This is a genomic window from Weissella koreensis KACC 15510 (genome assembly GCF_000219805.1).
GTDB classification, from domain to species: Bacteria; Bacillota; Bacilli; order Lactobacillales; family Lactobacillaceae; genus Weissella; species Weissella koreensis.
Genome location: NC_015759.1, coordinates 346,029 through 403,699 on the forward strand (window position 1 = coordinate 346,029; position 57,671 = coordinate 403,699).

The following is a 57,671-nucleotide window of genomic DNA, read 5'->3' on the forward strand; positions in this document are numbered from 1 at the left end:
TTCATCATAATCAAATGCTTGAATCATCGTATGCCGATTAGGATCATACAATGGGTCACCTTTGATGTCAGCGTAGTTGCGGATATGATAGACAAGCAAATCAGTTTCACCATCTTCTGAAACTGTAAATGAGTTATGTCCCGGTCCCAAAAGATCATGCTTAACATCCGATGTAAAGACGGGATGATCTAACTTAGTCCAACTAGCTGGATCCAAAAGATCTGAATTTTCATCTGCGTAAAGCATCCCCATACAATAATTTTCATCAGTGGCACTTCCGGAGAAGGTCAAGAAGAATTTTCCATTTCGATGTAAGACGGCTGGCCCTTCATTTACCGCGAATATCTGAGTTTCCCAATCATATTCTGGTTTAGTCAACATAACGGGTGCCGTTTTAAGCGTCCAAGGATTTTCCATTTCAGAAATATATATATTAGTATTTCCAAAAATTTCTGGATCCTTTTGAGCCCAAACATAATACAACTTGTTTTGGTGTTCAAAAGTTGTGGCATCTAAGGCAAATGAATCGATTGGAGTTTGAACACGGCCTTTCTCGACCCAGTTATCTTCTGTTTCCATTGGATCGGGTGCCTCACACTCAATCACATACATCCGGTGTTGAAACATACCATTTTCGTCAAAATCAGTTGTATGGGATGCAGCATAATAGACATACCATTTACCATTGATGAAATGAATCTCAGGTGCCCAGATCAACTCACTTTCCTCGCCTGTTCCAGTGTCATGTTTACGCCAAATCGTTCGTGGCATCGCATGAGCCAGCCCAGCAATAGTCTTTGATCGTCGTAACTCAATCAAATTATATGCTGGAACAGAGGCACTAAAATAATAATATCCATCAGTATGCTTGTAGATATATGGGTCTGCTCTTTGAATAATTAGTGGACTATAGTTTTCCATCAGAATACCCCTCAATAAATAATTTATAATTAAAATAAGTTCAATAAACTTTGCAACCGTTTACATTTAAGTATATTAAAATATTGTTACGTATAAATCAAGAGTTTTATTTTTAATAACCATACAAATAATGAATTGAGCCTTCTTGAAACGGCTTACATAAGCGATTAATCGCAAATATATATATTAATAAAAAATTCACAATTTTTATGTTTGTTTTCTATATTTTTGTAAAAATAACTAGTTTGATAATTTATTAACATATTTTAAAAAACACATTTTTTAAATATTTATATATAAAAAGACCAGGATCAACTTTATCCTAGTCTTTTTTATAATTAAAATTTATAAATCGTATTATCACTTAATTGAATTAAGATCCCTGACACTTTCTCGTTCAATAAATTCAGGTTCATAGTTTAATGATTCAACTGATTCGCCGTTTATCGCTTGAATTAACAAACTCGCAGCATCACTACCCATCCGTTCTTTTTCGTGAGTCATAGTCGTTAACTTAGGATTTACATACTCATCCAAATGATAATCATCAAATCCCACAATTGAAATGTCTTCAGGCATTTTAAGTCCCATTTCATGAATTAAATCATAAATTTGAATGGCAATTTGATCATTGTAAGCTACAATCGCCGTAATTTCTGAATTAACTTTTAAATATTGTTCAACCTTTTCTAAAACCATATTAATTGGGTCTGAAGACCGATACATAATCGTTGATGAATTTAATGCTAGCTCTGGCTGCTGTTGATAAGCACCAATAAACCCATTCATCCGTCGAACCCCTTGTAAGTCATCAACTTGGAAAACGCCTAAAATTTTATTATGCCCTTTTTCAAATAAATATTCGACTAAATGCTTTTCTGCTATTTCATCATATTGTTTCACTACAGGATAATTCAATCCTTCATAGATAGCATTAATAAATACAATCGGTATTTTTAATTCATCAATATGTCGATAAATATCAAGATTCTCTTTATTAAATGCACTTTGTGTTGGTTCAATAATTAAACCTGCGACATTATTATCTAACATCGAAAGTAATGCTTGTCGTTCACGAATAGGATCATTATGAGTATTGGCTACCAGCATCGTATAACCTTGTTTAGACGCTGCTCGGTCGACTCCACTGATTATATTTGGGAAAATATAATGAGCAATATGGGTAGTAATCATTCCAATCAATTTGGTAGGTCCAGCCGTAGCAGTTGCATGCCAATTATCAACAAACATCCCCCCACCTTGCACTTTATAAACATAATTTTCATTTTCTAAATCAGTGATCGCCCGCCGTACCGTAAATCTAGAAACCGAAAAACGAGCCATTAATTCGGACTCAGTTGGTAATTTTTCCCCTATATGATAATCACCAGCTTCAATTTCATCTTTGATTTTATTTTTAATTAACTCGTACTTGGCCGCCATATTCTTCCTCTTTCTCATCCATCTCTTAATGCAATTATTATACCATCAACAAGAAAATAAGGCGGTCAAATTCAGATATTCCTCAATTTCTTAAATTTCTCATAAAATACCAACATATCCAGCTCTAGGCTAGATAACTCACTGAATTTTAATGTAATCCAACAACAATAGGTGTAAAATAAGTTAAATGAATTTATATTTTTTTACTCGTTTGGAGGAATATGATGCTTAATATTTTACACAACTCCATAGACATTATCAGCTTTATGCTGATGACCCTTTTAATTTCAAGTTTTTTTACAACTGGGTATGTTGGATATTTCAATCGACTCTGGAATGAAATTTTTGTCCAAAATAATGGAGGAGCCTTTCTGTGGAAACGGGCTCAAATTTTTATATTTGGTTGTGGAATTGGTTTATATATCCATTTAGCCACAATGTTTTACTTTAGCGGCCAAATTGCCATGGTTTTCCATAATATCGCGCTCTTTTTACTCGTACTACCTTTCTTATACTTAGGTGGTTACAATCGCATAGAACGTTTTCTACAGTTACTAGCTGCTGGTTACGTATGGGTTGGGCATCATATGGGGTCTATGACGATTAATGATAATATGAACCAACCCACTGTAATCATTGCTTTACTAATTACAGTTGCCCTTTTGCTCATTAGTCAGGTGCCCTTGGTTCATGACAAAATTGTTTATAACTGGCAATGCAGTCTACTATACTTTAGCTTAATTGGAATCCTATTTTGGGGGACATTACCTTCAGTTTCGATGGGAATTACCATGGGACCTGTGATAGTAGTTGAAGCAATCGTTATCTTTGTTACCATGAATATGGTCGTAATGTATTTATGGTTTAACGGATTTAAAAATACCAATCCTGGTCAATTTGAAAAAGCTGCAGACTTAGATGCCTTAACTAAAGTGCATTCCTTCGCATTTTTCCAAAACGAATCAGAAAAACTTTTTCAAAACGCACGACATAATAATAAACCGCTTAGTATTATTGAATGGGATATCGATCGTTTCAAACAAGTTAATGATACCTTTGGTCATTCAGCCGGAAATAAAATTTTAATTGAAACATCTGGTATAGTTCAAAAAACTTTAGACGAAGAAATGCCATCCGCACAGCTCTTTAGAACTGGTGGTGAAGAGTTTACAATTATGTTCCCTAATAGTTCTATCGATGATGTCCTACCTATTGTTAAAAAAGCATGGGATAACGTGCGTACAACTAATTTCTTTTATCAAGATACACCTATTGAAGTTACGATTTCTATGGGTGGAACCAATTTAGAACCAAATGACACAAAATTCAAAACTATTTATGATCGAGTCGACGAATATCTTTATATGAGTAAAAGAAACGGAAGAAACCAGATCACAATTGATGGTGAAAAAATTTATTCAGGTGAGCATCGTCAACAAGTAGTTGCTATGTATGCTTACTTCACCCAAAATTTGATGCAATTCACGCAACGGCGCTTTAAACAAGTTTCGGCTGAATTATTATTGCGTTCTTTCGATTATCAAACCAGTGAATGGAAAGTTCCAGAAGACCTCAATATTAACATTGAAGCCCAATTAATGTTAGTGAAAAAGCTGATTGATTCTAACAAGTTGAATCAAATTAGCATCAATCTTGAATTAGAACAATTTGCAGACCCACATGCAACTGACGCTCTTTTAAATTTTATGAATAATCAAAATGAATTAGAACAATTGAACATTGAAGTCTCAGATATTGATAAGATTCAAGATTGGGATTTCTTTGCACCAACAATCAAAAAATTGAATTCAGCTCATATTCGTGTTGTCTTTAATGACATTAATATGATTGAATTGACGCCTGATTTGAAGCAGCATCTCGTAACTATGAATGGAATCAAATTGAATTTGCGTTCAAAGCCAGTTGAGCAAGCTGATACTCTCCAAATGATGAAACCTTGGCTTAAATTCTGCCAAGACAATAATATTAGATTTACAATTGACGGAATTGAAAATAATGCTGATCTACAAATGGCTCGTTCATTTGGAGTTACATATATTCAAGGATTCTACTTTGGAATTCCAGAATTACCTGTCTTGAGTTAAAATATTATACTCTCTAAAGCCTCGAAAGTTAACATAACTTTTGAGGCTTTTTTAATACAAAAAAAGCATCTAGCTTAAACTAGATGCTTCCTTATTAGTGGACAGCCAGGGGTTCGAACCCTGGACCTACGGATTAAGAGTCCGTTGCTCTACCAGCTGAGCTAGCTGTCCATTTCTTAACAACATATAATATTATATATCTTTGCGATATATAATACAAGGGTTAATTTTTCAAAATCACATTTTTTATTCTAAAATATCAATGTTCCATATTTTAAATATTAATAACTATGTTAAAAAAAGTCCACACAATCATTTAATCAATTGTGTAGACTTATATTAAAAATATAAATATTTTATTGTTATTTAATAACCATTAACCGCGTCGTAAGATGGTCTTTATTAATTTCAAGACCCGATATTTAAATGGTTGGATGGGCAAAACAAACTCCCCTATCAATTGAGTTGCATAACCCTCAAATTCTGTTTTGAATGCTAAGACCCCATCAGATCCATCAAATTCACCATCAATTCCTAGAAAATTATAGATTGGGAAACCTTGTTCCAAAGCCATTTTAATCATTTCATATTGAATCAAATAAGGGCCATAAAAATCTTTGTATTTATCATACATCCCGGAGAAATAATAGTCCATTTCATTTCCTTGCCCTAAGAACATGGCTCCAGAAATTAACACTGGTTCAGTAGGAACTTCTTCCATAGATCCATACATTTGAATGATTTTATCAATTCGCTTCAAATGTTGATTTTTTTGATCATTAAATTCATTAAATTGGCCACGATTTCGCTTAGTTTCTTTAGCAGCCAAACGTTCTCCAAGCACTGATAATCGTTCATCTAATTTATCAATCGCCTCTTGTTCAGCGTTCAAATAGTCCATAAAGTTGATCTCAGCTATAATAAAATGAGCCTTGTCTTTATAAACATCAAAAACGGTTTGATAATATTCAATATCCTTATCATGAAAACCACGACGCTTAGCCGTATCTTCTAACATCTTTTTGAAATCACCCAATTCATCCCGTTTTAAGAAACGATATGTTACTCCAAATTGTTTATTCTTCTTTAGATAATATTTAACATCTTTATCTACATGATCTAAAAGATTGTCAGCCGTTATACCTTCCAATGATTTCTCATACTTCCAACCCATTGATCCATGATCAGTCATTCCCATTCGAACTGGTTGATGAATAGCACCAGTGGCAGTTATATTATTAACTAGATCATCACGCTTGTCAGTAATTGGCTCTCCATGATCATTAAAGTTTTGATAACTAAGATATGGTGAAAATTCAAGTTGCACTACCCCTTGTTCTTGTTCTTGGTAGTATTTTTTAATTTCCTCAAAAAATATTTTCACTAATTTTGGATCTTCATAATCAAGAATTGGTCCTTGTTCCATAAGGGCATTGTAACCACCATGAATTTTATTAATTGTCACAACCGCACCAGCCACCACTTGACCAGACTGTTTCATCCCAACAATTTTCACGTCTCGACCACGTTTTTGTAATAATTGATACTGTTCAGCCGATTGCATCACGAATCCATTTTTATGTTTTTCTTCAAATTCATTCCATTCTAATGGATCGATCTCAACAATTTGTGTCATATTCCCCTCCGACAATTACCTTTTAAATTATTGTTACATTAATTATTATTATATTACAATTATTTTCTTAAAAATACCTTTCAATCTTGCTACACATGATTTTGTGATAAAAAAAGTCAGGACATATTAGTCCCAACTTTTTTACTTATTAAACGTATTTCAAAGATTAAAAAACTTATTTAATGTCTATTTTCTCTTTATGATTAAAACAGAAAAATAACGCTCATTAAATTAATTATCATGGAACCATTCATTGAAATAATTTGCTAAAACGCAAAGTTACATAATTCCTTGCTTTTGAGCCTCTTCAATTAAATCTAATTCTTTGGCAGCCTGGACGGGAACAATTGTTCCACCAACTGTTATGTTATCAATACCTTTTTTCATTAACAGCTTCTTTAAACGGTTTTTCTGTGACATCTTTGACACCTCCACGACTATATTGCGTCGGGTGATTGGCCCAGCGTGACGTCCTATCCTCACTATACCACTTTAAATTAAAATTGTTTAGCTAAACAAATTGGCAAAAAAGTTTTTGACTTTATTCCAAAATCCATCCGCACTTGCTCGTAGATTGGTTGCATCTTCAGAATTCAAGAAATCATTAGCTTTTGCCATCATATTTCCTGTAGATTTTTTCAAATTATCTGCTTGATTTTTTGCATTCTTAATAAAGGCTTTATTAGAAGCAATTGGCGTTTCTTGGAAATCCTGTAGAGCAGTTACAATTGGCTGACGTGCAGTAACTGAAATATTAATATTATTATTACTCAAATTATTGTTTAATGCATTTGAGATTTCAGTGCTACTCATTTCGTTTCCTTTTTGCTTAGCACTCGCAATGTCTGATGCTGTTTCTGTTACTGCTCCCGAAAGTTTACCAGCTTTATCATCACCTACCTCTTCTTGTGCCTTGCTAGTAGCTGACAACAAGTTATTAGCTGCAGAAGTATTATCAGCATCCAAATTAGTACCATCACTAGCTAACGCCTTATAAACTCCAGCTAGAGCTGATTCACCTGAGACCGATTGATTAGAAGAAACCGTAATAATTACATCATTAACTCCCGCCATGGTAGCTGCCATGGCATATTGTTGAGAGGTTACCTTAGTAATATTGTTGTTACCATCATATTTTTCAATATTAACCAAAGTTCCAGAACCCGGTTCAGCTGGCGCCACTGAGACTGAACTGATCATGGCACTATCACTGACACCTTGTAAATTCAAATATTGATCACCATCGGCTCCGTTCACCGTCAATTGCTTAGCCTTGCTATTTGGATCCAATAGATCTAGCATACCAGACTTATCAGAATTTCCTGAACCAATGACTACATACGGTTGACTTAATTGTTTAGTTTGAGTTTGTGTAGCTGCACTAATTGGCATGCTAGTTGCTCCAAGCAAGACTGTCCCAATGATCAATGAACTAGTTAATTTTATAAATTTCATCTTTTTCCTCCATGCAACTTGATAGTCACGTGATTCTTACCTATTAATTTATAGTAACCTAATTGAAATATATTTGCAACATTTACGAATAATATAAAATATATTTGGGTTATCATTTTAACATTTAATTTTAAATAGTTAAAATATATATACAAAAACAGGCTGTCAAATTTGACAGCCTGCTTATTTTAAATTTTACCAAAAATGGTAATCTTTAAATTTAAATTAGATAGTTTGGATAGTCATCAAGTTAGTTGATCCAGCTTCAGCAGCTACACCAGCAACAACGATGATTGAATCACCCTTTTGGGCCAAACCTTGCTCAACAGCAGCCTTCTTTGATGCTTCGATAATAGCATCAGTGTTAGCTGGAGTTTCAGCAATAACTGGTTGAACTCCCCAGTAAACTTTCAAAGCACGTTCAACGCGTTCGTCATAAGTCAATGCCAAGATGTCTGCATTTGGACGATACTTTGAGATCAACTTAGCAGTGTAACCTGACTTAGTTGAGGCAACGATAGCCTTGATATCCAACTTGCTTGCTGCTTCAGCAACAGCAGCAGCGATTGATTCAGTGTTATCATCTGAAGTTACAAAGTTGTTAACATGACGACCATTCAATGCCAAAGCAGTTTCTGCCTTTTCATCGATACGAGCCATAGTTTGAACAGCTTCAACTGGGTAATCACCATTAGCTGATTCTCCAGAAAGCATAGTTGCATCTGTACCGTCAAAGACAGCATTGGCAACGTCAGAAGCTTCGGCACGTGTAGGACGTGGGTTTTCTTGCATTGAATCCAACATGTCAGTAGCAGTAATAACTGGCTTACCAGCAGCGTTCATCTTACGGATCAAATCCTTTTGTACCAATGGTACATTTTCGGCAGGAATTTCAACTCCCATGTCTCCACGAGCAACCATTAATCCATCTGAAACTTCCAAGATAGCATCGAAGTTATCGATACCTTCTTGTGATTCGATCTTAGGGAAGATCATAACGTCTTCTTTTCCGGCTTCCTTCAACAAAGCGCGGATATCGTTAACGTCTTCAGGCTTACGAACGAATGAAGCAGCGATAAAGTTGATATCATGTTGCAAACCGAAACGGATATCATCAGCATCCTTTTCAGTAATTCCAGGTAAGTTAATTGAAACACCAGGGGCGTTAACACCCTTACGTGATCCCAACAAACCATGGTTTTGAACAGTTGTGATCAATTCTTTGTTAGCTTCGTCCTTGTCAGTGATCAAGAAGTCAAGCTTCCCGTCATCAAACAAAACGTGTCCGCCAACCAAAACGTCATCAAACAAACCAGGATAAGTTACAGCAACCTTTTCCTTAGTTCCTTCTAATGAATCATCCATTGAGATACGAACAACATCCCCGATGTTGAATTCGATCTTATTAGTTGATTGAACCGTAGTACGGATCTCGGCACCCTTGGTATCAAGCAAAAATCCAACTTTAATTCCAGTAAGCTTTTCAGCTTCGTGGACAGCATTCATACGTCCCAAATGTTCTTCGTGATCTCCATGTGAGAAGTTGAAGCGCACAACGTTTGCTCCACCTTGAATCAATTTAGAAATTGTCTCGACATCGCTTGAGGCGGGGCCAAGAGTTGATACGATTTTAGTCTTCTTCATTGTAAGAAAAATCTCCTTTTGTTAACTAGGTTCTATTACTTAATTCTTCTATATTTTAACCGTTTTAGATTTAATTGTAAAATCAATTTACACCCTATAATTTGCATTAAAACTGTTTTTTGCGGTTATGTGACATTAAACACAAAACCCTAAAAATTAATGCAATTCTAAGAAAGCGATTACATTTACATTAGATCAACACTTGTCTAGAATCATTTTACTATAATTATACGAATATATATTTTATATGAACAAATATTACATTTATGTTGTATTTACATTACAATGATTAATATTTCTTAAAATGATCTAAAAGATCATTCAAATGTAATCGTTCTTTATCCTGATCACGTGCCTCAAATTCAATTCGACCAGCATTAATAATAATTAACCGATTCCCAAAATTCAAAGCATCTTCTAAATTATGAGTTATCATCAATGCAGTTAATTGGTCTACATGAATTCGTTCATTTGTGACTTTTAATAATTGTGCACTAGTTTTTGGATCTAAGGCAGCTGTATGCTCATCTAACAATAATAGCGCTGGTTTTGTAATAGTTGCCATTACAAAGCTTAACGCTTGACGTTGACCACCAGAAAGTTGACCAGTCGCCACATCCAACCGTTGTCCTAATCCATTTCCCATTTGATCAACTAGAGTTTTAAATTGATCTTTTTTAGCCTTCGTTAACTTTCTTGAAACAAGCCGATGACGTTTTCCTCTTCGAGCTGATAACAATAAATTTTCAGCCACAGTCATCCGTGGAGCAGTTCCCATTTTAGGGTCTTGAAAGACTCGAGAAATTAAATGTGTTCGTTTAATCTCATTTAATTTAGTAACATCTTGCCCATTAATTAAAACTTGTCCGGACGACAAAGGCAAAGACCCCGCAATAACATTTAAAAAGGTTGATTTACCGGCTCCATTTGAGCCCAGTACGGTTACAAAATCACCGGCCTGCATTACAAAATTAACATGATCTAAAATTGTTTTTTCATTGGGTGTCCCCTGATTTACGATCACAGTGGCATCAATTAATTCTAAAATAGGTGAACTTGATTCTGTCATTCCTTTGATCCTTTCATATTAAATAGTGTTGCCAAATGCAATGACTGTCGCAATTTAGGTAATAGTAATGCTAATCCTAAAATAATAGCGCTAAATAAATTTAAATCATTCGCATCAAAACCTAATGCCAAGACAGCTACCAAAACAAAACGATACAAAATAGATCCGATCACCACCGTCACCAAACGTTCCATTAAGGTTAACTGATCTGTATAAACAACTTCACCAATAATAATGGATGCTAAAGCTACAACAATAATTCCAATTCCCATGTTCACGTCAGCAAACCCATTATTTTGCGCCACTAGAGCGCCCCCTAATGCAATTAAAGCATTAGAAATAATTAATCCAAGGGTAATCATTGCATCCGAATCAATTCCCATTGCTCGGGCCATATTTTGATTATCTCCTGTTGCGATGAAAGCTTGTCCTAATTCAGTTTGTAAAAACCAAGCTACACTAGCAACAACCACTATTGTAATAATCAAACCCACTACAATCGTAGAAAAATTACTAGGTAGCCAATTAAATAGTGAGTTATTAAAGAGTGTTTTGACCCCTAATAATGACTTATTTGCCTGACCCATAATTCTTAAATTAATCGAATAAGTGGCCGTCATAGTCAAAATTCCAGCCAATAAAATTGGGATTTGACCTTTTGTGTACAACAATCCCGTTACTAATCCGGCGACACCACCAATAATACCGGCAATTATAATAGTCAAAAATGGATTAACCCCTTGCGCTACTAATGTAACCGAAACTGCAGCCCCTAGCGGAAAAGTCCCCTCCACTGTCATATCTGGGAAATTTAAAATACGAAATGATAAATATAGACCAATTCCCAACAAGGACCAGATAATTCCTTGCCCAATCGCTGATACAATTACTCCCATGTGCTTACTCCTTTGAGTTAATAATTTTTGCTTTTTGCATTAATTCATTAGGAATTGATATCCCTAATTTTTCGGCTTGTTTTTGATTAATCACCAAATGTCCTTGTTGCATAAATTCAACCGATTGATCTTGTACTGACTTACCAGACAAGATCCGTCCAATCATACGTCCTGTTTTAATTCCAATTTCTTTCTGATTGATTGCTTCAGCAGCAAGTCCACCTTGTTGTACCATCGTATCAACCGTTGGAAAAACAGGAACTTTAGCAGCATTAGTATTTTTAATGACCGTATTCATAGCTCCTGCAATATTATTATCAGTGGGAATAAACAATGCATCAGCTTGATGATTACTAATCAATTGTAAAACCGTTTGATTAATATCATTTGAAGATGCAACTGAAGCCACTTTAGTTGCCAATCCCTTTTGTTGAGCTAATTTTTGAAATTTATGTGCCTCAATGGTTGCCGAATCATCTGAGGAGGTATATAAAACTCCCACAGTATTCAAATTAGGTAGTATTTTTTTCATCATTTCAATTTGATCGGATAACGGTGCCTGATCTGAAACCCCAGTCACATTCCCCGTGGGATGGTCATAATTTGTTACTAATTTGGACCCAATGGGATTGGTAGACCCCGCAAATATAACCGGTTGTTTTTGTATTGTATTCGCTAAACTAATCGCAGCAGGTGTCGCAATTCCAACCGCTAAATCAACTTTTTTACTAGCAAAACGAGTCGACATGGTTTTTAAGTTCGACTGATCGCCTTGTGCATTTTGAAAATCTATTTTAATATTTTTCCCATCCTGATAACCTTCGTCAGCTAGCCCCTCTTCAATCCCTGTATAAATTTGGTGTAATGCTGGATGTGTCATAAATTGCAAAACTCCTAAAGTTGGAATTGTTTTTTTAGTATCGGCCTTATAATGTTCTTGAATGGCCGTTCCTCCTAAGAAAAGAGCCAAGCCTAATATTGTTAATTTAATTTTTATATTCATAATTTAATCCATTCCTCATGTTAAATTCCAAAAAAAAATCTACCTAGGCAAACAAACCCAGGTAGATTTCCTCATTTTTTGAGAAATACATTCCACGGATTCGGTTGCACTAGAAAAGTGCACGTCCGAATCCGCAAAATAATGCAATTCGGTCGCGTTAGAAACGCCACCAACTATTTGATTGTAAACTATTAAAATGCATTTTATTTCTCCATCTACTAATTAATAATATTTATTTTATCAAAATTAAATTACAAAGACAAGTGATCATTTTTAATTGAAAATTTGTTTAGCCATCTTAACTAACTGCTTATTGTTTAAAATCAGATAACTAATAATAACTTCAATTGGCCACATGACAAGGCTTTTAAGAGCCCGCGCCCACACAATTGGTGAATTTAAAGCGGCTTGAATAGAATGGACCGGAATAAAGTTATACATTCCCAATAAAGCCGTATTAAGAATCACATTCGCCAATAGTAGTTGTAATCCAATCGCAATCGTCAAACGCCACCATGATAGATATTCCCGCTGATAATAAGCATATCCAAAGATAAATGCGGATAGCAATTTAACTAAGGCAAAGGCAATAATATATGGCTGACCTCCTAATAAATTAGTCAAAAAATCAATCAAAAACGCCACTGGTAAGCCCCACATTGGCCCATACCATTTAGCAATTAGCCCACCGGTAATAAAAGTAAAACCGATTTGAAAAAACGAATTTCCAATAGTAAATCGGGAAATAATAATATCAAGAGCCATTAAGACTCCTAATAATGCCAACGTTTGGGTCCGCAACCTGGGTGCCCGAAAATATTCTAATGTCTTCATTTGAAAACACCTCCTTAATTAATGGAGGGTTTCACTGATGTCAGTGAATGCGAAACCTACATCGCAAACTTATTCTTTAATAACTCCAAAGAGCTTTTGAATAAATTTTTCAATCACAACCCACATTCCGTTTTTGTGATCCTTAACGCATAGACTTCTACCCTGTGAAATTCATTATCTGAACTCAATTTTTAATTATAGTCTTTCCTAGTCATTGTGTACATAGAAAAGGTAGTGCTCTTTATTTTAATTTCAGTTAAGCAAAGCATTATAAATAAACTAAAATATAAAAGGGCTGGGACAAAAATTGTCCCAGCCCTTTTATAAAACATGTACCAAAATTCAAAAAGCCTAATTTAAATAGCTTTATTTTGTAATATTCCAAAATAAGATGTGTTAAAATTCATAAATTATGACATTCTATATAATCAGATTTGTTGTATTAATGTTAGTTTTGTCCTTGAGCTTGTGCCAAAGCAGCTTGCTGTTTTTGCATTGCAGCTAACTTTTTAGCCGTTGCTTGAGCTTCCTCAGGAGTCATTGCTTTCCAACCATTCTTAGGAACGGTAACAATAGCTTCCTTCTTTTGTAAGATACCATCCATACCTGCAAAGTTAAACAATAGCTTTGCTAGGTCTGAATCCCAACGCCAACGAGTTTCTTTAATTGTAACTGTGGCTTGATCAGTATCCTTCACTTGGTACTTAGCAGTACTGTGAATAAAACTATTGATCTTCTTTTGGTTTGGTACAAAGTGTGCTGATGCTTCTTTATCGTTTTCATGATCACGATAAATAAACACATAATCGTCAGCTTTAGTTCCAATTTGCTTGGTAATAACCAACTTAACTGGTGACTCTGCTGGTCCAGCTGAGTAAATCTTTTTAGTTGTTGTAGTTGTAACTTTCTTCATTCCCCAGTGTTGATGGAAATTCAATGTAGTTAAGGCCACAGCACCAATTAACAAGATGATACCAATAAGACCGAATACCAAACGAGCCATTGGCTTTTTTAATACAACAAATGCATAAAATACAAATATTGCTAAAATAATTAAAATGAAAATCATCATAATTACTTCACCCCTTTCGTATAGTCTACATCAATATCTTTCTTTTCGTGCTTTCCAGCTAAGAAATTAGCAACAATAAATCCAGCGATCGCAAACATCATTCCAATTCCAAATGAAACATGGAATCCCTGAAGAGAAGCGTCAGCCATCTTAGATGCATACTGAATTGGATTTTCAGTCATAAGATGATGAGCTGGAGTATTATTGTTAATAATATTTTGAGTAACTGAAGTCAAAAGTGCAACAACTACCGCTGAAGCAACTTGACGTGCCGTATTATTGGCTGCAGTTCCATCGGCAGCATCTTTAACTGGTAATGCTGACATAGCTGATGCTGTCAAAGGCATCATAACCATGGCGATTCCGAACATACGTAGAGCATACAAAACAGTTACATAGTGAATTGGTGTATCAATTCCCAAGAAGATGAATGGGAAGGTTGCGATCGTTAAGATAGCAAATCCGATTCGTGACAAACGCTTTGCCCCAACCTTGTCGTAAGCAATTCCAGAAATTGGTGACATAAGTCCCATCATCAAAGCTCCTGGTAACAAGGCTAATCCTGAATCCAATGGTGAAAGTCCGTGCACATTTTGCATGTACAAAGGCAACATCATTTCAACACCCATCATCGCCATCATTGCTAAGGCAACCAAAATGGTTGTAATTGTAAATTGCTTATTCTTAAAGACCCGCACATTCAAGAATGGTCGGTCCAACTTCAATTGGCGATAACCAAATAATAGAATAAAGGCAATCCCTATAACGATTGGTAAGATAACATTCATCATGTCACCCCATCCATCAGTGGCAACATTAGTGAAGCCCCAAAGGAATGAACCAAATCCAATTGTAGAAAGAATTAATGATAACCATTCTAGATTAGCTTTACGATTAGGAATAACGTCCTTAAAGAAGAAAAGTCCTAAGACAATTGAAATTCCCAAAACAATCATTGGGAATACGAAGATTGAACGCCATGAATCACTTAACGTCAATCCTAAGATGACGTGGTCTTTTTCCAAAATCCAACCTGAAAGGGTTGGGCCAATGGCTGGTGCCATTCCAACGACCAGGCCACTCAATCCCATAGCAATTCCACGTTGCTTTTCAGGGAAAATATTAACCATTACCAATTGCATCAAGGGCATGGTAATTCCAACTGACAGAGCTTGTAATGCTCGTCCAGCGATGAATAATGGCCAAAATTCAGACTTGGCTGGAGTAACAGCAGTTAACAACATTCCTAAAAATAGTAGGATATATGCTACTTCGTACAACCACTTAGTTCGAAAGCGGGTCATTAAGTAAGCTGACACAGGAATCATAATTCCGTTCACTAACAAGAACCAAGTTGTGGCCTGTTGTGCAGTTGCCATTGAAATATCAAAGTCCTTCATTAAAGTTGGAATTGCTGTTCCTAATGACGTTTGGTTTAACGTACCGGCGAAAGTTGCGAATAAAATAATAAGTACTAATGCAACACGCGAATACGGCTTACCATGAATATCTAATGCTTTTGTTTGATCAGTTTCCATTTTTTCCTCCTTAACATCTCGATAGATGTTTTAATCATGTTGACTATTGTAAAGTTTCTTAACAAAAAAATCAACATATTTTATTTGACTTTTTTTGTGCAAACGATACCAAGTTAAACAGCTAGCCATTAAAAATTTCAAATTAAAAAGTCCAAAACAAAAATGTTTCAGACTTTTTTATAAGTTTTTATAGGTTAGATCGAGAACATTTAAAATTAATAAGCTTCACCAACGATAACACCGTTAACATAACCAAAACCAACATGAGTATATGAAGAATTCATTTCCCAATTACGATGACCATTAGCTGCCCCAACCATGTTAGTTTCATTATACCAAGCTGAAACAACCGTTGATCCAGCTCCAAATCCAATAGCAATAACTTCACCCTGTGTATGGAAGTGATCAGAAGGAATTCCTGAAGCGGCAACAATTGCAGCTCGTCCTTGAGCCTTAGCTGCCAAACCTGAATCCCAATTCAACTTACTCAAACCAGCACTAGCACGCATAGCGTTCAAGGCTGCCAAAGTTGCATCATTTGATGAAACTGCAGTTGAAGCAGTACTATTGGCTACATTAGCTTTTTGATTTGTAGCAGTTGAACGACTGGTTTTGCTGCTAGCTGCACTAGTAGAACTTGCTTGCTCACTGCTATCAGCATTAACTGATTCATCTTTTGCTTCAGCTGTATCGTCCCCAGATAATTTCAATTGTGATCCATTGATAATTACACTTGAACTATTCAAGTTATTGTATTTTTGTAAATCATCCGTTGAAACACCAGTAACATCAGAGATTGATGATAACGTATCTCCAGCTTGGACAGTATACATTGGTGTATTTTTAGCTTCATCTGCATTTTTTTGAACATCATCAACTGATGCATCCCGGAAAGTTTTAGTAGCTTGATCAGCAGAAGCATGCCCCCCCATAAATGGGATTGCTGAAGCGGCAGCTGCGATTGCGGTTCCAATAATTTTCTTCGTATTACTCATATTAATTAATCTCTCACCTTCACTTATTTTTATAATTTTTATTTGTATTTACATTAGCCTTAAACAATATAACAAAAATACGTAACGAGAATATTACGAACAATCGAAATATTACATCTATTTCTTTACAAAACCTTTAAGTAGACCATTTTTATGCCAAATACATCCCTAAAATTAAAATCGGCAACCCTAAAATAAACATAATCCCAGTTTTAAGCAAAACTAAGTCAATCTGTTTTCTATTATCTTGATTCAACGATTGTGCTAATTCATTCATGGGTGTCGAAAAAGTTGAAAAGCCTCCCATAATCCCTGATGTGACTAAGGTATGCCATGGATAAGATAGGCTTAATCCACTTAAATATCCCATCCCAAAAGCCGCTAATAAATTAATTATCACAACCATCCAACTATTTGAAAGAATACTTACTTTCGTTAACCGATCTAGCATATAAAAACGTAACATTGATCCAATTGCCGCACCCATTCCAACTATTAATATTTTTAGAATCATTTTTGAATAACCTTTCCCCCAGCCCACTCAGCTGCATAGACCATCAAAACACCGCCGATGATACTAATAGAACAATAAAGGAGCGCTGGAAAAATCGTTAATTTGGTTAATTCTAACATTAACGTAGAATAAGTTGTATAGGCTCCCATAATACCAACAAAAATAAAATCACTTTGAATTTGATTTAATAAGCTTAACTTTTTGATTAAAATTTCCGTTAGTAAAACTGTCAAAAATGTTCCCGTTAAATTAATCACAAGAGTTCCTAACGGATTCATATTCTGAAAAATTATTTCTACACTTTCGCGCAGTGCGCCACCGATGAATCCCCCAACACCAATCATCGCTATTTGACCAAGCCAATGATTTTGATCCTGTTTCATTTTCTAATTACTCCCACTCTATGTCAATTTTCTGACTGACATTCATTTAGATCGACTATTTGATCATTAAGATGATCAACTTCAGGTTGAACCGTTACATGATCAATTTGATAATTTTCCAAAATAACCTGTTGAATTTCATGAATACTTTGTTCCACTTGAATTAATGGCTGATTTTCCATTGTCACATGAAAGGTTAACAACGTCTGATCTTCGTCTATTTGCCAAATATGAAAATGATGTGCGCCTTTCACGTAAGGACATTCCAAAATCAATTTTCTAACATCGTTTAAATCTACATTTGGATTTGATTCCATTAAAATATTTGTAGCTTCTTTTAGTACCGACCAAGTTTCATGCATAATATAGATTGCCACCACCAAAGTAATAAGCGGATCCAACCATAACCAGTTTGCCCAAGTAATCATCACTGCTGCAAAAATAACACCAACTGACGATAACGCATCTCCAATCACATGCAACAAGGCAGCCCGTTGATTTAAATTACCTTCTCCTCGCGCTAATACCATTCCGGTTATAACATTAGCGATCAATCCGATCACCGAAATGATCAACATTAAATTTCCTTGAATTGGATGAGGATTAAAAAAGCCTTTTACGGATTCAAAAATTAAGAACAATGAAACCATAATCATAAAAGTAGAATTGACAAAAGCTGCTATAATCTGAGCACGACGATAGCCAAAAGTATTTTTAGCATTCATTCCTCGACCAGAAATTAATTGTGCCACCCATGCAATCACTAAAGAAACCACATCTGTTAAATTATGTATTGCATCAGAAACTAGTGCTAAAGAACCAGAAATTAATCCGCCCATTAATTCTGCCACCGTTATAATAATATTCATTATGGTCGAAATTAAATAACGTCTATTATTCATATTATGTTCATGCTTCATATTAATCCACACTCCTTATCCCTTCATTTTAGCATAGGCTAGTCAGGGTATAAATCAAATATACAAACAAAAAAGGTTGATATCAAAATATCAACCTTTTTTTTAATTTAAGATTTAATCTTACCACCAACCATGTGATGAACGGAAGGCAATTGCACTATCAATAGATCCGTAACGAGAAACTGCATAGCTAATCATTCCAGAAGTTTGGTTTGCAACTGAGCCATAACCCCATGAGTTCATAGTTTGACCCAAACCGTGATACCCATTTGGTGAAACGGCATTAGGATTACCACCAGATTCAGGCATAACAACACTTTGCCATAGTGAGGCAGTTCCTCCAGCAGCAATAAATTGATCGTAAACTGATCCAGAACCAGTAACTGCAGTAGCTACGGCAGCAGGTGATGATGCAGCTACTTGCTTAGTATCAGTATTAGCAGCTGTTGATGCAGCAGCTGAAGCTGATGATGCGGCGGCTTCGGAAGCTGCGGCTGATGATGCAGCGGCCTCTGAGGCTGAAGCTGATGATTCAGCAGCAAGTGATGTAGTTGCATCGTCAGCTGCTTGAGCAGCAACGTCAGTAGCAGTAGCTGTTGATGCAGCTACTTGAGTATCATCATCTGATACTACTAATTCTTGATCTTTAATGATCAAGTTAGCATCTTTTAAATTATTAGCTTGTACTAAATCGTTAACGGTTGTATTGAACTTTGTTGCAATATCGCTCAAAGTATCTCCACCTTCAACGGTATAAGTAGTAGCGGCGTGAATAGCAGTTTGACCAGCCCCAAATACGGCAGTCAATCCAGCAACTGTTAAAGCTGTTTCTTTTACTTTATTCATTATTTAAAACTCTCCTAGACTTCAGAAATCCATCTACTGCGCTCCAAGCATTATTACTGGGCGCTTCTTTACGACGTATCCGCCGTAATCAACATATATAAGTTTACCAAGCTGAGCCGATTTTATATTAAGTTAGCTTTACAATCTGTTACCAGGTTCCAAAATACATTCAGTTTAATGTCACACTTCTGTAATAAAGCCTCTTTTTAGGCTATTCAAGGCTGATATACAGCCATTTTAATTCAATTTAATTGATTTGATTTTTTCTTTACTAATGTAATTTAAAATCTTTTTTTTTATAAATATGCTTATGATTTATAGATATACAGCCATTTGTAATATTATCGTAACATTGATAAGTTACATTTTAGAAATTACGTAACCAAACTTCAGTGATTTGATGCCCTTTTTCCTTCTTCAAAACTATATCAGCCCGACTTCTAGTTGGCAAAATATACTGTTCTAAGTTAGGTATATTAACACTTTGCCAAATTGTACGACCAATTTTGATCGCCTCATCTTTTGATAAACTCGTCCATTGCCAAAAGTAATTAGTAATATCATGCTCGCGTTTAGTTTTTTCCAGCAGCGCTAAGAAGCGATCTAAATACCAAGTTTCTATTAACAACTTTGGAGCATCTACATAAATCGAAAGATCAAAAAAATCAGATAACGAAACCGAGAATTGTTCTGAAAACTGTAAAGTATTGACGCCTTCAACAATTAAAATACTAGGTTGTTGAAATTCTTCATAGCTATCTGGAACCACATCAGACAATTCATGTGAATATATAGGTACCTTCAAACTGTTTTCTCCTGCTTTGACCGTATTTAAAAATTTGATCATATCAGCCGTATTATATGATTCTGGGAATCCTTTACGTTTCATCAGATGGCGTTGTTCTAATTCTAAGTTTGAATACAGGAAACCATCCGTCGTAGTTAACGCCACCTGTTCTTCACCATATTCCACCTGCAACATATTTTGAAGTAATCTTGCTGTTGTTGATTTACCTACTGCCACCGAACCTGCAATTCCAACGATAAAAGGAATTTTTCTAGTAACCTGTTGCGAAAACTGTTGCCGTTCAACTAAATCTAAATCATATTGTCTTTTTCGTAAAATAATATAATTTACCAATGGTTCGTAAATTTTACTGACATCATCCATCGATATTTCATCATTAAAGGCCTTAATTTGATTCAATAATTGAGGTGTAATTAATTCTCCAGCTCGTTGAGCAACCGAAGTATTCAACTTTTGCCAAGCTTCTCGGGGATATTTAGAAAATATTCTTTCATTATCTTCCATGATTAATAGCCATTACTTTCTATCGTAAAGATTAGGATCCACATTTAACAATGGGCTAAGTTGTTGTTTAGCCACAATTGTTAATTGATGCATAGCTCTTGAAGCAATCGTATAAACCAATTGACGCTCATCATCACCATTATAATTAGTAGCTGAAGCATCCCACATAATGACAGCATCAAATTCAAGCCCCTTAGCTAAGTAAGCCGGAACAATTATTACGCCTGGCACTAATCGCTGGTTTTCCGTGCGTATTACTGTCACAGGATGGCTTTCATTTAAGTAAACATAAACTTGTTCTGCCTCTTTGAGTGTTTTCGTAATAATCGCCGTTGTCTCATCAATTTGATCATTTTGTGTTAATTGCGTCAAGACTGCTTCTGTCATCGCTGTGTCATTTGGCAAAATTTCAATCGTTGGCTTAGCACCAGTTCGTTCAAATGCATCAATTTGAACCCCATTGATTAGGGTAGCTTTAGCAAAATCAGTAATCTGCTGTGTTGAACGATATGTTTGTGTTAATTGAATAAATTCAGTCTTTTCGGCTCCAAATAGCTCTTTTAACTCATCTTGTAAGGTGACTGCATTCGCCTTGGTAAAGATAGCTTGATTCAAATCACCTAACATCGTAAAGCGAGCTTTTGGAAAACTGAATTTCAAAAATGCTAACTGGAAAGGAGTATAATCTTGAATTTCATCAATAAAGACAAATCGAATATCACGCTCCCCATGACTTCCTTTAATTACATCAAATAAGTACATAAATGGTGTCATATCAGCCAAATTTAATTCTTTTTGTTTTAACTCCTCAATTGTGAGCGCTAAACTCTTTTCCCATTCCTCATCATTAATCCCAACTTGAGTTAAATCAGTTAATTTAGGAACAAATCGTAATAAGTCCAAAAATTGGGCGTTAATATTCAAGAACCGTGTCCGACTAATTTGTTGCAAAACTGGTCGCATTTCGTTTTGTACAATAATTTTGGCTAGTGCGTTATACTCAGCTTTTTCATCTTTAAATTCACGAACTTGATCACCTAAAATTGAATCATATTCTTCCTTTGAAAGATTTTGAATGGCATATTCCACCCAATCAGCCTTCATTTCGGCCCCAATTATCCCTCTAACTTTACTTAATAAACGTTCCTTAGTCACTTCCAAACGTTGCCCTAATTTATAGTTTTCATTGAATGAATAATAAATATCAGCAATTTGTTCTTTGGAAATCATCTCCTTACCTCGGAATTTAATTGATCGGAAGCGAATTCCTGTCTGATTTAATTGATCAGTATAAACTTTAATAAGATCGAAATATAATTTAGTTCCTTTAAATTGATTAATTTTTTGGCGCCAAGCAGGTTGACTCTCTTCAAATCGGGCTTGTAGCGTCTCTAACTTCAATTTTGGTAATCGTCGTGAAGCATACTGATAGAAGGTCATCTGAATCATATTTTGCTCACCCATTTCGGGTAGCACTTGATCAATATAATCATTAAACAATTGATTTGGTGAGAACATTACCACCTGACCAGCTGTTAAATTACCTCGATAACGATACAAAAGATATGCCACTCGTTGTAAGACAGCTGAAGTTTTACCTGATCCGGCTGCCCCTTGAACAAACAATAGTTCAGCATGAGTATTCCGGATAATTTTATTTTGTTCTCGTTGAATCGTTGTTACAATCGATTTCATCTTCGTTGATGATTCACCAGCAACGGCATCTAACAACATTTGATCACCAACAACTTCATCTGTGTCAAATAGGGTTACAATTTTTTTATCTTCAATTTGAAATTGTCGTTTTAAACTGACATTTGCCGCCTGTGGTCCAACAGGTGTCTCATATGTAACAGATCCTAACCCTGCATCATAATAAATAGATGAAATTGGCGCCCGCCAATCATATACCAAAAAATTATCGGGTTGATCTGAAAAAGAAGCCAAACCAATATAAATGGGTTCTATTTTATCAGATCCTTCATCTTGGACATCAATTCGTGCAAAATAAGGATTTTTTGCCAAACGGGCTAAAGTTTGAGCTTGATGTTGAGCAGAAGTTTGGGCCATTTCCCGTTCTTGTAACATCTGTTGTTGTTGTCGAACTGACATCGCGGTTTCGAATAATCCCGAATAAGTGGATGACTTAAATCGAACATCATTCCACCCTTTTTCTACTTCTACTTGGCCCTCCTCAGCACGAGCCAGTTGAGCATTATTATCTTGTTGGGCTTGTTCAATCTTGTCTAAAACATGATCTAGACGTTTTTGTTCATATTCAAATTCATTCATCGATGAGCCTGCTTTCAAAAAATTGGTTATTCTATATTATCATATATATCATTAATATTAAAGTTTCTAACAAATTCTTTATATTTTCCTACCTATAATATATGCAACATTTTCAATTATAACTTTTAACTTATCTCCTATGCACTAGAATCTATTGTTATCGTAACTAAAAAGCGTCTGGCTCAATAATTATTGAGCCAGACGTTTTTTAGTTTATTTATTTTTAGTGAAAAATGATTTAAATGTAAGAGTCATTTGCTTCCAAAAACTTTGTCGCCTTAGAACTTTTTCATTCCCAATATGCTGGCGAATTGTTTTTAAAACAGCACCAACCTCTTTGGATGAAAAATCAAGATCACCAATTGAAGTAATAACCTTAAAGCGACGACCTAATTTTTTATTATAATGTAATTGAGCATAAACAACTTTCATTTCTTCCCACGGTATCTGAATAAAATCATTAACATTATTCGTATTAAAGAATTCAAAGCCATTATCACCAATTAAAAAATCACCATATTTAGCCCCAATTCCTAAATATGAAATTCCTGGTGCTTTCAATTCCACTCGTGTATTAATTGATTCAACCATTTGCTATCCCCCTAAATTTTATAAAATTTTTCGCAAAAGTCTCGAAATTTGATTGCTTTGTAGCATTATAATATTTTCTAATAAAAAGAGTCCGGACTAAAAATCTGGTCCAGACCCGCCTGTGATAATCTTTTTACATAATGTGTAGGACGTGTAATACAATTCCAATTACGAAAAGTCCAATAATCAAAACAATTGGTGAAACCTTCTTCTTAAGTAACCACATGCAAGCAAATGTCAAAAGCAATCCCATCAAACCAGGAATCAACAAATCAATATTGTTTTGCAAAGTATTTGGTGCTTCCTTAACAAGGCTAAGGCCATCAGCTTGTTGGCTCAAAATTTGTTGCAACTTTGATCCAGTAACATTTCCCTTAGGGAAGTTAATATAGGCACCTTCAGCTAATTTATTAGATGGTAGTTCAAGGGTGAACTTAACGTTAACCCATCGCTCAACCAAGACTGCTAAGATGAACATTCCTAAGATTGAAGCACCTTTTGTAATGTCTTTTAGCAAACCACCAGATAAGTCTTTAGTGATTTCATTTCCAGCACGATATCCAAATTCTTGTGTATACCACATAAAGGCCCAACGAATTATATTCCAAGCCACGAAGAACAAAATTGGCCCCAAAATATTTCCGCTCATGGCTAGTGATGCACCTAGAGCTCCCAAAATTGGTCGAACCGTGAACCAGAAGACTGGATCTCCGACCCCAGCAAGTGGTCCCATCATTCCAATCTTAACACCTTGGATGGCCGCATCATCAATTGCAGCCCCATTAGCTCGTTCTTCTTCCAAAGCCAATGTAACTCCCAAAACAGGCGAAGCTAAATATGGATGAGTATTAAAGAACTCCATGTGCCGCTTCAAAGCTTGCGCACGATCGTCTTTTTTCGGATAAAGCTTTTTGATGGCTGGCATCAATGAATAAGCGAACCCCAAATTCTGCATTCGCTCATAATTCCATGAACCTTGCAAAATTGTTGAACGAAGGGCAACAGAAAATCGATCTTTTTTAGTAAGTGTAATTCTTTCTTCAGTCATAATTTCGTTCCCCTTCCTAATACTCATTCAAAATGTCGCCAACCGGATCGCCTGACCCACCACCGTTGGAACCATTATTAGATCCACCACCCATCTTTGATAGGTTAAGATAAATCAATGCGATTGCAACTCCAATTGCACCCATGGCAATCAAAGTTAATTGTGTGACAGCTGCTAAAGCAAACCCAATGGCAAAGAATGGCCATACTTCACGTGTTGCCATCATGTTAATAACCATAGCGTAACCAACGGCAACCACCATTCCACCACCGATTGCCATTCCATCTGACAACCAAGTTGGAACAGCATTCAAAGCGTCTTGAACAGCTGATGTAGGGATCAAAAGTAACAAAACAGCTGGGATGGCAATTCGCAATCCTTGCATCATCAATGTTGTGACATGAATTCGCTCCATCGCCTTCATGTCACCCTTTTCAGCGGCTTTATCAGCTCCGTGAACCATGGCGACCGCCAAGGTACGAACGATCATTGTTAAGAACAAACCAGCAACGGCCAACGGAATTGCAGCTCCGTATGCCAAAGTGATGTGAGCTGAATCAAAATGCCCACTTTTAACTAAAATAATAGCTGAAGCAACTGATGCCAAGGCCACATCGGGAGCCACAGCGGCCCCAATATTAGCCCAACCTAAGGCCATCATCTGTAAAGTTCCTCCCAAAATAACACATGGGATTAAGTGGCCAGTAACCAGCCCAATTAACGTACAAGCAATCAGCGGTTGGTGAATTTCGAATTGATCCAAAATTCCTTCCATCCCGGCGAAGAATGCCACTACAACTACCAATACCATTGAAATTATTGTCATGATATTCTACCTTTCCAAATTTAAATAATAGCTACTTAACGTCGGCTTTTTTAATTAAATTAAATAAATCAGCCTTTGAATCTGATGGTACCTTACGGACATCAAATTTAACCCCTAAATCACTCATTTTTTCAAAAGTTTGAACATCATTTTTGTCCATTGACAAAACCTTGTTCACCATTGTCTTACCAGTTGAATGAGCCATTGAACCAACGTTAATTGATGTCAAGGGAACTCCTCCTTCAACGGCACGGAGTGCATCTTGAGGATTTTCAAATAGTAAGAAGGCTTCTACGCCACCCATCCGATCATCCTTCATTACTTCAATCATCTTATCGACCGGAATAACATTAGCGTTTATTCCATTAGGTGCGGCTTGAATGATCAAATTCTTACGCATATCATCCTTAGCAACATTATCTGATACTACGATAATACGATTGGCTTTTGAATCAGGTGTCCATGCTGTTGCAACTTGACCGTGCAACAAACGTGTATCGATTCGGGCTAAATTAATTTTCATCTTACCCTTTTTCAAGCCTTGCATGGAATCATTCCCTGCTTTTTTAACTGAATTAGTTTCCAATTCGGCTTCTGGAATGGATCTAACTCCTTCACGAGCCGTTGGTACTAATGACTTTGCAATATCAGCTGCTTTATCCTGAGTAAATCTAGCACTGTAGGCCTCAATCAACATTGGCAAATTCAAACCTGCTATCATTGCCATATTTTCTGGATGTTCTGCAACAATTAAATTAGCTTGATTAAATGGTGATCCCCCCCACAAATCAACAAGGAATAATACTTGACTCTTATCCCCATCTTCAAAGCGATTAATTGCATCAACAAATTTTTGATGCAAATCATCTGGACCTTCATTTGGCATAAAGGTTATAACTTCGACATTTTCCTGGTCGCCAAAGATCATCTGTCCCGACATCTTAATTCCGGAAGCAAACTCACCGTGACTGGCAATAATAAAATTAACCATTTCGCGGATCTCCTTTTTAATTTATTCATACCCTTATTAATCTAAGTACTTTATTATAATAACCCACGTTGATACAAAAGTAAACGTTTTCATTAGCCAAAGGGCAATCTTTGTAAAATTTTTACTATTTATTGTAATTTATTTAAAATATATACATTCCTGATGTATAATTCCTAACACGATTAAGATTAAAAGCAAAATTTCCATCATGTTATAATAAGGAAAATTATTAACACTAAATTAAAGGATCAAAAATTCAATGAAACGGTTAATCAAGCATCCCCTAAGTATCTATACCATTCTATTCTTCATCATTATACTCATCGTTTTCGTCCCATTTCTCATTGGTGGTGGTTCATTAATTTGGAACGCTGATGGTATCACCCAGCATTTTCCCGCCTTGATCCAATGGCATCATGATTTAAGAAATCTATTTTTTAATCATAAATTACCGTCCGCATGGGATTGGAATATAAGTCTAGGACAAGACTACTTACAGACTTTTTCCTACTATGTTATGGGTGATATTTTTACTTATCCATTAATATTAGTAAAATCAACTCACCTGATTGAATATTATAATCTAATGATTTTAATTAGACTCTGGTTGGCAGGAGCTGCTTTAATTTTTGTAGCACCTCGTTTAACTAAGCATACTTTTTCTAACTGGGTTTTAAGTGCCGGAGGAATAATTTATACTTTTTCCGGTTTTACAGCCTTTATCGCCTTTGAACACCCTTTCTTTATTAACCCTCTGATCATTTTTCCATTGCTTTGCTGGAGTTTAATCCGTTTTATTCGGACTGGTCGTTGGAAATTATTAACCATCATGGTCGCTTGGACCCTTTGGAATAATTTTTATTTTGCTTTTATGCTGGCTTTAGCCACATTTCTCATTTGGTTATGGTTCCTATTAACCCAACCTCAACTAAGAAAAAGGACACTTCAAGTCTTCGGACCCGTTATTATCGGGGCTTTAATCAGTGCCCCGCTCTTTTTACCTTCAGTACTAGCCACGATGAATGCCGTTCGAACCAATACGGTCATTGCTAATGGTATGTGGTTATATCCGATCAACTATTATTTAGCGCTTCCAGGTAATATCATCGGAAATGAATCACTTCCGCTATTTTGGCTCAACGGTGGTATGAGTTTCATTAGCGTTACCGCTATTATTTTTAGTTTTCGTCGTTTTAAAAAATATATAAATTACAACTTAATTTGGATCATCACGATGGTAGGACTATGTTTTCCAATCTTTTCTGCCGTCTTTAATGGAGGAACTTCTCCATCAAATCGCTGGTTATTACTAATTTGTCTCCCAGTCGCATTAATCTCAATGGAACTATTAGAAAACCTGGATCAATTAGCGATTCGTGACTTACAAATTACCGGAATATTAGGAGGAATTGCTACCTTATCTCTTTTTATTAGCCATAATCTAAATGTTAACCTGAATTTCGGATTACTAATTGCTGCTTTTTTTAGTGGATTGTTAACCCTTGCCTTGCTCATTAATCATCCCTTACAAAAAAAGACTAAAATTTGGCTCTTAATAATTATCAGCTTGGGTCTTAGTATCTTGATGATCCGTAACCATTCCAAGGATTATAATCCCGATTCAACCAGCCTAGTACCAAAACAAACTATTCAAGCATTACTTAAAAATCAAAAAACATTCAAAACGCTAGATCAAGATCAACCTCGAATCTACGTTGATCAACAGCTAGGTAATATTAATGGTATTGCACCTGCTAGCAATTTACCCATAGCTGCTGGTTTAAACAACATTGAAAGCTACTGGTCTCTTCAAAATAAAAGTACTAATCAATTTCTAGCCGGTTTGCAAATTCAAAGCTCTAACCCTAATGATGTCATCGGTAATTTAGATCATCGTAATTTAATCTTTAATATTTTAGGCGTTAAAAATATTTGGACCAATACTGAACAAAATGTACCTAAATCATATTTAGTCAATGAACAAGCGACTACCAAGGGGCTAATAAAAGGCGAAACGCAAAATAGTTATCCTCGTTTATACTTACCAAAATATTCGGTCAACCCTAAGACATATCAGAAACTCTCACCTACCGAAAAAGAAGCGACATTAGTCGACTCTGTAGTAGTTAAAGGTGGAACTCAACATTCTGATTTTGCTAAAAAGGTACAAACCATACCTATTGCATTAAATGGAAGTGAAAACTGGAAATCATCAATTACAACGACCTATAAAACCCATCCTAGTCTATTACCAGATGGGATTAATATAAAAGCTAATCCAAAACTAAAAGGAATGGAATTACATTTAGAAATTACTAATCTATCCTATAAAGCGGCAACATGGGGCCAAAGAAAGCAAATTGCATATACCAATTATGTTTTCAATAATCATCAAAATCATCAAAATCCACAAAAAGATTCTGATTTAAGAATTAACCCCACAGGATTTAAATTAAATTGGTACAAAAATAATCTTAACAATTTTGGACGAAAAGTTGGTGGTTACAATATCGACACAACTTACCAAAAACAGATTAATTCAGTCTACCAATCAGGCGCTAATAACCTCTCTTTCTATCAACATCGTTCAGCATTGACTATTAATTTAGGCCCTGCTAAACAATATAAAAAAGATCAATTTATTCCCTTGGAGTTTTCACAGGATGGAACCTATCACTACACAATCACAATGAAGGCAGTCCCGATTGATAATCGATTTGATCAAGTTGCTAAACAAATTCAAAAAAATGCTCCTATTCTTTCATACAAAGATAATCAATTAACTAGCAAAATCACAGTTTCAAAAGGCCAATGGTTAACAAGTACCATTCCTTGGAGCAATGGTTGGACCAGCTCTACGCATAAGATTAAAGCTGTGAACCAAGGTATGATTGGAATTAAACTCCATCAAGGTGTTAACTATATCAAGTTAGAGTACAAAACTCCTGGCTTAAACATTGGGATCATTCTTGGTATAATTGGAACAATTAGCTTAATAATATTAATCATTTTCACTGCTTTCTTTCATAATAAAAAGGCGTAGAAATTATTTTAGCATATAATAAAAAAGGTCGAGGAATCCTCGACCTTTTTTATTAATTTTCAGTATCAGTGTCCTGCATGTACCACTCAATAATAGGAATCCAATTTTCATTAATTAAAATTTCAAAATCAGTCACATTATAAACCGTTTTACGATCACCATCTAGTGGTGACCAATATGATTCATCTGCGCGACGTAAAATATCCCAATATGGCAATTGATACTCTACTTGCTGTTTTGGATCACGGACTTTAAACCCAGGTTCCGTATGCATCGTTTTCTCACCAACAATCGGACTTTTAAATCCTAATTGATTAATTAAATCAATAAAAGTTGATGCTGTAATTTTTTCCATTTCACCTGACATCAGATCCCTCCTATGTTAATTTTATTAAAAAATAAAAAGGCAATAACATTAAGTCATTGCCTTTTTTGAATCGGGACGACAGGATTCGAACCTGCGACCCCCTGGTCCCAAACCAGGTGCTCTACCAAGCTGAGCTACGTCCCGTTAAGATTAGTTTGCTAACCCAACAAAGATTAATTATACAGTTCCCTCAGCCATTTTGCAAGACTTTATATTTAAATATAATAATTATTCAACCACATTTAACTTAATAATCTGACTACCATGTACTTGCTCAACTCCTAATTGTCGAGCAATCTGCTCATAATTTTGATAATTAATTCCACCACCAGGTAAAATTTCAATCTTACCCTGAGCTTGTTCAATTGTAATCTTAATTTGTTTTAAACTTTGTTCAATCGGCTGATTCAACGGACCACCATGCGTTAAAATTCGCTCTACCTGGTGTTGGGATAACCAATTAATTGTTGCTGCTTGATGATCCAACGGAATTGAATCAAATGCCATATGCATCACTACTCGCATAGGTGAAGCTACTTTAATTAAGCGTTCCATGACTATCGTATCCAGTTGTTTTTGCGCCGTTAGCACTCCAAAGGTAACGATTTTGATCCCATCATTTTTTAACGCAATTAGGGTCCTTTCCATCTCAATCACTTCATCATTACTATAGTTAAAATCGCCACCACGAGGACGTACCATTACTACAACTGGTCGCCCTAATTTTAAAACAGCCTGCCAAGTTATTCTGCTTGGGGTCAAACCACCCAATTCAAGTTGCTGATTTAATTCAATTCGATCAACTCCTTTTTCAACCGCAATCCGTGCCGTTACTAAGTCTCCAGCAGCAATTTCTTTTAGCATCGCTTCACCCCTTTTTATCCACACTTAATAATATTATTGGAATTTATTATAACATTCTTATTTACATAACGCTTTAATTACAACTTTCATGATATTCATTAAAATTTAAATAAAATAAAAAAGCATCTTCCATTTTGAAGATGCTCCTTAATCTCTAAATGTAGGTAAAATATCTTCTATAACTACTTGTCAGTCCAAGTTTTATCATGTAAAAGCCATTGGCCATTTGGTGAATATTTATAAAACCCCATATATATGTTGGCATCCTTTTGTCGCCAAGTAATTACTAAATGTTTAACCTCGGCTTTTTTAGATCCCGAAGTATCTTGAGACTCTAGACGACGTTCATCACCTGGTCCGAACACTTTAACAATATTACTATATTGACTATCAGAGCCATCATCCCAATCCTGCGGTGTTAGGACATTAAACTCCTTCTTAGTCCAATTGCGTACATGACCGGTATCTTTAATCGCACTAACATCATTTTCTTTAAATCCACCACCTAGATGTGCTAGTGCTCCGACTCCCCAAACTAATCCTAATAAGCATAATAAAGTAAAAATAAATATCATAAATTTTTTCATAATCTATTCTCTTATATATCATCATTCACAATGATATAAGTACGGGTAGGTCCCTCACTAACTTCTAGTTTTTGCAAAATAATTTTATTTTCAATCAATTTAGAATGATAACGCAAATCGTTAAAAACAACTTCTGCAAAGTTTTCTACAGTTGGGTTAAGTTTGTCAAAAGGCTTAACTTCATTCAAAGTACTATCTTCGTAACGTTTCAAATAATCCATAATGTCTTTTTCATATTCATTAAATTGAATATTAGCATCAGAGCTAGTTGAAAAATCACTAATAATTTCCCAAGTATGTGGATGAAGTTGTCCCATTTTTCCATTCCATTCCACCGCATGATATGCATTGATATAAAATTTTAACCGATACATTGTTTGCATAATAAAATTTCTTCCATTTCTTTAAATTATTTATTCTAATCATCAATACTAAACGTTTCTTTCGCCCAACGGAACCCCCGATTTAAAAAGTTCCAAGATAGATCTGAGTTATAAGCGGATAACAGGAAAATTAATGGCAAAAATTGAATTAGGTACCTAGTACGACCGCCTTCAAAAATAAGAAGATAGAATAAACCACCCAAAATCGCAATTCGCAAAATTTGAACCCACTCATCATTATGAGATCTTGCAAATATTAAAGTAAATAACAATAAAAGCCAAATTAACTGCGCCAAAAATTGATAATTTTTAAGATTTTTACCATCTTTATACACAAAACTTTGCAAAAGATTGGTTGGTTTAGGGTTTTTAGCAAAGAAATGTCCCTCTTTCAACCAAGCAAAAGATCCATCAGTAGTATTATTTGATTGTTTCATAATTAGGAACTTTCCATAACCAATCGGTCCCATTTTATGCAACCTTTGCTTTAAAATCCGAACTGAGTAATCAACCTTATCTTGTCGATCAGGTAGTAAAGCCATAGCCAACGCGTCTTTCTCGTTATATCCTCCATCACCAGAAGTTCCCATACTAATAAAGTGGATAGCTGGAACTGATAATCCAGGATTAACGGGAATATAACTCTGTTTATTAATTGTTTGTTGAATCGCCTTAAAACTACCATACCCAGCTCCCCCTATCAGGCAAACAACCAGTATAAAGATCAAAGACTGTTTTAGCTTAATAGTGTGGTCAATAAACAATGCGATATAGATCCTTTTAATCTCAATTAAGCCAATCGCAATAATCGGAATAATTGATGAAGGTTTAATATAATAAGTCAAAATAACAGTCAAAATTAGAGCAACATCCATTATTAAGCGTAGCCAAAGCTTACTCCTGAATTTAACGACTAGCGTATAAAACAAAATAATCAATGATACTAAAGGAATTACCCAAATATCTGAATATGAAATAATAATCCAAGGAAACACCATTAGTAAAGTTGATTCTAAAAATATCAAATTAATGGTGTTTTTACGTTTTATCAACCAAATTGTTAATATGTTGATCAAGGCTGATAAATCAACTAAGATCAAACCAATATAATCAAAGAATAACCATGATGTATTATGAAAAGTATCCGCTAGCCAATGTTGAATTAACAATAACGATAAATTATTGATATATTGACTATAATATCCTCGAGTATTTACATCAGTGGGATTAAACAATGCTGAATGAATAGCTCCAGCATCAAACCCAATTGCTGGATGAACATAAGAAATAAAGACAATTTGAAAAATAACCACTGAGACAAAAAAAGCCACCGCAAAAATCCATTGTTTATGCTTAAGTCGTTCAAATCGATCAATAAAACTTGTATTAATCAGTACATACATCAATACTACAAACACAATTACCAATAGTGCATACCATGTTACGCTTTCAAGTGAAAGATTTGTTGATGATCCTGAAAAATACAACATTTGAACTAGAAAAAAATAAAAAATGATTGTTATTGCTAAGTTAATAAATTGTATAAATTTATGGTTAAAATTCATCGAATCTCCTTGTCTAAATTAAAGCTTTAATTTTTTAAATTATTTTTCATATCCTTTAGCATATGTGCAAACCGCTTAGCATCATTTTTTAATAAATTTCCAGTAGTACTTAATTCATCGATGATGGATCGAACCCGCCATTGCATGTGATTAGTTCCGTTCAATAAAGCTGCTAATAAGACCCATGACAATATAAACTTATATATCGGCATCAATAAAAGCACAACCCCACTTCGGACAAAAAATTTATATTCTTTTTGAAATTTATGTAAATAAATTTGCGCTAATAGAAAAAACAGACCGCTAATAAACACATATAAAAAATACATTGATAGATAAATAACAATTAAAGTTTTACCAGAGAAATTTTTAGCTACTAAGACCGCTGGTGCAAAGAACCATATTAGTCTCGGAAACACAAAGGTATGATCCAACATTAATTTACGGACCATGAAATTAGTGAAAAATTTCCAAATCGATATATCACCTGTCTTTTCAAACATATGAATAACTTGCATTTCACCCATCTGCCAACGTTGACGTTGACGGTACAAAGTATCAAAACTATCTATTGGTTCTACATAAAAAATGGCATCTTTAGCTAAACGAACTTGTCCTTTATCACGCATTTGAAAAGTCATATGCGTATCTTCACCAACTGTTTCACTACTAAACATAAAGGTACTAGATAATTCCGAACGCCTAAAACCAGAAAATGCTCCTGACATAGTAAACATATTATTACTAAGAGCTTCTGAGTTTCGAGCAACTAAAAAAGCACTTGAATATTCATGATACTCTAATAGATCCATTATTTTAATAAACTTACTCTTTTGTTGTTTAATCAGCTCTTTTTGCGTTAAAATAATTCCCGTCAAAGCAACAGTATCAATGTCACGTTCGAATTGCTTAACCATGTTTAATAAGGCATTTTCTTCTAGTTGTCCATCACTATCCACATGAATAAAATATTTATTATGCGTATTATACATTGCCATATTCAAAGCTTTAGATTTTCCTTGAGCTGCATCTAGCCATGAAATCATCGCATGGTTATATTTGCTTTGAATCTCTTGGAATTTTTTAAAACTGTCATCTGTACTTTTGTTATTCACCAAAGTTATTTTTATTTTATCAATAGGATAAGTAGAGTTAATTACTGAAAGAATACAAGCTTCTAAAGTGTCTGCTGAATTATAGACCGGAATAACTACATCTATTTCCGGTAAATAAAAATCATTATTATTGTTAATGGTTTTATTTTTATTTATTAAATTAATAATCCAATTCCAAAATATTCCCAATGATAGTCTAATATAAACATATAATGTTGGCACTACTTCGATAATAATTGGAATTAACAACCAGATTCCCACAAAAAGGTATTGTGAGGCTACCGAGTTTAAAAGACCAGCCATTAGCTTTCTCCTGATTTAAATGTAAATTTACCAACTGATATATTTAAAACTTGAACCCGCGTAAATGCCACATAATATAAAATAATTGTTAGAACATAAAATATAATTCTTCCAATAATAACATGAGCCCATACTAACGAATTAATACCAAGATAGTGAATAATCGTAGCTGTAATAATTAACCTTATTATATTAGTAATAAAAATATAAGGCACTCCAATAATTAACCAATGTCTGCGTTCCTTAGCACTTTGAAAAAAAGGATAAAAAACCGCTAAAGAGATGAATGCTCCTAATTCAATCACAGCCGAGCATTCATAGGTCAAAAAAAGATTAATTGTATCTGCACCACTTGTAATTTGAATCAAGCTATACTGTAACGAAATGTCATAAAATCCTGTTATTGATCCAAAAATCCCAGTTCCAAATGTAGCAGTTTTCATTAAAAAAGATGTAACACTGAAATTGGATATATAGATTAAAATGAAGAATAATCCAACTGATCCAATCACACTGTACATCGCTGCCCATTTAGCCTTCTTCATAATGCTCAACAAATAAACCCATAAAAATATGGCTAATACTATCAGCCAATACATCTTATGCTACCCGACGCTTCTTACGATATACGAAGAAGCCAATAACCAGAACTGCGATTACCGCAATTGAGACTGATAAGACTGGTGATGTTGACGCCCCGTCACTAACTAATGTTCCACCACCTAGGTTAGGATTATTTAGTTCCACTTTATTGACCAATGATGGATCTTTTACCAAAGTTGACATCGGAATTTTAATATGTAAAATCTGTGCCGGTTTATCCGAATTACCGTTATCTGAAACTAAGATAGTACCCGTAATTTTTTCCTGAATATTACTAGAATAATTGTTCGTTTGGAATTTAATACTTCTTGTATCACCTAATTTTGTGGGAATATTACCAGAATCTGAAGAATCGATATTCATAACAGCCTGTTGATCGCCAAGTTTAAAATTAAATCCATACCCCTGAAATGTTGTAGTCCCCTGTCCTTTAGGATCATTATTGTAATTTAAATAAATCGCATTATCTTGAACAATCATTCCCCATGTGTGAATTGTTGAATCACTGTATGAAATTTGCGTCATTGGGATACTATCGTAATTAATCTCATCTGCATGTGCTGTTTTCATATTTGTAAAAATAAGTGATGTTAGAATAACCACCATTATCATATATATTCTTTTTATCATTGTATTTCCCCTCTAACATATAACATTTGATATTCTTTTGTGTATAGATTATGATAACACTTTATTAAATTTTTTCCATATTAATCAGCAATATATTGCAATTAAATAAGAAATATCGAATTAAATTAAAATACACATATTTAAAACTTAATCAATTATAGTTATAAAATAATATTTATCTAATTTCAAACCAACTTAAGCTTATTAATAAAATTAATAATAGATTTAAATGAAATTAGCTTAGAATTTTCTCCCCATAACGAAAATTCATAACCTTGTAATTTAACTTCTGGCTCAACTGTCCAATTTTGATTATTCCCTTTTTGATCAATTTCATTAAATATATTTGGCTCCCATTTGTTATTTAAAATGTCTAATACATATCGATCCTGCTGTTTATTGCCTATGTTTTTCATTTGATAATATAATACATAACTATTAGAATTAATTATTTTCCGATCAAGTCTAAATGCATCGTTCACCGAAATATAATTTTTATTTCGATTCATCAATAATTTGGCTTGATTTGGTGCATCATGATTACCTGAATGTGACCAATAATTAATAATTAAATTGTAATCTAAATTTTTAAGTTCTTTCTTTAAAATTTGATCATTCCAAATTACGTTAGTAAAACCAGCTTGATTTTGATACCGATTGATTTGATTTATAAATTTAACTAAATCCTTGTGTAATACAATATTACCAGGCACCTCATCTGCCCCAATCACAAAATTCAAATTGGTTTGTTTTGAAAATATTGGATTAAGTTCACCATATATTTTTTTAACTAATTCAATCGATTTAGGATTAGTATAATCAATCGTTTCTTCATCTAACTTTACCTGATGATAAATTTCAGGATGACTTACCTTTAATTGTTTTAAAATGGCTCCCATATGTGAGGGAACATCAACATCAGGTACTAATTGAATGTTATGTTCTTCAGCATATTGTACTAGCTGCTTTAGTTCTTTTTTTGACAATGCTGATGAATCCTTAGTATTTCCTAAATAATCAGACTGAAAAGCGATATGTTCATTATCACTAAGATGCAGTTGTAAATAATCAAATTTTTTTGTTTTGCAGTTTTAATAATTAATTTTAAATCACGCTCAGACAATGGATGCCTTGCTATGTCAATATTAAGTCCTTTTTTATTTTCCAAGTGATTTTTTGAAGCCATATTACTTATTTTGAATATTACTAAACTTGCACAAAATAGTGTTACAAATATCAATGCAATAATCCGTTTTGACATGCTATCACCTTTAATATATTTTTATAAAATAACATCTATATTATTTAAAATCACTTTCTCCATAATTAGGCTTATCAATAAGATATCCTTGACGATATTTCAATTTTAAATTATCTGCTAGTTCAATATCATCTGAGTTTTCTAGTTCTGTCACATCAATTTCAAATCCATAGCTTGTAGCAATTCGTTTCCACTCACCCATATTTATATCAACCCACTGATCTTCACCAGTTTTACGATATTGTGAAAATGGAATTTTAATTCCCGAAATATCTTTAAACATCCATTTAACCTTTTTTAAAAAAACATTGGTTGATTCAATTTTTTCTAAAATCACATCGACATCCAATTCTTTACTCTTTTTCAAATTTTTAATAATATTTCTTTTAACTAATAAATTTGGTTTATAGTCATCCGTAATACTAATTTCAATTCTTAATTTCATTGGGTAGATTGTTCCTCGCGCCCAACGAATAAACCACTCATAACGAAGATCATACATCTGATTTAAAGTTATATTAATCGATAAAAAGCCACTCTCTTCATTTAATCGAGGTAAAACGTCCTTTAATAGAGGAATTATTTCTCGTAATGAAAAATCTTTAAAATTAGTAGGAAACTTCCATTTTTGATCAACTGGATCGTAATAACGCAAAAGCGCTTCATATCCTGCCTTATTACCATTTTCGTCAATAATAGATTGAATAAAATATCCATATCTATAACTCATATCTATATCGCCTGTAGAATAAATTCCATTTTGATGTTTTGCCCAAAATAAGTTAATTGTAATTAATACACCAAATATAATAAATAAAGATAAAATAATAAGCATAGCAATATTTAATATCATACATTCATCTCCATATTTATTATTTTTTAAGTGATTTTCGAGTAGGGCTCACCCAAGTTCCTTCTCCCATACCTAATAATGATTTAATAGCTGGAATAAATGTCGCCACGATTGTAAGCGGATTTACCATCCAAAAAAACATCATGTATAAAGGAGCAAATAAAAAATATTTGAATTTTGCCGCACTTTGATCTAAAAGGAGTGCAGCTAATAATTGTAATATCCCTGAAAACAACTCAAAAGTTACAAAAATAAAACTCATGGCGAAACCATGCCAAATACGTTCAAAATTTCCGGTAAATAAGAAATACAACATTGATAGAATAAATATAATACTGGTAATAAAAAAGAAAAAAGACCAAACGATTGAAAACGTCGTATCAACAAACATTGATAAAACGTATCTATATTTAAAAGGATGTAATAAAAATAAATGTGCATTGGTTAACCAAACCTCAGTTCCACCCTGTGCCCAACGCTTACGTTGCTTATACAGTTCACCTAAAGTTTCAGGAACATTCATATGAAAAATAATATCTGGTGCAAATCGAGGAGTTACTCCAAATAATAAATGGTCCCATGCAATACTAATATCTTCGGTGGCCCGATCTTGTCTAAAACCACCAACGTCAATTAAAAATTGTTTGCTATACATGGTGTTAGCACCACTATAAGAATACATTGAATCATTAATAGCGGTTTGGCTACGTTTAATAACCCCAACGATACTCGAAAACTCAACTGTTTGCGATTTACCCAATATCTTAGTTCTGTTTTGAACATCCATATTCGCTGTTACCGCAGCTGTATTAACATCTTCTGCATTGATAAAATAATTCATATACTTCATCAATGCATTGGGCTCAGGTAGCGTATCGGCATCATTACTCAATATATAGTGCCCTTAGCGAAATACATTCCAATATTAAATGCATGTGCTTTACCTTTGTTTTTAATGACACGAATAACCCTTAAGTTATCATATTTCATTTGCAATCTACGCAAAATTTTATTTGTATCATCACGACTACCGTCATCCATAACTAATATCTCATAGTTTTCATAGTTCATTTGAGTGCTCAAATAATGAATTGTTTCTTCAATCATAACCTCTTCATTATGTGCAGGAATCATAATGGTTATCATGGGCTGTACAGCCGGCGGAATAGCTCTAAAATTAACTTCTTTTCGGTCTTTCTTCAGCCAACGATAACTTAAAGAAACAAAAAACCAAAACATTGCTCCGATCACCGGATATAAACAAAGAATGATTAAAATTATTCTTTTAATAATATCCCATATGCTTCCACTAGTGAACATTTCATTAAAAATATCGCTTACCATATTTTTTATCCTAACTGGTCAATCCTAGCCACGATCAACATGCAAATAATTAGGAAGCTCGTTATCTTCCAAATTTTGCTCAGGTTGAACATCAAAATATCTGATATTATGTCGTAAGGCCCGACTACCGAAACGTTTGTTCATAAACCCATCTGATAATTGCTTTTTATTAATATCATCAATTGAATCAAATGTCGGCCATTTTTCGATGGTACCTTCTCTACGAAAATTTTGAATAATTGTCATTGATGTCGCATAAATAAATGTTACAGTTGCAGCAAACAACAATAGATAGATCAAAAACCAAATTTCATCAATTCCCTCACTATACTTCCAAAAGGCATGCCCGTACTTTCCTTTGGTTAAATGAGAAGTAAACGTTGCTATAGTAATATAACTTGGTACAATTACGCAGATCCAACTAAATAGGGCTATAATCGTTTGCCGTATTTTTAATAACCATTTACCTTTAGAAAAATATTCATCAGTAAATCCATATTGCTGATCAGCCTTAGCTGAATAAAGCAGTTTAGTTTCAACTACATTCATGCCATTCATTTTAGTAATTTTTGGCAACAGTATCTGAGCCTCTATTTTATTAGCTTGTGGTAACAATATCTGGGCTTCTATTTTACTAGATCGTGGTAATAGTATCTCGGCTTCTATTTTGGAATTTGCCTTTAAAAGAATAGCTTCAAACTTTTTTGGATTTGATGCTGACTTCACAATTTTAATTTCCACATCTTCAGGTAAATTAACTAATTCAAATTCTAATTTAGACCCCGAAGCAGATAATTTCATTCCAACATTTGATATAGGCACTAACAAATCTACATTTATTTCAGTTTCCGACCTAGAATAATCTATATTATCATGAACATAATTTTGCATATTTATATACACCCTATGTATAAATTTAAGTATTATTATGATCACTTAAAAATAAAGTAAATAAATCTACTTTTCATACTCTAAGAGCATGTGATATTCATTATAAATAAAACCATTTCTCATTTAATTTAAATGCAATAATGCTCATTTATAATGATATCACTCATTTTTTAATCATTTCGCCAACTTTTGCGTTTAAATATTAAAATATTGGTGATATATTTATTCATTTTTTTAATTTATTATTCATATTACAAATGTAATAAATAAATGTATAATATTACCCATATTTTAGTGATAATATGAAAATAATTAAATATAAATTATTTGTAATAAATAAAAAAATTCTTACAATTGAATTTTAATATCAATAATAAGAATTTATTTTTTATTTAATATGCCGTCGGTGGGAATCGAACCCACACTCTCTTGCGAGAACGGGATTTTGAGTCCCGCGCGTCTACCTATTCCGCCACAACGGCAAGTTATTTAACTAACTAAATGGACGTTACAGGGATCGAACCTGTGACCCCCTGCTTGTAAGGCAGGTGCTCTCCCAGCTGAGCTAAACGTCCAAGATTGCGTCGCAACTTCCTATCCTCGCAGGAGGCGATCCTCCAACTACTTTCGGCGTGACTGAGCTTAACTTCTGTGTTCGGGATGGGAACAGGTGTGACCTCAGTGCTATCGTCACGACACGTATTAAATTGTTGAGAGTTAGTTCCCTCAAAACTGAATCATATATATTTATAAATTTTAACAATACACCTTGAACCACCACGTCGTATTCAACTTGGTTAAGTCCTCGAACCATTAGTACTAGTCCGCTCCATACCTCACGGTACTTCCACTTCTAGCCTATCTACCTCATCATCTATAAGGGGTCTTACTTCTTTCGAATGGGAAATCTCATCTCGAGGCGAGTTTCACACTTAGATGCTTTCAGCGTTTATCTCATCCGTACATAGCTACTCAGCGATGCTCCTGGCGGAACAACTGATACACCAGTGGTACGTCCACCCCGGTCCTCTCGTACTAAGGGCAGCTCCTCTCAAATTTCCTACGCCCGCGACGGATAGGGACCGAACTGTCTCACGACGTTCTGAACCCAGCTCGCGTACCGCTTTAATGGGCGAACAGCCCAACCCTTGGGACCGACTACAGCCCCAGGATGCGATGAGCCGACATCGAGGTGCCAAACCTCCCCGTCGATGTGGACTCTTGGGGGAGATAAGCCTGTTATCCCCAGGGTAGCTTTTATCCGTTGAGCGATGGCCCTTCCATGCGGAACCACCGGATCACTAAGTCCTACTTTCGTACCTGCTCGACCTGTTAGTCTCGCAGTCAAGCTCGCTTATGCCTTTACACTCTGCGAATGATTTCCAACCATTCTGAGCGAACCTTTGAGCGCCTCCGTTACCTTTTAGGAGGCGACCGCCCCAGTCAAACTGCCTGCCAGACACTGTCTTCCACCACGATTAGTGGTGTGAGTTAGAGTGATCATACAACGAGGGTAGTATCCCACTATTGCCTCCATCGAAACTAGCGTTCCGATTTCTACGGCTCCTACCTATTCTGTACAAGCTGCACAAGCACTCAATATCAAGCTACAGTAAAGCTCCATGGGGTCTTTCCGTCCTGTCGCGGGTAACCCGCATCTTCACGGGTATTTAAATTTCACCGAGTCTCTCGTTGAGACAGTGCCCAGATCGTTACGCCTTTCGTGCGGGTCGGAACTTACCCGACAAGGAATTTCGCTACCTTAGGACCGTTATAGTTACGGCCGCCGTTTACTGGGGCTTCAATTCGCACCTTCGCCGAAGCTAAGCACTCCTTTTAACCTTCCAGCACCGGGCAGGCGTCAGCCCCTATACGTCATCTTTCGATTTTGCAGAAACCTGTGTTTTTGATAAACAGTCGCCTGGGCCTATTCACTGCGGCTCAGCTTGCGCTGAGCACCCCTTCTCCCGAAGTTACGGGGTCATTTTGCCGAGTTCCTTAACGAGAGTTCACTCGCACACCTTAGGATTCTCTCCTCGACTACCTGTGTCGGTTTGCGGTACGGGCAGGTAAACACTAACTAGAAGCTTTTCTCGGCAGCGTGACATCATGGACTTCTCTACTTTATTTCGATCCTCATCATCACTTGTTCTTAAAGGGATAAGCATTTAACTACTCCCAAAACTTGTGATTTAACCCAGCACTTCCAGTCGCTGGGATCCATTAGCCTTCTGCGTCCCTCCATCGTTCAAACATGTTCACCTGGTACTGTAATCTCAACCAGTTATCCATCGACTACGCCTTTCGGCCTCGCCTTAGGTCCCGACTAACCCTGGGAGGACGAGCCTTCCCCAGGAAACCTTAGTCATTCGGTGGACAGGATTCTCACCTGTCTTTCGCTACTCATACCGGCATTCTCACTTCTATGCGCTCCACCAGTCCTCACGGTCTGACTTCATTGCCCATAGAACGCTCTCCTATCGCGCCACTTACGTGGCACCCGTAGTTTCGGTGGTGTGTTTAGCCCCGGTACATTTTCGGCGCAGAATCACTCGACTAGTGAGCTATTACGCACTCTTTAAATGGTGGCTGCTTCTGAGCCAACATCCTAGTTGTCTATGCAACTCCACATCCTTTTCCACTTAACACACACTTAGGGACCTTAACTGACGATCTGGGCTGTTCCCCTTTCGACAATGGATCTTATCACTCACTGTCTGACTCCCGGACATACGTAATTGGCATTCGGAGTTTATCTTAATTTGGTAACCCGAGATGGGCCCCGCACCAAAACAGTGCTCTACCTCCAATACGCTACATTCCGAGGCTAGCCCTAAAGCTATTTCGGAGAGAACCAGCTATCTCCAAGTTCGATTGGAATTTCACCTCTACCCACACCTCATCCTAGCATTTTTCAACATGCACAGGTTCGGGCCTCCAGTGCGTCTTACCACACCTTCACCCTGGACATGGGTAGGTCACCTGGTTTCGGGTTTACAACTACATACTATGTCGCCCATTTCAGACTCGCTTTCGCTACGGCTCCGGTCTTTCCACCTTAACCTTGCATGTAATCATAACTCGCCGGTTCATTCTACAAAAGGCACGCCATCACCCATTAACGGGCTCTGACTTCTTGTAGGCACATGGTTTCAGGAACTTTTTCACTCCCCTTCCGGGGTGCTTTTCACCTTTCCCTCACGGTACTGGTTCACTATCGGTCACTAGGTAGTATTTAGCCTTGGGAGATGGTCCTCCCAGATTCCGACCGGATTTCACGTGTCCGGCCGTACTCAGGATCCTACACGGGAGATTGTACGTTTTCGTCTACAGGGCTATCACCTTGTTTCGCGTGGTTTCCCAACCACTTCGACTAACATACAATTTTGTAACTCCACAACGGTAGTCCTACAACCCCAAAGTGCAAGCACTTTGGTTTGGGCTCTTCCGGGTTCGCTCGCCGCTACTGACGGAATCGATATTTCTTTCTACTCCTGTTGCTAATGAGATGTTTCAGTTCACAACGTCTACCTTCAACTAGTCTATATATTCAACTAGTGATAACTTGCATAACAAGTTGGGTTCCCCCATTCGGAAATCTCCGGATCAAAGCTTACTTACAGCTCCCCGAAGCATATCGGTGTTAGTACCGTCCTTCATCGGCTCCTAGTGCCAAGGCATTCACCATGCGCCCTTAATAACTTAACCGATCAACTTTCGTTGATGATTCAAGCTTGAGTATGCGACCTAACGGTCGCTTGCGATTACCACAATATAAATATTGTGATGAACTAATTAAAAAACTCAAAAAATAACGCGGTGTAATTCACTGTCAATCATCATTGCGATGATCAACTATTGATTTACTCGGTTCAATTTATATTGTATTCAATAAAATTGAAATTTTTAAAATTTATATATATGATTCAGTTTTCAAAGAACTAATTTAACACCGAAGTGTTAATGGAGAATAGCGGGATCGAACCGCTGACCTCCTGCTTGCAAAGCAGGCGCTCTCCCAGCTGAGCTAATTCCCCAATAAAATTAAATTGAGTGTAGAACACTCAAAACTAAATAACGTTTCAATGAATATGCAGGTTTCCGATTTTCCTTAGAAAGGAGGTGATCCAGCCGCAGGTTCTCCTACGGCTACCTTGTTACGACTTCACCCTAATCATCTGTCCCACCTTAGGCGGCTGGCTCCTAATAAAAGGTTACCTCACCGACTTTGGGTGTTACAAACTCTCATGGTGTGACGGGCGGTGTGTACAAGACCCGGGAACGTATTCACCGCGGCGTGCTGATCCGCGATTACTAGCGATTCCGACTTCGTGTAGGCGAGTTGCAGCCTACAGTCCGAACTGAGACAAGCTTTAAGAGATTTGCGCACCCTCGCGGGTTGGCGACTCGTTGTACTTGCCATTGTAGCACGTGTGTAGCCCAGGTCATAAGGGGCATGATGATTTGACGTCATCCCCGCCTTCCTCCGGTTTGTCACCGGCAGTCTTGCTAGAGTGCCCAACTAAATGCTGGCAACTAACAATAAGGGTTGCGCTCGTTGCGGGACTTAACCCAACATCTCACGACACGAGCTGACGACAACCATGCACCACCTGTCACTTTGTCCCCGAAGGGAAAGCTCCATCTCTGGAGTGGTCAAAGGATGTCAAGACCTGGTAAGGTTCTTCGCGTTGCTTCGAATTAAACCACATGCTCCACCGCTTGTGCGGGTCCCCGTCAATTCCTTTGAGTTTCAACCTTGCGGTCGTACTCCCCAGGCGGAGTGCTTAATGCGTTAGCTTCGTCACTCAAGGGCGGAAACCCTCGAACAACTAGCACTCATCGTTTACAGTGTGGACTACCAGGGTATCTAATCCTGTTTGCTACCCACACTTTCGAGCCTCAACGTCAGTTACAGTCCAGAAAGCCGCCTTCGCCACTGGTGTTCTTCCATATATCTACGCATTTCACCGCTACACATGGAGTTCCACTTTCCTCTACTGCACTCAAGTTATCCAGTTTCCAAAGCAATTCCTCGGTTGAGCCGAGGGCTTTCACTTCAGACTTAAATAACCGTCTGCGCTCGCTTTACGCCCAATAAATCCGGATAACGCTTGGAACATACGTATTACCGCGGCTGCTGGCACGTATTTAGCCGTTCCTTTCTGGTAAGATACCGTCACACATTGAACAGTTACTCTCAATGTCATTCTTCTCTTACAACAGTGTTTTACGAGCCGAAACCCTTCATCACACACGCGGCGTTGCTCCATCAGACTTTCGTCCATTGTGGAAGATTCCCTACTGCTGCCTCCCGTAGGAGTATGGGCCGTGTCTCAGTCCCATTGTGGCCGGTCAGTCTCTCAACTCGGCTATGTATCATTGTCTTGGTGAGCCATTACCTCACCAACTAACTAATACACCGCGGGACCATCTCTTAGTGATAGCAAGACCATCTTTTAAACTAAAACCATGCGGTTTTAATTATTATACGGTATTAGCATTTGTTTCCAAATGTTATCCCCTGCTAAGAGGTAGGTTTCCCACGTGTTACTCACCCGTTCGCCACTCATTGCAATGTTGAAAATCAAATCTGAACAAGTTCTTCATATCATTTCAACCACAATGCGTTCGACTTGCATGTATTAGGCACGCCGCCAGCGTTCATCCTGAGCCAGGATCAAACTCTCAATTTAAAATTGAAAAGCTTGAGTATAACTCAATCTTTTTTTGTTGTTGTTTAACAGTTGTTAAACGAATTTACTAGCGAAATTGACTTCGCAAATGTTTGTATCTTCCATATTATAAATATGAGACACACCTGCACATTTGTTTCATCGAAACGTTATTTAGTTTTCAATGTTCTACTCGTTGCCTCTCACGAGACAACTTAATTAGTATATCAAGTGGCTGATTAAATGTCAACAACTTATTATATTTAATTTCATCAACTGAGAAACGAATTAATCGCTTGCCCTTAGCCGACTTAAATAATATACTCCATTTCACATTCAACGTCAATAAGTAATTTTAATATTTTTAAACATTACTGATCAGATACTTCTAACTTACCCTACATAAAAGCTGACTAGGTACCTTTTTTAGCATGTAATACATCGGCTAAGAATCAATGTTTTTAAAAATTTAAAGATGAAAATTCCATTCAATAATAATTATTATTAGTTTGAAAAATTAATTAACATAATTTAATTATCGTTTCCAATTACCCTAATGATCATTTTAAATAAAAAAGTCCAAGACAAAAATGTCTTAGTCTTCATAAATATATTTAACAAAATTAACTACATTAACGATCGCGCTCAGAACCATGACCACTTAAAATCGAGTTTACTGAAGCAATCTCATTTGAATTGGTCCCATCTTCACCATCAGTTTTCTCTTGCTTATCACCACCTAACTCCGGCGCATCAGTTTTATATTCCGTTGACTGATTATTATTAGCCCCTAAAATAGTTTTACTTGAATCAACTTTTTTAAGTTGTTTCAATGCGGTGCTCTTCTTATATGATATATTTTTATTCTTGCTTTTTGGTATATCGCTCTTTGGCAAGAAACGTAGTAAGTTACCTTGTACTACCTTATCAGAATAACCCAAAGACTTCTCTACATACTTATCAGCTTCGTCAATTGCTAATTTTGCACGTGGATCTTGTTTTGGATTAATTTTAGTTCCGGTTGAAGTCACATAGTAGTTTGATCCGACACGAGTATATTCACTTGTTACCCAATTTCCATTTCTAAATGGTACAATCTGCTTATTTTGACTTGAAAATAGATCTTGCCCAAATTTAATTTGGTTATCGTCATTAACCCCTAAAAGATCTAACAACGTTGGCATGACGTCGATTTCTCCGCCATAAGTATGATTAATACCACCTTCCATTCCTGGAATATGAATCATAAACGGCACCTTTTCCCAATTAGTCAAATCAGTATCAGTAACCTTATTAGTACCCAATAATTTAGCAATGGCACTCTTATGATTTTCAGAAATACCATAGTGATCTCCATACAAGACAATCATAGATTTATCCCAAAGACCATTATCTTTCAAATTCTGCTCAAACTCTCCAAAAGCTTGATCTAGGTAACGTGCCGTTTGAACGTAGCCATCAACAGTCGCATCATCGGTATCTGTTTTACTAATTGAAATGTTCTTTTCATCCAAATCATATGGATAATGGTTAGTAACCGTAATAACTTTTGAATAGAATGGTTGTGGCAACTTTTCAAGATAATTAGCAGTTCCCTTCAAGAAAAGCTTATCCTTCATTCCATACCCAACATTATAATCTGGGCTGTCAGAATTTTTATAGTAAGACTTTGAAAAGAAGTAATCATATCCCCAATTTTTATAGGTATTATCCCGATTCCAAAATGACGGAACATCCCCGTGGAACGCAGCACTGGTATAACCTTGTTGACTCATCAATGCTGGCATCGCTTGGAAAGTATTGGTTCCACCATAATTAGACATAACTGATCCTGAAGATGTCCCATACAATGATGTTTCAAGCATCAATTCTGCATCAGCCGTCTTACCTTGTCCCACTTGGTTATAGAAATTATCAAAAGACGTGGTATTTTGATCATGATAAAATGCATTCAAATTAGGCGTAACCTCTTGTCCATCCCAACGATAGTCCAACATGAATTGTTGAAAAGATTCCAAATGGAAGATAATAACATTCTTACCCTTAGCCTTACCAAAAGTAGTACTGTTAGCTAGGGTTTTATTTTCATTCACAAATTTCTTAATTTCATCTAGGTCTGAAGACTTAGCTTTTTTCACTTCACTCGCTTGCTCTTTGGTCTTCACAGCGTTGTAAGCAGCATATTCATTCAATCCCAAATATTTAACAATATAATTATTATCAAAAGTTCGAGTTAACAACCCCGATCGATCAGAGGAAGCCATTCCAAAGACCGCTAACATAGAAGCAATCCCTAATGCCGTTGTCAAAAGGGCAAAGCGTTTTTGTACAACGCCTTGATCGACCTTAATTATTTTGAAGATTAATAATAAAATTAAAATAATAATGTCGACGAAAACAATAAAATCAATCGGATGAATAATCTCACCAATTGCTTTTCCTAAATTATTTTGTACTGAACCACCAGCCTTCATAATATTTAATGAAATAAAATCTGAAAATTCACGATAATACAAAATGTTTGAAAAGAGCCATAATGATTGAATGAAATTAATAATAATCATCAACCAATAAGATAATTTTCCTCGGAAATATAGAGCAATCCCCAACAAAAGGACTGCCGTTGGGATTGGATTAACAATTAATAGAAATTGTTGTAACAATCCTTTTGCACCTAAGCTAAACTCTACTTGATAAGCCCAGTAAGTTTTTATGGTTACTAAAAGCACCGATAAAATCAAGAAACCAATCGTAGAGTTGAAATCAGGCCACCATTTTTTTATTGCTGACATAACCCGTTGCATGCCATATTCCTCTATTTCTTTGTTTTATTTTTTACTGACTATTTCTAACAATATTGACTCAATCTAAAACGAGCCTTAAAAAGATAATTTAAATTCTGACAAACGTTCATAGATTTCAACAGCCAAAGCATCTAAATCATCAAAAGCAAATTGGCTTTTATTCCGTCCTTCAGCTAAAGCAAATAAATGTGATGGCTGATCATAGCGTACTGTCACTACATTTACTCCATATAAATCAAAATTACGCTCTTGTAACGCTCTATCAGTGCTCATTTGCATGGCTTGTAGACGCTGAACGATTGTTGTTAACTCACTTGTATCTCTCACGATTTACTCCTTTGTACCGGTATGTTAAAAGCAATAATACCTACAAATAATCCAAAATAATAGGTAATAATACGCCAAATTAGCATGGCCAGTACAAGTGCCCCTGCATTAGGTAAAAAGCTACTAAAAATCATACTAAAGCCAACTTCAGCTCCTCCAGCCCCACCTGGGATCGGGAAAAGTGAAATCACCATTACAATCAAAATATGTAGTGACATGACAAAAATCAATTTGACATGGCTTTGACCCAGCGCTAACAAAATAAAATATGGAATCGCGTAATAAAATAACAATTGTAAAAGTGTCAAAATAATCACTTTACCCAAAGTTTTTAAGTCACGGCCCATTCTTAAACTCTCTTCATGAAAATTATCAATTTTATCCTGAGCTTTTCCATTCCAATTCTGATAACGCTTTTCACTAAACCAACGCACTGGTTTTAAGCACAATTCCACTAATTGATGCGTAACCTTAGGTGAATACATTACCAATAATAATACAGTCACCACAATTAAATGAATGATAAAGCCTAAAACTACAATTAAAGTCATTTGATGTAATTTCGTAGTTAAATATTGAAACCCAATGATTAAAGCAAAAATAAAATTCACTACAATCATACTTTGATAAACGACAAACTTCATCAATAACACCGAGCTTGCCCGGCCGATATCCATCCCCGTTTGAGCTAAGGCAATCAATTGCATTGGTTGTCCTCCACTCGAAAAAGGAGTTATCCCATTACCTAATTGTTCAACTAATGGCACTCGTATGGCATTATACCAACTAATTTTTCCTTTTTTAGGATCTATCATAATTTTCACAATCACAGCTTCTAACAATAAATAAACGATCATGGCACCCAAAGCAACGCCAATCCAGCCCCAGTTAAGAATTTTTAATGAATCCTGGAGTTGTTGGCTATCCACTCGGCGCATCGACCACCAAAAAATTATACCACCCAGCAATAACATCCCTACAAAAACCAAAGTATTTTTTCGCGACATGTTATTTCCTTTCTGCTTGCTCCTGATAAAACTTTTCCCACAAGCCGGCCACATAATCCTTTGAATAACGTTTTGAAGCTTCAAGTGCTTGATTAATCATTTCTTGCTGTAACTTTGGATCAGATTGTAATTGCTCCAATTTCTTTTGCATCGCATCTCGATCAGGTGCTGCCAAATAATAACCTGCCAAGATTTCTTTATATAGATCTAAATCTCTTAAAATGGTTGGGGTTCCTGCACTAAATGCTTCTAACGCTGACATTGGAAACAACTCATTAAAACTAGGTAGCAAAAAAACATTCGCCAAATTATAATAATTATTCATTTGATCTCGATCAACAATCCCAGGAAACTTCAAATTAGCAGGTGGATTTGATACAACCTTTTTCAATTCTTCATATCCGGCTGTTATTCCACCAAATGAGAACCCGCCTGCCCAAATGAATTGCCATTGTGGATTATCTCGTGCTAATTGAATAAAATCAAAAATTCCTTTTCGTTCTTGAACTTGACCAACGCCAAGGATAATAAAATCATCCGTTTTATACCCCTGGTCTTGTCTGAAAATTTGTTTGTCTGTATTTTCAAGGGGATAAAATTCATCTTTTGTTACAAAATTAGGGATGTAAGTTACATCCTTTGTGGGAATCCCTGCTGCTTCTAATTTAGGAATAAAGGTTGGATTCACGACCACAATATGATCCATTCGCCGATAAAAGGCAAGAACATATCGATAAAAAATTTGCTTAAAAGGCCAAATTAATTTAATCGATCCTTCTAAGGTTTCGGGTAAAAAATGGACATAACCAATTTTACGACCTCGTCCTGGTAGAAAAGTATTTAAATAAAAACTTAAATTAATTGTATGATAATGACTAATATCAGCTTTTCCTAGTTTATTAATCTTAATCTCAAATTGATCGGTAAAACGGTCCTTAAGTAAATTAACTAATTCGCGATATGCTGAGCCCACCCCTTGGCCAGGAACCGTTTCTGCTGATGAAAACATTGTAATTTTTAACATTAGTCGTTCCTCCTATTTTTAAATATTCGGCGACTAAAAATCCGTGCATACTCAGCATCAGCATTTTCAGCCTCTTCTATATCTTCTTCATGATAAACCGCAATTGCCTCTTGATAGAAAGCCTCCACCCGTTGACCAAAAGTTCGTTCATCAATCTCATGCAAAATATTTGTCCGAGAATTCGGATCACCAATCGTCTGTTCATTTTGTGCAGCAGTTAAATACTTTAACATTGGTTCAACCAACTCATCGGTATCACTCACTAATGTACCTAAATTATCATTAGTAATGACCGTATCCAAATAAGGACTATGCATAGCCACCACTGGTGTATTTCCTGTCATAGCTTCAATATAAGTTAACCCTTGAGTTTCACTTTCTGAGGCTGAAACAAAAACATCTGCCAAGCAATAATAACTATATGCCTTTTCATGATCAACATAACCAGTGAAAATTACATTATCCATAATTTCTAACGCAGCCGCATGATCATGAATAGCTGATTCCGCCGGGCCATCCCCTGCAATAATCAAATGAGCCTCTGGCATTTCTTCCAAAATTTCAGCAAAACTTTCCAGAACTGCTTCAATATTTTTTTCAAACGCTATTCGACCAAGCGATAGTACTATTGGCGTATCTGATGATAGCCCCAATTCTTCTCGTAAAGCCACGCTCTGATCTTCTTCATCAGTATGCAAGACTTTAACCCCTGTGGGAATAATTTCAATTGGTACTTTAATGCCATAATCAATTAATTGAGACCGCGTTTGTTCAGAAGGAGCAATCATTCCCGTTAAGCCATGAGTATAGCCCCTCAATATCACTCCAACACTTCCGGGACGAATAATTCGGCCGTTAAAAATATAATGAGTGTAATCTTCATAATTTGTATGATAAGTATGAACCACCGGAATGTGCAAAGCACGAGCAACTGACTTTCCAAATAGTCCTAATGAAAATTCCGTTTGTGTGTGCACAATATCCAAATTAAGTTCTTTAGAAATTTCTTGGACTTGTAATCCACCACGATAAGTTACCCGACGTTCTTTAAATCCCACAAAAGGAATACTAGCAAAACGATAAACGTTTGGTTCATCAATCCGCTCAGGTGCATTGGGATCAGTTGAAGTAAAAATATACACATGATGGCCTTGTCGTTCTAATTGTTGCCGTAACGTTTCAATTGAGGTCGCCACTCCTGAAAGTTGTGGTAAGTATGTGTCTGTAAAAATACCAACATTCATCGGTTAGCTCCTTTCTAAATGTAAAAACAATATTCTTACATAATAACAAAATTTAAGAACAATTTCCCGCTATTGCACGTAAAAAGCTCCATAGCATGATTATTAAATCAAAAACTAACCTCAATAGCTCATAAATAAAAACCACGTTATTCATCAGCTCCAGCACTTAAAGCGCCTGCCATACCATGGCAAAAGCGAGGCCACGTTCAGCTAATTTAAAGCTTTCACGTACTTTTAACCTTTGCTAAATAAAGATTAATCTAAATATAATAATATAATAGACTAGCTTTTTATTAAAAAAGAAGCTGAAGATCATCTCCAACTTCTTTACCATTAATTTAATTAAGATAGTTGATTTTCTTGCATAATTTTGGCAATAATTTCGTCCATAGCAGGGGTCTTAACCCACTCGATCCATTCCGGAATGGCTACCATTTCATAAATACGGAAATTTTCATTAACATAATTTTCATATTTTTCCACACTAGCAGAGTGTGGAATATTAATTTTCATAATCCGAACTTCTTTTAGCATGCCATGTTCGACCGCATATTCTGCTTGTCCATTATGCAATAAATTACCAATTTCATGATATTTTGTACCATCATTTCGTGTGATTTCTTCAACCACATCTAAGGTTTGAAAATCTGCCATACTTACTTAATTCCCACTTCAGAAATTACAACATCGGTAATGCGCTTAACATAGTTTTCAACTTCAACTTGAGTTGGTGCTTCTGCCATAATTCGCAACAAATTTTGAGTCCCTGAAGGTCGGACTAAGACACGCCCGTTATTACCCATTTCACTCTCAACTTCAGTAATCACTGCTTGTATTGCTTCATTCTGTAAAGCAGCTTTTTTATCTTGAACTTGAACATTCTCTAATTTCTGAGGATAAATCGTAACTTCGGCTGCCAGTTCAGACAACTTCTTGCCAGTATCCTTCATAACATAAAGTAATTGTAGAGCTGTCAACATCCCATCACCGGTTGTTGCCCAATCTAAGAAAACAACGTGTCCAGATTGTTCACCACCAACGTTATATCCTGTTTTCAACATCTCTTCAACCACATAACGATCACCAACTGCAGTCTTAACAGATTTCATACCATTTTCTTCCAAAGCTTTGTACATTCCGATATTTGACATAGCCGTTGTCACGACCGTATCTTTTTTCAAACGACCATTTTCATGCAAATATTTTCCGGTGATAAACATAATTTTATCACCATCGACAATAGCTCCAGTTTCATCAACTGCAATCAATCGATCACCATCACCGTCAAATGCCAATCCAACTTGCGCACCCTTTTCAACCACCAACTCAGCTAATTTTTCAGGATGTGTTGAGCCCACTCCCGCATTGATATTAAGGCCATCAGGACTTGTTGCCATCGTCTCAAATTCAACTTCTTCATCCGCAAATAAATTTGAAACTAATCCACTCGTTGCTCCATTTGCAGCATCTAAAGCGGCATGAATGCCCGTCAATTTTGAAGGAATCGTAGTTTGTAAGAATTCCAAATACTTAGCCACTCCCACTGGGAATTCAGTGACTGAACCAAGTCCCTCCGCTGAAGGACGAGGCAATGTGTCTTCCGGAGCATCAAGTAAGGCTTCAATTTCAGCCTCAATCGCATCTGATAACTTAAATCCATCAGAACCAAATAATTTAATTCCATTATCTTCTGCAGGGTTATGCGAAGCCGTAATTTGTGCCCCAGCGTCAGCTTGATCAGCTCGCACTAAATAAGCAACTCCAGGCGTTGATATAACACCAAGCTTCAAAACCTCAATTCCAATTGATAGGAATCCAGCAACCAAAGCACTTTCAAGCAATTGACCTGAAATTCTTGTATCACGTCCAACTAGTACACGTGGACGACGACCCGCTTCGGCATGTTGCGTCAAAATTGCTCCTGCAAAACGTCCTACACGAAAAGCCAATTCAGGCGTCAATTCTTTATTAGCAATTCCTCGTACGCCATCCGTTCCAAAATAATGTAAATCTGCCATTATACTTCTCCTAAATATATCTTTATTGTATTCATCAATTATTGTTTAGCTTCAATCTTGACCTGCACAGATTTATGATCTGCAGTCACTCCCTCAGGAATATCAAGATCAATCGTCTGTTGACTATTTTGAACTACATTACTCAAATCTACGGTTGCTGTTAAGCTCGAAACTTCAGCTAACTTTTCAGCATCACCAGAAAGCTTCAAAGAATTAATATCAGCAGTGATATCAAACTGACTGGCATCCCCATTTTTAGTCTCAATTTTTATGGGAACATCTTTCGTCCCTGTCCCTGCTTTAACGGGAATGCTAACAACTGCAGTTGCTGGAGAGATAGTCACATTGACCGCATTTCCGTTAACATCTACTGCTTGTAAGGCAACCTCTTTATTAGTACTTTCCTTAGTGTTGCGATTAAGTTGCACACTAGCCACAACTCGATTGACCGAAGCAACTGCAGTTTGTGAACCAACAATTTGGGCCGTAGTAACGCTTGATGTCACATCACCAACTTGATACCCATCTGCAATAGCCTCTTTATTATAGACAGTTTGTACTTTAAAGTTCTGAGTTGCACGTTTAGCAATATTTATATTAAACGTTTTCTCATTCAATTTATATGTTAATTCATGATTCAATCCGCTAACATTCAACGAAATTTGATGACTACCTTCTGAAAGGCCTTTTAAGTTTGCATAGACCTGAAAATTTTTCGTATTCATAGCTGCTGTAACTAAAGCAGATGGGCCAGTAATTTTCACGTCCACTGTTTCAGGCAAGCCCGTCACAATATAATTATCTGTGCTAATTCCCGAAATTTGTATAGGCATCGTTGATGTATCAGTTTTCTGCAATCCCAACCCGACTAACCCCGTCGAATTCTGTTTTTGCACCGCCGATGACCGACTCAGGGTTGTACCATCTACATAAATAGCTAACAAAACGGCCATTAATAGGGAAAGAATTAGATATACAATCTTACTAAAAGTCATTTTAAACATCTTAATTCTCCCCTCTTTTAAACCAATTCATGAAAAAGAGATTTTTGATCCAATCTTTCTTACCTTCTTGATTTACCAAATTTACCGTTAAGTATTTAATAAAATCATCGTGCGTTAGATCTTGCATCAACTCTGAATTACGCGTTAATGTAATCCCCCCCGTCTCTTCAGAAACAATGATCGTTAATGCATCGGTCACTTCAGAGATACCTACACCAGCACGATGCCTAGTTCCTAATGACTTAGGAATGGTCGTATTATCTGACAATGGTAAGTACGCTGCTGCAACCGCTAGCCGTTCGTCTTTAATAATCACGGCTCCATCATGTAGAGGAGTATTGGGAATGAAGGTATTAATCAACAATGCACCTGAAACAGAGGCATCAATTTTGATTCCAGTTTCGATGTATTCCTCCAGTCCCGTTTCCATTTCAATGGTAATTAAAGCACCAATCTTACGTTTTGCCATATATTGTACAGCTTCATCAAGTTGTTCAACTAATTTTTCCCCAACTTGATGATTTTGTTTCTTAAAAATTTGTGATCGTCCTAAATGTTCCAAGCCTCGTCGAATTTCAGGTTGGAAGACAATGACTAACATGATGACTCCCCAATTGATTAATTGGTCAGTTAACCATGAAATCACCGTCAAGCCAACATAAACAGCCACTAATTTAACCACGATTACAATGGCGACTCCACGGATCAATGTAATAGCTTTAGTTCCTTGCATTAACCGCATCAATTGATAAATAATAAACCAAACTAAAATAATATCAATTACGCGGACAAAATTAATACTCGTTAAAGATGCCACCCAATTCATGCAAAATTCCCCCTATCTTGTTTCATTCATAAGTAGTGCGGTCTCAGAATAGTTAACACCTTGACGTAACTTAACATCCGTTTCCAATGAAATAAAGTGTGCCGCAAAGAGATGTTGGATGGCTTCTCTTTGTGCCTTTAAACCAGCTAATTCCAAATTCAAACGCATCAATTGTTCACTTTTTTCCAGTTGTTCCGTTGACTGACGAGCTTTTCTAATTCGATTACGATATGAAATAATTAAGTTATGTGCCGTTTGATATTCACGTTTCATCTGTCTATCATTCATTGTTTCGAGTTGTATTTCTAAAGCCTTAATCGCAGCTTCGCAACTCGCAGTTCGTGCTAAATCAGCTTCATCGCGAATTTGTTGATTTTCTTCATTCGTCAACCAAATTTTGATTGCACGCCAAGCCATTCGAGACCAATATTTAATTCGTTGTAAGTATTGAACTTGACCTGGCTTTTGCACAATATAATTTAAATTATTTTCCAAACGTTCAATCCGTTGAATCTCATTATTGTAGACAAACTCCGAAATGGTATGTGCCTTCAATAACTGTTTCAAAGGAGTTAATTCAGCTTCTAAGGCAATTTTTCGCAAACGAACTTCTGATTCCAAAATTGGATTTAAGGCTTCACTGTTCATGTTTTCCAACTGTAATTGGCGAATTTGATGTTGATAATTCAAAACAATTTCATATATTAATGCTGCGTTTTCTTCACGATATTGTTGTTCCAGCATACGCATCGCCGACTGCAAGATATAAACCTGCGCACGTGGTTCAGACATGTGTTGAGCGACTTTTTTAGCTTTTTTAGCTTGTTTTTGAGTTGGTCTTGAAACCAACGGTAGCAATATAATCGCCGCTAACAATGAAATAATAATAACCGTTGCAGAAATAAACAGCATTAATCCCCGAGCTGGGAACGGAGTGTGACCGTCCGATAAGACAAGCGGAACTGATAAAATACCAGCCATTGTAACGGCCCCACGAACCCCACTTAATCCTGAAATAACTGCCGTCTTCCATGTTGGTGATTCTTCTTTATGTCGGTAAAATCGCCAATACTGATTTCCATAGGTCCATATAACTCGAATTCCAAAAATAATGAGCCAAGTTAATACTGCATACAAAAATACCATGGGAAGTGCAAGCCTTCCTGTATTATCAGCAAAGTCACTCATTGCAACTGGTAATTCAACTCCAAGGAGCACAAAGATTGCTCCATTAAATAAATAACCTAAGACATCCCAAGTTTGTAAACCAACTACGTGTAATTCACCGGTATAATTTACATTATTCTTGGTATGCAAATTTGAAATAACAGCGCCCACTACTACCGCAATAACACCAGAAGTATGGAAATGTTCCGCAATCAAATAAATTATAAAAGGACTAAATAGTTGAAGTACAACGACGAAGACGACATCGTGAATGCCACGACTACCAATAAAATCTAAAATCAAATTAATTAACGATATAATAATCGCCCCAATCAAAGCCCCCACTAAAGCCGTATATAAAAACTCCGTGGTCGCTTGCCAAGGTGAGAACGTTCCAGTTACCGCTGCTGCTAAAGCAAATTTAAAGGCAAC

Annotated in this window: 46 protein-coding genes, 5 tRNA genes, 3 rRNA genes, 1 pseudogene and 1 riboswitch (2 of these 56 cut by a window edge); of the genes and pseudogenes, 2 read left to right on the forward strand and 53 right to left on the reverse strand. The window is 36.0% G+C overall.

Going from position 1 to position 57,671, the window contains the following annotated elements; all coding sequences use genetic code 11:
* Positions 1–921: the 5' portion of a glycoside hydrolase family 43 protein gene (locus WKK_RS01680; protein ID WP_006845788.1), read on the reverse strand. Its footprint begins 48 nt before the window's first position; the window shows 921 of its 969 coding nt (coding positions 1–921); its start codon is at positions 919–921; its stop codon lies beyond the left edge, outside the window.
* A 360-nt stretch (positions 922–1,281) separates the two neighbouring features.
* Positions 1,282–2,364: a GntR family transcriptional regulator gene (locus WKK_RS01685; RefSeq protein ID WP_006845789.1), complete on the reverse strand. Its 1,083-nt coding sequence runs from the start codon at positions 2,362–2,364 to the stop codon at positions 1,282–1,284.
* 272 nt (positions 2,365–2,636) lie between these two features.
* Here WKK_RS01685 and WKK_RS01690 point away from each other — a divergent pair, with 272 nt between their 5' ends.
* Positions 2,637–4,469 carry a diguanylate cyclase gene (locus tag WKK_RS01690; RefSeq protein WP_242821449.1) on the forward strand — a complete coding sequence of 611 codons (1,833 nt, stop codon included), beginning with the start codon at positions 2,637–2,639 and terminating at the stop codon, positions 4,467–4,469.
* Between the two features lie 98 nt (positions 4,470–4,567).
* Here the strand turns inward: WKK_RS01690 and WKK_RS01695 are convergent.
* The 22 genes from WKK_RS01695 to WKK_RS01795 all read right to left on the reverse strand — a co-directional run bounded on the left by WKK_RS01695 (position 4,568) and on the right by WKK_RS01795 (position 26,334).
* Positions 4,568–4,640: transfer RNA gene (locus WKK_RS01695), tRNA-Lys, on the reverse strand.
* Positions 4,641–4,845: 205 nt separating this feature from the next.
* Complete coding sequence (locus tag WKK_RS01700) at positions 4,846–6,105, reverse strand: peptidoglycan bridge formation glycyltransferase FemA/FemB family protein (RefSeq protein ID WP_013989248.1); 1,260 nt, start codon at positions 6,103–6,105, stop codon at positions 4,846–4,848.
* 279 nt (positions 6,106–6,384) lie between these two features.
* Positions 6,385–6,525, reverse strand: coding sequence for a hypothetical protein (locus WKK_RS07195; RefSeq protein ID WP_006845793.1), 141 nt, complete (start codon positions 6,523–6,525; stop codon positions 6,385–6,387).
* A gap of 87 nt (positions 6,526–6,612) precedes the next feature.
* Positions 6,613–7,560, reverse strand: coding sequence for a DUF1002 domain-containing protein (locus tag WKK_RS01705; RefSeq protein ID WP_006845794.1), 948 nt, complete (start codon positions 7,558–7,560; stop codon positions 6,613–6,615).
* Positions 7,561–7,785: 225 nt separating this feature from the next.
* Positions 7,786–9,204: a pyruvate kinase gene (pyk, locus tag WKK_RS01710; RefSeq protein WP_006845795.1), complete on the reverse strand. Its 1,419-nt coding sequence runs from the start codon at positions 9,202–9,204 to the stop codon at positions 7,786–7,788.
* A 289-nt stretch (positions 9,205–9,493) separates the two neighbouring features.
* Positions 9,494–10,273, reverse strand: a complete 780-nt coding sequence (locus tag WKK_RS01715; protein WP_013989249.1) for an ABC transporter ATP-binding protein — start codon at positions 10,271–10,273, stop codon at positions 9,494–9,496.
* Positions 10,270–11,169, reverse strand: coding sequence for an ABC transporter permease (locus tag WKK_RS01720; protein WP_006845797.1), 900 nt, complete (start codon positions 11,167–11,169; stop codon positions 10,270–10,272). Before WKK_RS01720 ends, WKK_RS01715 begins: the two co-directional genes overlap by 4 nt.
* Positions 11,170–11,173: 4 nt before the next feature.
* Complete coding sequence (gene trpX, locus WKK_RS01725; RefSeq protein WP_013989250.1) at positions 11,174–12,172, reverse strand: tryptophan ABC transporter substrate-binding protein; 999 nt, start codon at positions 12,170–12,172, stop codon at positions 11,174–11,176.
* Positions 12,173–12,445: 273 nt separating this feature from the next.
* Complete coding sequence (locus WKK_RS01730) at positions 12,446–13,006, reverse strand: folate family ECF transporter S component (protein WP_006845799.1); 561 nt, start codon at positions 13,004–13,006, stop codon at positions 12,446–12,448.
* Between the two features lie 39 nt (positions 13,007–13,045).
* Positions 13,046–13,173, reverse strand: a riboswitch (THF riboswitch).
* Positions 13,174–13,454: 281 nt separating this feature from the next.
* Complete coding sequence (locus tag WKK_RS01735) at positions 13,455–14,078, reverse strand: DUF4811 domain-containing protein (protein WP_013989251.1); 624 nt, start codon at positions 14,076–14,078, stop codon at positions 13,455–13,457.
* 2 nt (positions 14,079–14,080) lie between these two features.
* Complete coding sequence (locus WKK_RS01740) at positions 14,081–15,616, reverse strand: MDR family MFS transporter (RefSeq protein ID WP_013989252.1); 1,536 nt, start codon at positions 15,614–15,616, stop codon at positions 14,081–14,083.
* A 215-nt stretch (positions 15,617–15,831) separates the two neighbouring features.
* The gene (locus WKK_RS01745) at positions 15,832–16,611 is read right to left on the reverse strand and encodes a CAP domain-containing protein (RefSeq protein ID WP_006845802.1); all 780 of its coding nucleotides are present in this window, start codon (positions 16,609–16,611) and stop codon (positions 15,832–15,834) included.
* Between the two features lie 151 nt (positions 16,612–16,762).
* Complete coding sequence (locus WKK_RS01750; RefSeq protein ID WP_013989253.1) at positions 16,763–17,125, reverse strand: fluoride efflux transporter FluC; 363 nt, start codon at positions 17,123–17,125, stop codon at positions 16,763–16,765.
* Positions 17,122–17,508 carry a fluoride efflux transporter FluC gene (locus WKK_RS01755; RefSeq protein ID WP_013989254.1) on the reverse strand — a complete coding sequence of 129 codons (387 nt, stop codon included), beginning with the start codon at positions 17,506–17,508 and terminating at the stop codon, positions 17,122–17,124. The genes WKK_RS01750 and WKK_RS01755 overlap by 4 nt, the downstream gene beginning before the upstream one ends.
* A 23-nt stretch (positions 17,509–17,531) precedes the next feature.
* Positions 17,532–18,428 carry a cation diffusion facilitator family transporter gene (locus WKK_RS01760; protein ID WP_013989255.1) on the reverse strand — a complete coding sequence of 299 codons (897 nt, stop codon included), beginning with the start codon at positions 18,426–18,428 and terminating at the stop codon, positions 17,532–17,534.
* 120 nt (positions 18,429–18,548) lie between these two features.
* Positions 18,549–19,274: a LysM peptidoglycan-binding domain-containing protein gene (locus WKK_RS01765; protein WP_013989256.1), complete on the reverse strand. Its 726-nt coding sequence runs from the start codon at positions 19,272–19,274 to the stop codon at positions 18,549–18,551.
* 367 nt (positions 19,275–19,641) lie between these two features.
* On the reverse strand, positions 19,642–20,586 hold the full coding sequence (coaA, locus tag WKK_RS01770; protein WP_006845807.1) for a type I pantothenate kinase: 945 nt from the start codon (positions 20,584–20,586) through the stop codon (positions 19,642–19,644).
* A 12-nt stretch (positions 20,587–20,598) separates the two neighbouring features.
* A complete protein-coding gene (gene helD, locus WKK_RS01775) occupies positions 20,599–22,878 on the reverse strand; it encodes an RNA polymerase recycling motor HelD (RefSeq protein ID WP_013989257.1) in 2,280 nt (759 codons plus the stop codon).
* A gap of 213 nt (positions 22,879–23,091) precedes the next feature.
* The gene (locus WKK_RS01780; protein WP_006845809.1) at positions 23,092–23,469 is read right to left on the reverse strand and encodes a DUF956 family protein; all 378 of its coding nucleotides are present in this window, start codon (positions 23,467–23,469) and stop codon (positions 23,092–23,094) included.
* A 133-nt stretch (positions 23,470–23,602) separates the two neighbouring features.
* Positions 23,603–24,517, reverse strand: a complete 915-nt coding sequence (locus WKK_RS01785; RefSeq protein ID WP_013989258.1) for a PTS system mannose/fructose/sorbose family transporter subunit IID — start codon at positions 24,515–24,517, stop codon at positions 23,603–23,605.
* 16 nt (positions 24,518–24,533) lie between these two features.
* Complete coding sequence (locus WKK_RS01790) at positions 24,534–25,343, reverse strand: PTS mannose/fructose/sorbose transporter subunit IIC (protein WP_006845811.1); 810 nt, start codon at positions 25,341–25,343, stop codon at positions 24,534–24,536.
* Positions 25,344–25,374: 31 nt separating this feature from the next.
* On the reverse strand, positions 25,375–26,334 hold the full coding sequence (locus WKK_RS01795; RefSeq protein WP_006845812.1) for a mannose/fructose/sorbose PTS transporter subunit IIA: 960 nt from the start codon (positions 26,332–26,334) through the stop codon (positions 25,375–25,377).
* Between the two features lie 259 nt (positions 26,335–26,593).
* Here WKK_RS01795 and WKK_RS01800 point away from each other — a divergent pair, with 259 nt between their 5' ends.
* The gene (locus tag WKK_RS01800; RefSeq protein ID WP_013989259.1) at positions 26,594–29,377 is read left to right on the forward strand and encodes a YfhO family protein; all 2,784 of its coding nucleotides are present in this window, start codon (positions 26,594–26,596) and stop codon (positions 29,375–29,377) included.
* 52 nt (positions 29,378–29,429) lie between these two features.
* Here the strand turns inward: WKK_RS01800 and WKK_RS01805 are convergent, their stop codons facing one another.
* The 29 genes and pseudogenes from WKK_RS01805 to WKK_RS01950 form a co-directional block, all read right to left on the reverse strand.
* Positions 29,430–29,744 (reverse strand): hypothetical protein, encoded by a 315-nt coding sequence (locus WKK_RS01805; RefSeq protein WP_006845814.1) that lies wholly within the window; start codon positions 29,742–29,744, stop codon positions 29,430–29,432.
* 70 nt (positions 29,745–29,814) lie between these two features.
* Positions 29,815–29,888, reverse strand: a tRNA-Pro gene (locus WKK_RS01810).
* An 84-nt stretch (positions 29,889–29,972) separates the two neighbouring features.
* A complete protein-coding gene (locus tag WKK_RS01815; protein ID WP_013989260.1) occupies positions 29,973–30,608 on the reverse strand; it encodes a copper homeostasis protein CutC in 636 nt (211 codons plus the stop codon).
* Between the two features lie 182 nt (positions 30,609–30,790).
* Positions 30,791–31,195, reverse strand: a complete 405-nt coding sequence (locus WKK_RS01820) for a hypothetical protein (protein ID WP_013989261.1) — start codon at positions 31,193–31,195, stop codon at positions 30,791–30,793.
* Between the two features lie 11 nt (positions 31,196–31,206).
* Positions 31,207–31,578: a 6-carboxytetrahydropterin synthase gene (locus WKK_RS01825; protein ID WP_006845817.1), complete on the reverse strand. Its 372-nt coding sequence runs from the start codon at positions 31,576–31,578 to the stop codon at positions 31,207–31,209.
* Between the two features lie 35 nt (positions 31,579–31,613).
* A complete protein-coding gene (locus tag WKK_RS01830) occupies positions 31,614–33,068 on the reverse strand; it encodes a TIGR03766 family XrtG-associated glycosyltransferase (protein ID WP_242821450.1) in 1,455 nt (484 codons plus the stop codon).
* Between the two features lie 101 nt (positions 33,069–33,169).
* Positions 33,170–34,561: a TIGR03111 family XrtG-associated glycosyltransferase gene (locus WKK_RS01835; protein ID WP_013989263.1), complete on the reverse strand. Its 1,392-nt coding sequence runs from the start codon at positions 34,559–34,561 to the stop codon at positions 33,170–33,172.
* Positions 34,561–35,160: an exosortase family protein XrtG gene (gene xrtG / locus WKK_RS01840; protein WP_013989264.1), complete on the reverse strand. Its 600-nt coding sequence runs from the start codon at positions 35,158–35,160 to the stop codon at positions 34,561–34,563. The genes WKK_RS01835 and xrtG overlap by 1 nt, the downstream gene beginning before the upstream one ends.
* Position 35,161: 1 nt before the next feature.
* Positions 35,162–35,734, reverse strand: a complete 573-nt coding sequence (locus WKK_RS01845) for a Firmicu-CTERM sorting domain-containing protein (RefSeq protein WP_238530593.1) — start codon at positions 35,732–35,734, stop codon at positions 35,162–35,164.
* Between the two features lie 245 nt (positions 35,735–35,979).
* The gene (locus WKK_RS01850; protein WP_013989265.1) at positions 35,980–36,780 is read right to left on the reverse strand and encodes a family 20 glycosylhydrolase; all 801 of its coding nucleotides are present in this window, start codon (positions 36,778–36,780) and stop codon (positions 35,980–35,982) included.
* Between the two features lie 315 nt (positions 36,781–37,095).
* Positions 37,096–37,908, reverse strand: a complete 813-nt coding sequence (locus WKK_RS01860; RefSeq protein WP_013989267.1) for a hypothetical protein — start codon at positions 37,906–37,908, stop codon at positions 37,096–37,098.
* A gap of 19 nt (positions 37,909–37,927) precedes the next feature.
* Positions 37,928–39,252, reverse strand: a pseudogene (locus WKK_RS01865) (glycosyltransferase family 2 protein).
* Positions 39,253–39,276: 24 nt separating this feature from the next.
* Positions 39,277–40,143: a hypothetical protein gene (locus WKK_RS07245; RefSeq protein ID WP_013989268.1), complete on the reverse strand. Its 867-nt coding sequence runs from the start codon at positions 40,141–40,143 to the stop codon at positions 39,277–39,279.
* A gap of 398 nt (positions 40,144–40,541) precedes the next feature.
* A tRNA-Leu gene (locus WKK_RS01875) sits at positions 40,542–40,625 on the reverse strand.
* 20 nt (positions 40,626–40,645) lie between these two features.
* A tRNA-Val gene (locus WKK_RS01880) sits at positions 40,646–40,718 on the reverse strand.
* A gap of 6 nt (positions 40,719–40,724) precedes the next feature.
* A 5S ribosomal RNA gene (rrf, locus tag WKK_RS01885) occupies positions 40,725–40,841 on the reverse strand.
* Positions 40,842–40,936: 95 nt separating this feature from the next.
* Positions 40,937–43,851, reverse strand: a 23S ribosomal RNA gene (locus WKK_RS01890).
* Positions 43,852–44,107: 256 nt separating this feature from the next.
* Positions 44,108–44,180 (reverse strand) — tRNA-Ala (locus tag WKK_RS01895).
* Positions 44,181–44,258: 78 nt separating this feature from the next.
* Positions 44,259–45,839: ribosomal RNA gene (locus WKK_RS01900) — 16S ribosomal RNA — on the reverse strand.
* Together the 16S, 23S and 5S rRNA genes with 3 tRNA genes alongside form the textbook arrangement of a ribosomal RNA operon.
* A gap of 611 nt (positions 45,840–46,450) precedes the next feature.
* The gene (locus WKK_RS01905; RefSeq protein WP_013989269.1) at positions 46,451–48,622 is read right to left on the reverse strand and encodes an LTA synthase family protein; all 2,172 of its coding nucleotides are present in this window, start codon (positions 48,620–48,622) and stop codon (positions 46,451–46,453) included.
* A 75-nt stretch (positions 48,623–48,697) separates the two neighbouring features.
* The gene (locus tag WKK_RS01910; protein ID WP_006845825.1) at positions 48,698–48,949 is read right to left on the reverse strand and encodes a YkuJ family protein; all 252 of its coding nucleotides are present in this window, start codon (positions 48,947–48,949) and stop codon (positions 48,698–48,700) included.
* Complete coding sequence (locus WKK_RS01915; protein WP_013989270.1) at positions 48,946–49,956, reverse strand: lysylphosphatidylglycerol synthase transmembrane domain-containing protein; 1,011 nt, start codon at positions 49,954–49,956, stop codon at positions 48,946–48,948. Before WKK_RS01915 ends, WKK_RS01910 begins: the two co-directional genes overlap by 4 nt.
* Position 49,957: 1 nt before the next feature.
* Positions 49,958–50,980: a glycosyltransferase family 4 protein gene (locus WKK_RS01920; RefSeq protein ID WP_013989271.1), complete on the reverse strand. Its 1,023-nt coding sequence runs from the start codon at positions 50,978–50,980 to the stop codon at positions 49,958–49,960.
* On the reverse strand, positions 50,980–52,224 hold the full coding sequence (locus tag WKK_RS01925; RefSeq protein ID WP_013989272.1) for a glycosyltransferase family 4 protein: 1,245 nt from the start codon (positions 52,222–52,224) through the stop codon (positions 50,980–50,982). Before WKK_RS01925 ends, WKK_RS01920 begins: the two co-directional genes overlap by 1 nt.
* 342 nt (positions 52,225–52,566) lie before the next feature.
* Positions 52,567–52,878, reverse strand: a complete 312-nt coding sequence (locus WKK_RS01930; protein WP_006845829.1) for a hypothetical protein — start codon at positions 52,876–52,878, stop codon at positions 52,567–52,569.
* Between the two features lie 2 nt (positions 52,879–52,880).
* Positions 52,881–54,242, reverse strand: a complete 1,362-nt coding sequence (gene glmM / locus WKK_RS01935) for a phosphoglucosamine mutase (protein ID WP_013989273.1) — start codon at positions 54,240–54,242, stop codon at positions 52,881–52,883.
* A 38-nt stretch (positions 54,243–54,280) separates the two neighbouring features.
* Entirely contained in the window at positions 54,281–55,246 is a 966-nt protein-coding gene (locus WKK_RS01940) for a CdaR family protein (RefSeq protein WP_006845831.1), read from the reverse strand.
* A gap of 1 nt (position 55,247) precedes the next feature.
* Entirely contained in the window at positions 55,248–56,072 is an 825-nt protein-coding gene (gene cdaA, locus WKK_RS01945; protein WP_006845832.1) for a diadenylate cyclase CdaA, read from the reverse strand.
* Between the two features lie 12 nt (positions 56,073–56,084).
* A protein-coding gene (locus WKK_RS01950) for a Na+/H+ antiporter (protein ID WP_013989274.1) crosses the window boundary here: on the reverse strand, positions 56,085–57,671 show its 3' portion. 474 nt of this gene lie beyond the right edge of the window; only the last 1,587 of its 2,061 coding nucleotides appear in the window; the start codon falls outside the window, past its right edge; it ends in the stop codon at positions 56,085–56,087.

Bases quoted from the DNA above. Each gene is read 5' to 3' on its own strand.
- WKK_RS01685 (WP_006845789.1), bottom strand. From the start codon at position 2,364: ATGGCGGCCAAGTACGAGTTAATTAAAAATAAAATCAAAGATGAAATT.
- WKK_RS01690 (WP_242821449.1), top strand. From the start codon at position 2,637: ATGACCCTTTTAATTTCAAGTTTTTTTACAACTGGGTATGTTGGATAT.
- WKK_RS01700 (WP_013989248.1), bottom strand. From the start codon at position 6,105: ATGACACAAATTGTTGAGATCGATCCATTAGAATGGAATGAATTTGAA.
- WKK_RS07195 (WP_006845793.1), bottom strand. From the start codon at position 6,525: ATGTCACAGAAAAACCGTTTAAAGAAGCTGTTAATGAAAAAAGGTATT.
- WKK_RS01705 (WP_006845794.1), bottom strand. From the start codon at position 7,560: ATGAAATTTATAAAATTAACTAGTTCATTGATCATTGGGACAGTCTTG.
- pyk (WP_006845795.1), bottom strand. From the start codon at position 9,204: ATGAAGAAGACTAAAATCGTATCAACTCTTGGCCCCGCCTCAAGCGAT.
- WKK_RS01715 (WP_013989249.1), bottom strand. From the start codon at position 10,273: ATGACAGAATCAAGTTCACCTATTTTAGAATTAATTGATGCCACTGTG.
- WKK_RS01720 (WP_006845797.1), bottom strand. From the start codon at position 11,169: ATGGGAGTAATTGTATCAGCGATTGGGCAAGGAATTATCTGGTCCTTG.
- trpX (WP_013989250.1), bottom strand. From the start codon at position 12,172: ATGAATATAAAAATTAAATTAACAATATTAGGCTTGGCTCTTTTCTTA.
- WKK_RS01730 (WP_006845799.1), bottom strand. From the start codon at position 13,006: ATGAAGACATTAGAATATTTTCGGGCACCCAGGTTGCGGACCCAAACG.
- WKK_RS01735 (WP_013989251.1), bottom strand. From the start codon at position 14,078: ATGATGATTTTCATTTTAATTATTTTAGCAATATTTGTATTTTATGCA.
- WKK_RS01740 (WP_013989252.1), bottom strand. From the start codon at position 15,616: ATGGAAACTGATCAAACAAAAGCATTAGATATTCATGGTAAGCCGTAT.
- WKK_RS01745 (WP_006845802.1), bottom strand. From the start codon at position 16,611: ATGAGTAATACGAAGAAAATTATTGGAACCGCAATCGCAGCTGCCGCT.
- WKK_RS01750 (WP_013989253.1), bottom strand. From the start codon at position 17,125: ATGATTCTAAAAATATTAATAGTTGGAATGGGTGCGGCAATTGGATCA.
- WKK_RS01755 (WP_013989254.1), bottom strand. From the start codon at position 17,508: ATGAAACAGGATCAAAATCATTGGCTTGGTCAAATAGCGATGATTGGT.
- WKK_RS01760 (WP_013989255.1), bottom strand. From the start codon at position 18,428: ATGAAGCATGAACATAATATGAATAATAGACGTTATTTAATTTCGACC.
- WKK_RS01765 (WP_013989256.1), bottom strand. From the start codon at position 19,274: ATGAATAAAGTAAAAGAAACAGCTTTAACAGTTGCTGGATTGACTGCC.
- coaA (WP_006845807.1), bottom strand. From the start codon at position 20,586: ATGGAAGATAATGAAAGAATATTTTCTAAATATCCCCGAGAAGCTTGG.
- helD (WP_013989257.1), bottom strand. From the start codon at position 22,878: ATGAATGAATTTGAATATGAACAAAAACGTCTAGATCATGTTTTAGAC.
- WKK_RS01780 (WP_006845809.1), bottom strand. From the start codon at position 23,469: ATGGTTGAATCAATTAATACACGAGTGGAATTGAAAGCACCAGGAATT.
- WKK_RS01785 (WP_013989258.1), bottom strand. From the start codon at position 24,517: ATGACTGAAGAAAGAATTACACTTACTAAAAAAGATCGATTTTCTGTT.
- WKK_RS01790 (WP_006845811.1), bottom strand. From the start codon at position 25,343: ATGACAATAATTTCAATGGTATTGGTAGTTGTAGTGGCATTCTTCGCC.
- WKK_RS01795 (WP_006845812.1), bottom strand. From the start codon at position 26,334: ATGGTTAATTTTATTATTGCCAGTCACGGTGAGTTTGCTTCCGGAATT.
- WKK_RS01800 (WP_013989259.1), top strand. From the start codon at position 26,594: ATGAAACGGTTAATCAAGCATCCCCTAAGTATCTATACCATTCTATTC.
- WKK_RS01805 (WP_006845814.1), bottom strand. From the start codon at position 29,744: ATGTCAGGTGAAATGGAAAAAATTACAGCATCAACTTTTATTGATTTA.
- WKK_RS01815 (WP_013989260.1), bottom strand. From the start codon at position 30,608: ATGCTAAAAGAAATTGCTGCTGGAGACTTAGTAACGGCACGGATTGCG.
- WKK_RS01820 (WP_013989261.1), bottom strand. From the start codon at position 31,195: ATGAAAAAATTTATGATATTTATTTTTACTTTATTATGCTTATTAGGA.
- WKK_RS01825 (WP_006845817.1), bottom strand. From the start codon at position 31,578: ATGCAAACAATGTATCGGTTAAAATTTTATATCAATGCATATCATGCG.
- WKK_RS01830 (WP_242821450.1), bottom strand. From the start codon at position 33,068: ATGTTGTATTTTTCAGGATCATCAACAAATCTTTCACTTGAAAGCGTA.
- WKK_RS01835 (WP_013989263.1), bottom strand. From the start codon at position 34,561: ATGGCTGGTCTTTTAAACTCGGTAGCCTCACAATACCTTTTTGTGGGA.
- xrtG (WP_013989264.1), bottom strand. From the start codon at position 35,160: ATGTATTGGCTGATAGTATTAGCCATATTTTTATGGGTTTATTTGTTG.
- WKK_RS01845 (WP_238530593.1), bottom strand. From the start codon at position 35,734: ATGAAAACAGCACATGCAGATGAGATTAATTACGATAGTATCCCAATG.
- WKK_RS01860 (WP_013989267.1), bottom strand. From the start codon at position 37,908: ATGATATTAAATATTGCTATGCTTATTATTTTATCTTTATTTATTATA.
- WKK_RS07245 (WP_013989268.1), bottom strand. From the start codon at position 40,143: ATGCAAAATTATGTTCATGATAATATAGATTATTCTAGGTCGGAAACT.
- WKK_RS01905 (WP_013989269.1), bottom strand. From the start codon at position 48,622: ATGCAACGGGTTATGTCAGCAATAAAAAAATGGTGGCCTGATTTCAAC.
- WKK_RS01915 (WP_013989270.1), bottom strand. From the start codon at position 49,956: ATGTCGCGAAAAAATACTTTGGTTTTTGTAGGGATGTTATTGCTGGGT.
- WKK_RS01920 (WP_013989271.1), bottom strand. From the start codon at position 50,980: ATGTTAAAAATTACAATGTTTTCATCAGCAGAAACGGTTCCTGGCCAA.
- WKK_RS01925 (WP_013989272.1), bottom strand. From the start codon at position 52,224: ATGAATGTTGGTATTTTTACAGACACATACTTACCACAACTTTCAGGA.
- WKK_RS01930 (WP_006845829.1), bottom strand. From the start codon at position 52,878: ATGGCAGATTTTCAAACCTTAGATGTGGTTGAAGAAATCACACGAAAT.
- glmM (WP_013989273.1), bottom strand. From the start codon at position 54,242: ATGGCAGATTTACATTATTTTGGAACGGATGGCGTACGAGGAATTGCT.
- WKK_RS01940 (WP_006845831.1), bottom strand. From the start codon at position 55,246: ATGTTTAAAATGACTTTTAGTAAGATTGTATATCTAATTCTTTCCCTA.
- cdaA (WP_006845832.1), bottom strand. From the start codon at position 56,072: ATGAATTGGGTGGCATCTTTAACGAGTATTAATTTTGTCCGCGTAATT.